This window comes from Pseudomonas sp. IT-232MI5, from assembly GCF_949767845.1.
In the GTDB taxonomy this organism is placed as follows: Bacteria; Pseudomonadota; Gammaproteobacteria; order Pseudomonadales; family Pseudomonadaceae; genus Aquipseudomonas.
Window position 1 is genome coordinate 453,270 of record NZ_CATKQE010000044.1, and the last position, 45,592, is coordinate 498,861.

Consider the following 45,592-nt stretch of genomic DNA (forward strand, 5'->3'; position numbering starts at 1 on the left):
TGAGCAACATATTCGTCGTGAGAAGGCCAATTCGAACATCTGCACCGCACAAGTCCTGCTGGCCAACATCGCCAGTTTCTACGCGGTCTATCACGGCCCGGAAGGCTTGAAGCGCGTGGCCCAGCGTGTGCACAGGCTGACCTGCATTCTGGCGGCAGGGCTTCAGCGCAAAGGGATCAACCGGATCAATGCGCAATTCTTCGACACGCTGACGCTGGACGTCGGCGGTGCGCAAACGGCGATCATCGAGAGTGCTCAGGCTGCGCAGATCAACCTGAGAATTCTCGGCCGTGGGCGGGTAGGGCTGAGCCTCGACGAAACCTGCGATGAAGCCACCGTCGCCAGACTTTTCGATGTATTGCTCGGGGCTGATCATGGGTTGACCGTCGTCGATCTCGACGCCGAGGCGCTGACCTCAGGCATTCCCGACAACCTGCAACGCCAAACACCGTATCTGCGTCATCCGGTGTTCAACGCGCATCACAGCGAAACCGAGATGCTGCGCTACCTCAAGCAACTGGAAAACAAGGATCTGGCGCTCAACCAGTCAATGATCCCGCTGGGCTCCTGCACCATGAAACTCAACGCCACCAGCGAAATGATCCCGATCACCTGGCCGCAGTTCGCTAACCTGCATCCGTTCGTGCCGCGTGAGCAGGCGGTCGGTTATACGTTGATGATCGAAGAACTGGAGCGCTGGCTCTGCGCAATCACCGGGTTCGATGCTATTTGCATGCAACCCAACTCCGGCGCCCAAGGCGAGTACGCCGGGTTGCTGGCGATCCGCAAATACCACGAAAGCCGTCAGCAGGGCGCGCGGGAGATCTGCCTGATTCCGTCCTCGGCCCATGGCACCAACCCGGCTTCGGCGCAAATGGCCGGGATGCGTGTGGTGATCGTCGAGTGCGACGAGGCGGGCAACGTCGATCTGCAGGATTTGAAAGCGAAAGCCGCCGAGGCTGGGGATAAGTTGTCGTGCCTGATGGCGACCTATCCGTCGACCCACGGGGTGTACGAGGAGGGCATCAGCGAGATCTGCGAGGTTATCCACAAGTACGGCGGTCAGGTTTACATGGACGGCGCCAACCTCAATGCGCAGGTCGGGCTGGCGCGGCCTGCGGACATCGGCGCCGACGTGTCGCACATGAATTTGCACAAGACTTTTTGCATTCCCCATGGCGGCGGTGGGCCGGGCATGGGGCCGATCGGTATTCGTGCGCACCTGGCGCCGTTCGTCGCCAATCATCCGGTGGTGCCAATCGATGGGCCGTTGGCGCAGAACGGCGCCGTCAGCGCAGCACCGTGGGGCAGCGCGAGCATTTTGCCGATCAGCTGGATGTACATCGCCATGATGGGGCCGCAGCTGGCCGATGCCAGTGAAGTGGCGATCCTGGCGGCGAATTACCTGGCGCAGCATTTATCCGGCGCGTTCCCGGTGTTGTACACAGGACGCAACGGGCGTGTGGCTCATGAATGCATTCTCGACCTGCGACCGTTGAAAACGCAGACCGGCATCAGTGAGGAAGACGTAGCCAAGCGTCTGATGGATTACGGCTTCCATGCACCGACCATGTCATTCCCGGTACCGGGGACTTTGATGGTCGAGCCGACCGAGAGTGAATCCAAAGCAGAGCTGGACCGATTTATTGGTGCAATGTTGAGTATTCGCGCGGAAATCACTGAGGTGCAGAACGGCAACTGGCCGACCGAGGACAACCCGCTGAAACGCGCGCCGCATACCCTGGCGGATGTCACCGGGGTGTGGGAGCGGCCGTACAGCATCGAGCAAGGAATTACCCCGGATGCGCACACGAAAGCGCACAAGTATTGGCCGGCGGTGAATCGGGTCGACAATGTCTACGGCGATCGCAATCTGTTCTGCGCCTGCGTCCCGGTGGACGACTACCGCTGATACTTAGGTCCACTCAGTTCCCCTGTAGGAGTGAGCCTGCTCGCGATAGCGGTGGATCAGTCACCGGAAAATTTGCCTGATACACCGCTATCGCGAGCAGGCTCACTCCTACAAGGGATTGTGGTGAATCTGAAATCCGGGCAAAAAAATGCCGCTCGATTGAGCGGCATTTTTTGTTACTCGGACGCCACGGCGTTTTTCGCCAGAATCGCGTTCGCCAGTTCCATGTCCGACGCCTGCAGGCCCGGATTGTCGGCGCGGACTTTCTGCATCGCTGCTTCCAGATACGGCCCACGAATACCGCCGTCGCTGGCAACGAAGCTGCCGGCATCGTCCTGCGCGGCGATGATCAGCTTGTGATCCTTGAAGGTCAGGTAGGTCGAACCGGTGGTGGCGCCGGACGAGATGACGTTACGCCAAAAGCTGTCCGCCATGGCCGAACCAACGGGAAGGGACAGCAAGGCCAGTGTGGCAACAGCAAGTTTGAGACGCATGATGAGGTGACTCCTGGGGGTTAACTAGGGCGTTGGATTGCCATTCCCCCGATCCAGTTCCGTGATGGGCTATTTCTGCTCGCTCTGCGGCGTCACCCGGAGCACTTCCTCAACCGTCGTCAGCCCTGCCGCGACTTTTTGCGCACCGGACAAACGCAAACTGCGCATGCCTTCCTTGAACGCCTGCCGGCGAATCGCCGTGAGGTCGCTGTCCGGGGTGATAAAAGCCTTGAGGCTATCGCTCAGTTGCATGATTTCGTAGACACCGGCGCGGCCGCGATAGCCGGTGTCGCGGCATTCCACACAACCGATCGCACGTTGCGCGTTGCCCGGCAGCGGCGCTTGCCACGGGCGTGTCAGGGTTTGCCAATCCTCGTCTTCCAGCGTTAGTGGCGCCTTGCAATGCGGACACAAGGTGCGCACCAAACGCTGGGCCATGACGCCGAGCACGGTGGCTTTGATCAGGTAGTGCGGCACGCCGAGTTCGAGCAAACGACTGATCGCGCTGGGTGCGTCGTTGGTGTGCAGCGTCGACAGCACCAGGTGCCCGGTGAGCGCCGCCTGAATCGCCATTTCAGCGGTTTCCAGATCACGGATCTCGCCAATCATGATGATGTCCGGGTCTTGTCGCATCAGCGCACGCACGCCGGCGGCGAAGCTCAGGTCGATGTTGTGCTGCACCTGCATCTGGTTGAACGCCGGCTCGACCATTTCGATCGGGTCTTCGATGGTGCAAAGGTTCACTTCCGGCGTCGCCAGTTTTTTCAGCGTGGTGTACAGCGTGGTGGTCTTGCCCGAACCAGTCGGCCCGGTAACCAGAATGATGCCGTTGGGCTGGCGCGTCATGTCCTGCCAGCGCCTCAGGTCATCGGCGCTGAAACCCAACTGATCGAAATCCTTGAGCAGCACTTCCGGATCGAAGATTCGCATGACCATTTTTTCACCGAACGCTGTAGGCAGGGTCGAAAGCCGCAGTTCGACTTCGCCGCCATCCGGAGTCTTGGTCTTGACCCGGCCGTCCTGCGGTTTGCGCTTTTCGGCGACGTTCATCCGCCCGAGGCTTTTCAGGCGACTGACGATCGCCATGGTCACCTGCGGCGGAAATTGATAGACGTTGTGCAACACGCCGTCGATGCGAAACCGCACCGTTCCTTGCTCGCGCCGCGGTTCGATGTGGATATCGCTGGCGCGCTGCTGGAAGGCGTACTGGAACAGCCAGTCGACAATGTTGACGATGTGCGCGTCGTTGGCGTCCGGCTCCTGATCGCTGGCGCCGAGGTTGAGCAGTTGTTCGAAGTTGCCGAGGTTACCGCTCTGCTGATCGGCATTGCTGGCGCCGCTGACCGATTTCGCCAGGCGGAAGAACTCGACGCTGAAGCGCTGGATATCCGCCGGGTTGGCCACCACTCGTTTGATCGGCAGCTTCAACACGTGAGTCAGATCCGCTTCCCAACCGGTGACGTAAGGCTGAGCGCTGGCCACGGTTACCGCATCACGGTCGACCGCCACGGCGAGGATCTTGTGTCGTTGCGCGAAGGCGTAAGACATCAACGGTGTAATGGCGGCGACGTTGATCTTCAGCGGATCGATACGCAGATAAGGCTGGCCGGCCTGTTGCGCCAGCCAGAGGGTCAGGCTTTCCAGGTCGAGGTGTTTGCCCGGACGGCTGAGGTCGTCCAGTTGCTGGCTGGCGATGAATTCCAGCGGGTGCATCTGGCCATTCGCGGCGTGACGGCGGCGCGCATTCAGCGCCTGCTCCGCCGAGTCCTGGCAGATAAAACCCTGGGCGACCAGTTCACGCAGCACATCATTGAGCTCCAGCCAGCGGTCCTGAGTGGCGAATTGAACGGACATGCGGGCTTCCTTTTGAACGACAGTGCGCAAAAGGATAGTCGCGGCCCGGTAGACCGTTGGGCCACTACCCGACGAAGGCGTTGCCGGGTTTGTCAGCCGGCCGCTTGCGTCCGCGCATCCCAAGCGCTGTCGGCGTTTTGCAGATTCACCGAGCAAACGCTGATCAGGTTACGAAGTTTTTCCGCGATCACTTGCGCGCGATGCCAACTGAGACCGCCCATGACCAGGTCGATCGACAGCAGATCGTCCATGCGCTGCACGTTGACCTGCTCGGGCGTGAGGAACTGCAACGCGAACAGATTCAACACCCGCACCAGCAGATCCGGTTCAGCCTCGGCAAGGATTTGATACTGCGCCAGGCAATGGGCGCTGCTGACGTTCCAGACATCGGCGCGGGTTGGCGGGGAGGTGACGGCTTCGAGGTGCGGCATGACAAGTCTCCAAAATCTCTGGAGGAATTTTTACATTCGGCGCGGGGTATTTCTTGGCTATGATCGGCGTTAATGACGGTTGATCGAAAAGATCAATTCGCATAATCCGGTTATTGAGGTTTTTCTATGCACAGCGAGCTGGACAGTTACGACCGCAAGATTCTCGCCCTGCTGCAAGAGGACGCATCGCTCTCGAGCGCGCAGATCGCCGAGCAGGTCGGCCTGTCGCAATCGCCGTGCTGGCGGCGGATTCAGCGGATGAAAGAAGAGGGGATCATTCGCGGGCAGGTGACTTTGCTCGATCGCAAGAAGATTGGCCTGAATACGCAGATCTTTGCCGAGATCAAACTCAACGCACACGGGCGTTCGAACTTCACTGAGTTCACCGAAGCGATTCGCGGGTTTCCGGAGGTGCTGGAGTGTTATGTATTGATGGGGGCGGTGGATTTTTTACTGCGCATTGTTGCGGCGGACATCGAGGCGTATGAGCGGTTCTTCTTCGAGAAGCTGTCGCTGGTGCCGGGGATACAGGAAGTGAATTCGATTGTGGCGTTATCGGAGATCAAGTCCACCACCAGCTTGCCTGTGTTGCGATAAAGCAAAAGATCGCAGCCTGCGGCAGCTCCTACATGGGGCGGGTGTACACCCTGTAGGAGCTGCCGAAGGCTGCGATCTTTTAGCGGTGTTACATGCGCAGGAGCATTTTCCACGCGCGATTCTGGTAAACCGCAATCGCCTGTTGCTTGCGTGCGTCGAGCAGTTCGTCAGTGATCGTCGGTTCGTTGGCCAGTTGCGCCAGCTTGTTCAGCTCGCCGTACAGGCGATCCATTTCCGGGATCTCCAGCACATTGCGTGCGTGGTGCAGCCAGACCTGAATGCGCTCGATACGCGGCAGTTGTTCAGCCAGATCTTCCGGCTGCTGCTGATAACGCTGCAATTGCAGGGCCGTGGCCTCTTCGCCCAACAGGCGTGGCAACCAGCTGTGCAACTGCGCGCCGCCCTGACGGTTACCACGAACGTTGCGGTCGGCGGTCCAGGTGCGGGCCAGCAACCAGCGTGACGTGCTCAGCGAGAACAGGCCCCAGCGCGGATCTTCCAGTTCTTCGAGGAACTGCTCCGGCGCGGCTTTGCGCACGTCTTCGTCTTCGATACCGGCCTGCACCAGCGGGCGCCAGTCTTCCAGCAACGCATCCAGGGCAACGCGCAAGTCGTGGGTCGACTGACGCGGCGCGGCCTGGCCGAGGCTGCTGAGCAGGGCACGCATTTCCGCGAGGTTCTCGACCCAGTCGAGCAACAGGCGCCAGTGGCCGTTGAAACGGTACTGTTCAGCCAGACGCTGGCTGCTGCCGAGCAAGTGCCAGCTCAGCGCAGCGAAGGCGTCGTCGAGTTGGGTTTCCGGGGTCAGCTCCGGCGCCGGCAGGCTCAGCGAGTAACTGTTGGCGTCGTACAGGCGATAGCCACGCTCAGCCTTGCTGATGTCACACGGCATCAACGCCAGGGTTTCCGCCAGCTCGGCAGCCAGTTCCAGCAGCGCGGCAGGCTCGCCTTCGCGTAGTTCCAGTTCCAGCTCGCAGATTTCTTCTTTCTGTTTGCCGACCACTACGTGGCCGAGATCCAGCGCGGCTTCGATGACCACTTTGCTCTTGCCACGGCCCCAGGCTATTTCGGCGCGTTCGCGAACGAAGTCGGTGGTGAAGATCGGCTTGAGGGTTTTCTTGTCCAGCTCGGCCAGCGACTCGGGCCAGCATTCGCCGTCGAGTTTCTTCACGTCGAGCTTGGCTTTCGGCAACTTCCAGTCGTATTCATTGCGTTCGGACAGACCGGCAACGCTTTGGCCACGGGTCTTGAGGGTCTGAATCACTTCGTCACCGTCCTTGCGCAGGCGCAGGGCGACTTTGGCCTGAGCCAGATCGCGCTCGGGGGTGTCGAAATACTGGTTCATCAACTCACGGCGTTCCCAGCCACTTTTGTTGCGTTTTTTCAGTAACGGGTGCTCGCGCAGGGCGGCGAGGGTTTCGCGGCTGACGCGGAGTTTGATTTCGGTTTCTTTCTGCATGGCCGGAAAATCCAGGATCGGGAGCGCAGCCGGGGAATATGTGGCTGCCAAGGCCGTGCAGTGTACAGGACTGATTCGTCCTACGCCCTGCGGCGGTTTATTCCTGACGCCGGATGGTTCTATGATGGACTTCAATTCGGGAGTTGGAGTCAGCGATGCCTTTGCCGTCCATGCAAGACCAGTTCGCGGCGCTGATCGCCGCGCCATCGGTCAGCTGTACCCAACCGAACCTCGACCAATCCAACCGCGCGGTGATCGATTTGCTCGCCGGCTGGCTGGGCGATCTGGGTTTCAGCTGCGATATCCAGCAGGTCAGCCCCGGCAAATTCAACCTGCTCGCCAGTTTCGGCAGCGGCCCCGGCGGGCTGGTGCTGGCCGGGCACAGCGACACGGTGCCGTACGACGATGCGTTGTGGCAGACCGATCCGCTGAAACTCACCGAAGTCGATGGCCGCTGGGTCGGGCTGGGCAGTTGTGACATGAAAGGTTTCTTCGCGCTGATCATCGAAGCGGTGCTGCCGCTGCTCGATCAGCCGTTCAAGCAGCCGTTGCTGATCCTCGCCACCTGCGATGAAGAAAGCTCGATGTCCGGCGCCCGTGCGCTGGCCGAGGCCGGGCGTCCGTTGGGCCGCGCAGCGGTAATCGGTGAGCCGACCGGGCTGAAACCGATCCGCATGCACAAAGGCATCATGATGGAACGCATCGATATCCTTGGGCAGAGCGGCCATTCGTCGGATCCACGCTTGGGCCACAGCGCACTCGAAGCGATGCACGATGCCATCGGCGAACTGCGCGGTTTGCGCCTGTTGTGGCAGCGCGAATTCAACAATCCGCAGTTCAGCGTGCCGCAGCCGACGATGAACTTCGGTTGTATCCATGGCGGCGACAACCCAAACCGTATCTGCGGTCAGTGCTCGCTGGAGTTCGACCTGCGGCCATTGCCGGGCATGGACCCGAAAGTCCTGCGCGCGGAGATTCTGCGCAAGCTCAACCCGGTGGCCGAGCGGCATCAGGTGAAGATTGATTACAAACCGCTGTTCCCGGAAGTGCCGTCGTTCGAGCAGGCAGAAGACGCGGAACTGGTGCGCATCGCTGAAAAGCTCACCGGCCACCGCGCCGAAGCAGTAGCGTTCGGCACCGAAGCGCCTTATCTTCAGCGCCTTGGCTGCGAAACCATTGTGCTCGGCCCTGGCGACATCGCCTGTGCGCATCAACCCGGCGAGTACCTTGAAATGTCACGTTTGCAGCCTACCGTGCATCTATTACGGCAACTGATTGAACATTACTGTCTGACAGGTGCACCAACGTCAAAGGATCCCAAGTGACCCTTTGTAGGAGTGAGCCTGCTCGCGATAGCGGTGAGACAGTCCCGGAGGTATTGACTGAAACTCCGCTATCGCGAGCAGGCTCACTCCTACAAGGGATCTATGTTTTGTCTGACCAATCGCTGTAAATTGCCAGCATTCCAACCCGTATTCATGAGGAGAGCGCGCGTGTCGCCAAGCCTGTTCCGACGATAACCATCAGCCCGCTGTGCGTTTTCCGTTTCGCCCCTTTTTAGGCTGCTATTTATTACAGGCCCAGGTTCATGCCCGAATACGTTAACTGGCTTCGTCACGCGTCCCCTTACATCAATGCCCACCGCGACTGCACCTTCGTCGTCATGCTGCCCGGCGATGGCGTGGAGCATCCGAACTTCGGCAACATCGTCCACGACATTGTTCTGCTGCATAGCCTTGGCGTGCGTCTGGTGCTGGTGCACGGTTCGCGTCCACAGATCGAAACCCGCCTCGCCGCGCGTGGCCTGACCCCGCATTACCACCACGGCATGCGCATCACCGATGCCGCGACCCTGGAATGTGTGATCGACGCGGTCGGCCAGTTGCGCATCGCCATCGAAGCGCGGCTGTCGATGGACATGGCTTCGTCGCCGATGCAGGGCTCGCGTTTGCGCGTGGCTAGCGGCAACCTTGTTACCGCGCGGCCGATCGGCGTGCTGGAAGGCGTCGACTATCACCACACCGGCGAAGTGCGCCGGGTCGACCGCAAAGGCATCAACCGTCTACTCGATGAGCGCTCGATCGTGTTGCTGTCGCCGTTGGGCTACTCGCCGACCGGTGAAATCTTCAACCTCGCCTGCGAAGACGTCGCGACCCGCGCCGCCATCGACCTGGGCGCGGACAAGTTGCTGCTGTTCGGTGCTGACCTCGGTCTGATCGACGAGAACGGCAAACTCGTGCGCGAGCTGCGTCCACAGCAAGTGCCGGCACACTTGCAGCGTTTGGGCAGCAACTATCAGGCAGAACTGCTCGATGCTGCCGCCGAGGCTTGCCGTGGCGGCGTGGCGCGCAGCCATATCGTCAGCTACGCCGAAGACGGCGCGCTGCTGACAGAGCTGTTCACCCGTGACGGTGGCGGCACGCTGGTCGCGCAGGAGCAATTCGAACTGGTCCGCGAGGCGGCGATTGAAGACGTCGGCGGCTTGCTCGACTTGATCAGTCCGCTGGAAGAGCAGGGGATTCTGGTGCGTCGTTCGCGCGAAGTGCTGGAGCGCGAGATCGAGCAGTTCAGCGTGGTCGAGCGTGAAGGCATGATCATCGCCTGTGCGGCGCTGTATCAGATTGCCGATTCGGATGCCGGTGAACTGGCGTGCCTGGCAGTGAACCCGGAGTACCGCCATGGCGGTCGCGGTGATGAATTGCTGGAGCGCATCGAAACCCGAGCACGGGCGCAGGGTTTGAAGACCTTGTTCGTCCTCACCACGCGCACCGCGCACTGGTTCCGTGAGCGTGGTTTCGAGCCGAGCAGCGTTGAGCGCCTGCCGGCGGCGCGGGCTTCGCTGTACAACTTTCAGCGTAATTCGAAGATCTTCGAAAAAACCCTTTAACCGAGTTGGTCCATTCGATCGTTCCCACGCTCTGCGTGGGAATGCCTCAACGGACGCTCCGCGTTCGGCTTTTGATGGGACGCGGAGCGTCCCGGGCTGCATTCCCACGCAGAGCGCGGGAACGATCAATTACTCGGTGATGAATTTGGCGCTGACGTAGGGTGAATAATCCGGCAGCACCGTTTCAACCTTGCCCTGTTCCTTCAAAAACTTCGCCGTCTCGCCAATCGCTTTCGCCGTGCCGCCATCCAGCAGCGCCGTGGTTTGCTGCGCCTTTGCGTCCGGGAACGCTGAACCTGCCAGCAATTCCGGCACATCAGCGGCATTGGCACCGGTCAGTTTGGCGATTTTCTGTACCGGCACCGAGTCAGCCGTCCAGCGGTCTTTGTGTGCGGCGTAATCGGCGAATGAGTCGAGCGTGACCTTGGCGAACTTTGCGACAACCTCAGGATGCTTCTCGGCAAAATCCTTGCGCGCGACCCAGACCTCGAAGGTCGGCGCGCCCCACTGGCCGACCTGCGCGGCATCGGTCAGGGTCTTGCCGGTCTTGCGGATTTCCCCCAGCGCCGGCGACCAGACAAATGCGCCATCGATATCGCCACGCTTCCACGCCGCTGCGATCTCTGCTGGTTGCAGGTTCACCACTTTGACTTTCGAGGCGTCCAGGCCCCAATGCTTGAGGGCGCCGAGCAGGCTGTAGTGTGAGGTCGAAACGAAAGGTGTGGCGATGGTTTTGCCGACCAGGTCCTGGGGGGTGTTGATACCGCTGCCATTGCGCACCACTAGCGCTTCGGCGGCATTGATCTGCGCCGAAACGATGAACGCCACAATCGGCAGATTGCGCGAAGCCGCCGCGGCCAACGGGCTGGAACCGAGGTTGCCGATCTGCACGTCACCCGAAGCAATGGCTGTCACAACTTCCGGGCCGCTGTTGAAGCGACGCCAGTCGATTTTCTCGCCAATGGTTTTCTCGTAGACGCCGTCGGCCTGGGGGACTTTGCTCGGGTCGATACCGGTTTGATACCCCACTGTGAGGTTGGCGGCATGCGCGGAAAAAGAAATCAGCGCTGACACACAAACTGTAACAAATTGACTAGATAGTGCGCGTTTGGCCATCATGGCGTCGCCTTTTCGATAGGGTTTGACGATTCGGGGTTACGCCAAAGCTAATCGATATAAAAAAAGGCTAACAAATACCATTTAGGAATGAGCTTAGTCGCCGATACGCTGTTTCCCGGCGGAGGTGGCAAGATACTGGCCATATTCCGAAATGATATGAAAAAGAATGAATAAATTCTTTTTGGGTTTATCAGGAAATCTTTACTCTGCACGGACCAAATCACTGCGATTAGACCTTGGTCGTAGACACACAAGGTTACGATTGACTTGTCGGTCACGGTCTGGCGCTAATCGCGCATCTTAGGACCCAGGGCATCAGACCCCGGGCCAGGAACACAAGAATTAGAAACGAGAGGAGCTTTACATGAACAAGTCCACCTTGGCCCTGGCTGTGGCCGTAGGGGTTATGGCGCAGCAGGCAGGCGCCGCCGGTTTCATCGAAGACAGCAAAGCTACTTTGGGGCTGCGTAACTTCTACATCAACACCGATAACCGTGATGGCGCTGGCGCCAACAAGAACGAAGAGTGGGGCCAAGGCTTCGATCTGCGTTTCATCTCCGGTTATACCCAAGGCACCGTAGGTTTCGGTATCGATGCCATCGGCCTGCTGGGCGTACGTCTGGATTCGGGCGGCGGCACTAACGGCAACAGCGGTACCGCTTACGGCGGCACTGTGTTCCCGAGCGAGTCCAACGGCAAAGCGGTGGACAACTTCTCCAGCCTGGGTCTGACTGCCAAAGCCAAGATCTCCCAGACTGAACTGAAGCTGGGTACTCTGCAGCCGAAGAACCCGGTCATCGTGACCAACGACGGTCGTCTGCTGCCACAAACCTGGCAGGGTGGCCAGATCACTTCCGGCGAAATCAAGGACCTGACTCTGGTCGGCGGTCAGATCGAAGCCGTGAAAGGCCGTAACTCCAGCAACAATGAAAACCTGTCCATCAGCGGCGCTAACTCCCGTGGCACTGCGTTCCGTGACAGCAACAAGTTCATCTACGCCGGTGGTGACTACAAAATCACCAAAGACCTGACTGCCCAGTACTACTACGGCAACCTGGAAGACTTCTACAAGCAGCACTTCCTGGGTCTGGTTCACAACTGGGCAATCGGCCCGGGCGTATTGAAATCCGATTTCCGTTACTTCAACAGCTCCGATGACGGCAAAAACGGTACCGATCCAGCCTACTACAGCACCGGTAACTACACCGGCGTGCGTAACGGTCGCGGTGAAGTCGACAACAACCTGTACAGCGGCCTGTTCCTGTACACCGTTGAAGGCCACACCTTCGGTGGCGGTTACCAGGTTTCCAATGGCAGCAGCGACTTCCCTTGGCTGAACCAGGGCGACGGCTCGTCGAACTACACCATCACCGACATGCAGATCCAGAAGTTCGGCCGTGCTGGCGAGAAAACCTGGCAAGCTCGCTACTCGTATGACTTCGCTAAAGTCGGCGTACCTGGCCTGACCGCCGGTGTCGTTTACCTCAAAGGCGATTCGATCGATACCGTTGGCACCAACGGTCGTGAGAACGGTTCGAACAGTTCCGAGTGGGAACGCGACTTCACCATCGGTTACGTTGTACCGGAAGGTCCGTTCAAGAACGTCGGCCTGATGTGGAAAAACGCTGTATGGCGCACCGATCTGCCGAACACCCGTTCGCAGGACGAAAACCGCCTGATCGTCAGCTACTCGATCCCGCTGCTGTAATAGCGCGTCTCGATTCGCGGATGTAAAAAAAGCCCCGTCCGGCATCGCGCCGGACGGGGCTTTTGCGTTTTCGAGTCAGGCTCACCCCCGTAAGCCTGCCCCGAAATTCCCCTCTTTACAGCAACTCAAGGCCTTCTCGAACCTTGTGAGCGATGTTCGTCGGGATGCCGTCGAGCGTCCAGTGAACAGATGTTTAATATTCAATAATGATCTAGATATCTAGTTATTTATTCTTTTTCACGATGGCAAATCCCGGGCTACAGTTGAGGTCTCGAACAACTCATCAGGAGCAGCACCATGAGCCTCAGACTCGGCGATATCGCCCCCGATTTCGAACAGGATTCCAGCGCCGGCAAGATTCGTTTCCACGAATGGCTGGGCGATAGCTGGGGCGTGCTGTTCTCCCACCCGGCGGACTTCACCCCGGTGTGCACCACTGAGCTGGGCTTCACCGCCAAGCTCAAGGATGAGTTCAGCAAACGCGGTGTCAAAGCCATCGCGCTGTCGGTCGACCCGGTGGATTCGCACCACAAGTGGATCGAAGACATCAACGAAACCCAGAACACCGTCGTCAACTTCCCGATCCTGGCCGATGCCGATCGCAAAGTCTCTGATCTGTATGACCTCATTCACCCGAACGCCAACGATACGCTGACCGTGCGTTCGCTGTTCGTGATCGACCCGAACAAAAAGATCCGCCTGACCATCACCTACCCGGCGAGCACCGGCCGTAACTTCCACGAGATTTTGCGGGTGATCGATTCGCTGCAGCTCACCGACAACTACAAGGTGGCCACCCCGGCCAACTGGCAGGACGGTGAAGAGGTGGTGATCGTGCCTTCGTTGAAAGATGAAGAAGAGATCAAGCAGCGCTTTCCGAAGGGTTATCGCGCGGTGAAACCGTATCTGCGTCTGACGCCACAGCCGAACAAATGATCTTCTTGGGCAGACTCGTTCCCACGTCGAGGCGTCGAACCGTCCGCGTGGGAATGCCGTCCGTGACGCTCCGCGTCACAGTGGACGCGGAGCGTCCATGGATTCATTCCCACGCAGAGCGTGGGAACGATCAGTGGTAGCGACTAAGCAGGGGATTTGAGGCCGTTTCGACGGCCTTTTTTTTCGCCTTGAATAACCTGAATCGCATATCTCCAAAACGAATAACCAAATGAATAAATATGATTTATGGATATATAAATCAGCTGGTAAGGTCACTCCATCGAAGCGAGATCGCAACCCGCGAATCGCCTGTAACGCTTAAGGAATGGTCTCAATGCTGGTCGTCTCACTCGGTGGCAGTCCCAGCCTGCGCTCCCGTTCCGGAGTGCTGCTGGAGCGCTCGCAACGTTGGTTGCAGCAGCAAGGCGTGGAAGTGGTGAGTTATCAGGTGCGCGACTTTCCGGCTGAAGACCTGCTCCATGCCCGCTTCGACAGCCCGAAGGTGCTCGACCTGCTGCAACAGATTGAAAATGCCGACGGCCTGCTGATCGCCACGCCGGTTTACAAAGCGTCGTTCTCCGGTGCCCTGAAAACCCTGCTGGATCTGTTGCCCGAGCGCGCCCTGAACCACAAGATTGTTTTGCCGATGGCTACCGGCGGCAGCATCGCCCACATGCTGGTGGTCGATTACGCCCTCAAACCCGTGTTGTCGGCATTGAAAGCCCAGGAAATGCTTCAGGGGATTTTCGCCGAGGACAGCCAGATCGCTTACGGCGAAGGCAGTGCTGCGGCGCAACTGGCACCGGCGCTGGAGCAGCGTCTGCATGAAGCGCTGGATCAGTTTGTCGGTGCCATGGCCCGCCGGCCGAAACCGCTGGAGCCGGGCCTGTTGAACGAACGTTTGTTGAGTGCTCGCTGGAGCATTTAAGCCTCACCAGAATTTGATGTAACTCACCTTACTTCGCCGACAACGGCCAAGCAGGTGCAGCCAAAACCCAACAGCAAAAAGGAGAGCGCTATGCGCACTGTATTTTTGCGTCGTGGTCTGGTCGCTCTGTTTGCTGCGGCTGTCACCTTCGGCGCCATCACTCAAGCTCAAGCCGAGACATTGCGGATCGGTTATCAGAAGTACGGCACGCTGGTGCTGCTCAAAGCCAAAGGCACTCTGGAAAAGCGTCTGGCCGCCCAAGGCGTCGACGTGCAATGGACTGAATTCCCCGGTGGCCCGCAACTGCTCGAAGGCCTGAACGTCGGCTCGATCGACTTCGGCGTCACTGGCGAAACCCCGCCAGTCTTCGCCCAGGCTGCCGGCGCCGATTTGCTCTACGTCGCCTACGAACCACCAGCGCCGAACAGCGAAGCGATCCTCGTGCCGAAAGACTCGCCGATCAAATCGGTGGCCGATCTCAAAGGCAAGAAAGTCGCTCTGAACAAAGGTTCCAACGTGCACTACCTGCTGGTGCGCGCACTGGAAGACGCCGGCCTCAAATACAGCGACATTCAAACCGTATTCCTGCCGCCCGCCGATGCTCGCGCCGCGTTCGAACGTGGCAGCGTCGACGCCTGGGTTATCTGGGATCCGTACCAGGCCGCCGCCGAGAAACAACTGCAAGCACACACCCTGCGCGACGGCAAAGGCATCGTCGACAACCACCAGTTCTATCTCGCGACCAAACCTTACGCGCAGAAAAATCCTGAGGTGATCAAGACCCTCGTGGAAGAAGTACGCGCCGTTGGCGAGTGGTCCAAAGCCAATCCTGAAGACGTGACCCAACAAGTCGCGCCACTGCTCGGCCTGCCGGCGGACATCACTCTGACCTCGGTAAAACGCCAGGGCTACGGCGCGCTGTTTCTGACCCCGGAAGTGGTCGCCGCGCAACAGAAAATCGCTGACACGTTCTTCCAGCTCAAGCTGATTCCCAAGCCATTGAGCATCAAGGATGTGATCTGGACCCCACCGGCCGCTGTGGCTAAAGCGCAGTAATTCGAATCCCCAAGGAGACCACTCCATGAGCCTCAATATCTTCTGGTTCCTGCCCACCCACGGCGACGGCCATTACCTTGGCACCGCCGAAGGCGCTCGCGCCGTCGACCACGGTTATCTGCAACAGGTCGCGCAAGCGGCGGATCGTCTGGGCTTCGGCGGTGTGCTGATCCCCACCGGCCGTTCCTGCGAAGACTCGTGGCTGGTGGCAGCGTCGCTGATCCCGGTGACCCAGCGTTTGAAATTCCTCGTTGCCCTGCGCCCCGGGATCATTTCCCCGACGGTGGCAGCGCGGCAGGCCGCCACGCTGGATCGTCTGTCCGGCGGCCGTGCGCTGTTCAATCTGGTGACTGGCGGTGACCCGGAAGAATTGGCCGGCGATGGTCTGTTCCTCAGCCACGAAGAACGCTATCAAGCCTCGGTGGAATTCACCCGCATCTGGCGTCGTGTGCTGGAAGGCGAAACCGTGGATTACGACGGACAACACATCAGCGTCAAAGGCGCGAAATTGCTCTATCCACCAATCCAGCAACCACGTCCGCCGCTGTACTTCGGTGGCTCGTCGGAAGCCGCGCAGGATCTGGCTGCTGAACAAGTGGAAATGGTCCTGACCTGGGGCGAACCGCCCGCAGCGGTCGCGGAGAAGATCGAACAGGTCCGCGCCAAGGCCGCCAAGCTTGGCCGCACCGTGCGCTTCGGCATTCGTCTGCACGTAATCGTTCGCGAAACCAACGCAGAAGCATGGCAAGCGGCAGATCGGCTGATCTCGCACCTGGACGACGACACCATCGCTCGCGCTCAGGCTTCGCTGGCGCGTTTCGATTCGGTCGGCCAGCAACGCATGGCCGCGCTGCACGGCGGCAGTCGCGACAATCTCGAAGTCAGCCCGAACCTGTGGGCCGGTGTTGGCCTAGTACGCGGCGGTGCCGGTACGGCACTGGTTGGCGATGGCCCGACCGTCGCAGCGCGCGTGAAGGAGTACGCCGATCTGGGCATCGACACCTTTATCTTCTCCGGTTATCCACACCTCGAAGAATCGTATCGCGTCGCTGAACTGCTGTTTCCGCACCTCGACATCGAGCGTCCGGAACTGCCGAAAAGCGCCGGTTATGTCAGCCCGTTCGGCGAGATGGTCGCCAACGATATTCTTCCCAAAGCCGCGTCGCAGAGCTGAGGCGCGCCATGAAGAAAATCATCCACAGCCTCGCGCCCTGGGCGTTGCCGGTGTTGTTGCTGGCGGTGTGGCAGTTGTCGGTGTCGGCCGGTTGGTTGTCGACGCGGATTCTGCCGGCACCGGTGGCGGTGATCGAGGCCGGCGTGAGCCTGGTGCGCAGCGGCGAAATCTGGACGCACCTGGCGATCAGCGGCTGGCGCGCGGCACTCGGTTTCACCATCGGCGGCAGCATCGGGCTGGTCTTGGGTTTCATCACCGGCCTGTCGAAGTGGGGCGAACGCCTGCTCGACAGCTCGGTGCAGATGATCCGCAACGTGCCGCATCTGGCGCTGATTCCGCTGGTGATCCTGTGGTTCGGCATCGACGAGTCGGCGAAGATCTTTCTGGTGGCGCTGGGTACGTTGTTCCCGATTTACCTGAATACCTATCACGGCATCCGCAACGTCGACCCGGCGCTGGTGGAGATGGCGCGCAGTTATGGCCTCTCCGGTTTCAGCTTGTTCTGGCAGGTGATTCTGCCGGGTGCACTGCCTTCGATTCTGGTCGGTGTGCGCTTCGCCCTGGGCTTTATGTGGCTGACGCTGATCGTCGCCGAAACCATTTCCGCCAGCTCCGGCATTGGCTATCTGGCGATGAACGCCCGGGAGTTTTTGCAGACCGACGTGGTGGTGCTGGCGATCCTGCTTTACGCGGTGCTGGGCAAACTCGCCGACCTCGCCGCCCGTGGACTTGAGCGTGTGTGGCTGCGCTGGCATCCGGCTTATCAGGTTGCCAAAGGAGGTGCGGCATGACCGCTCAACAACCTCCACGCTTGCTGCGCGGGATTCCGCTGGCGGTGCGCAACCTGCAGAAAACCTTTGGCGTGCGGCAGGTGCTGCGTGACATCGATCTGCACATTCCGGCAGGGCAATTCGTCGCTGTGGTCGGTCGCAGTGGTTGCGGCAAAAGTACCTTGCTGCGCTTGCTCGCCGGCCTCGATCAACCAACGGGCGGTGACTTGCTGGCCGGCTCTGCGCCGCTGAGCGATGCGCGGGAAGACACCCGATTGATGTTCCAGGAAGCGCGTCTGCTGCCGTGGAAAAAGATCATCGACAACGTCGGCTTGGGCCTTAAAGGCAACTGGCGCCCGAAAGCTCTCGAAGCACTGGACGCGGTGGGGCTGGCGGATCGCGCCAATGAATGGCCGGCAGCGTTGTCGGGCGGGCAAAAGCAGCGCGTTGCGCTGGCCCGTGCGCTGATCCATCAACCGCGTCTGCTATTGCTCGACGAACCGCTCGGCGCACTGGACGCGCTGACCCGGATTGAAATGCAGCAATTGATCGAACGTCTCTGGCAGCAACATGGCTTCACCGTGCTGCTGGTGACCCACGACGTCAGCGAAGCGGTGGCGATTGCCGACCGGGTGATTCTGATCGAGGACGGCGAAGTCGGCCTCGATCTGCATGTGGAGCTGCCGCGGCCGCGAGTGCGTGGTTCGCATCGGCTGGCAGCGCTGGAAACCGAAGTGCTTAACCGTGTTCTCTCCCTGCCCGGCGAACCGCCGGCGCCGGAACCTGTTTCACCACTGCCTACGCAACTGCGTTGGGCTCAATAACTCAAGCAAACGACAGGAATCATTGCCATGACTATCAAAGCCATCAACGTCCGTAACCAGTTCAAAGGCTCGATCAAGGAAATCGTCCTCGGCGACGTGCTGTCGGAAATCGACGTGCAGACCGCTTCCGGCATCGTTACTTCGGTGATCACCACCCGCTCGGTCAAAGAGCTGGAACTGGTGGTCGGCAGCGAAGTGATCGCCTTTGTGAAATCCACCGAGGTGTCGATCGCCAAGTTGTAAGCCGGTGAGTAAAAAACAACCCCAAAGGGCGTGAGCCCTTCGGGGTTTTTTGTGCCTGGCGATCGTTCCCATGCTCCGCGTGGGAATGCCTCTTGGGACGCTCCGCGTCCAGTGGCGCGGAGCGTCACGGGCTGCATTCCCACGCAGAGCGTGGGAACGATCATGGCTCAACGCTTGGGCAGATACGGTGGCAGATACAGGCCGATATAGGCATCAAACACCCGCATCCCTTCCTCGGCCATGCGCGGCGTGATTTGCCCATGTTGCTGCACCGAGCGCGCATAAACCCGGTCACCCAACTCCATCGCCAGGGCGAATACATCGACATCCTCCGGCAGCCTCGGCAACTCGAAGTGATGATCGAACAGCTTGTGCATCAGGTCGCCCAGTTCTATGTCGTGCTGACGGTCAGCCTGGGTCACTTCGGTCAAGCCGTGTTGGGCGAGGATCAACTGGCGCGCCGCCGCATCTTCGTCGTAGATCTCCAGCATCCGTTGCTCGACCAGTCGCGACAGATCTCGCCAGTCACGCAGCGCGTCATGATCGATCGGCGCTTGCAGGCAGGCGCGGAACGCCGCGTGTACATCTGCCGTCAGTGCCTCAAGCAGCGCCGGCACACTGGCGAAGAAGTGGTACACGGAGGAGGGCGGAATCTGCGCGCGCTCGGCGACGCTATAGATCGACAGACTCGCCACACCCTCGGCGGCCAGCAATGTGCGCGCGGCGTCGAGTATCGAATCGATGCGCGCCTGGCTGCGGGCACGGGGTTTGCGGACGGGGGCGGGTCGCGTCATGGAAGTCTCCTGCGGGGCAGCGGGCATTGTACGAGCCGGTTCCTGTGTTGTCTTGTCGGCCGCCATCGCTGGCAAGCCAGCTCCCACAGTGATCTTCAGTGAACCGGGATTTATGTGCGCAGAAAATCCCTGTGGGAGCTGGCTTGCCAGCGATCCGCCGCAGGCGGCCATAAAAAAACGCCGTTGGCTAAATCAGCCAACGGCGTTCTTTCCTGAAGCTACAACCGCTTAAACGGTATGCAGATACCAGTTGTACTCAAGGTCGGAGATGGAGTGTTCGAACTCTTCCAGCTCGCTTTCCTTGCAGGCGACGAAGATATCGATGTACTTCGGATCGATGTACTTGGCCATCACCTCGCTGTCGTCCAGCTCACGCAGGGCATCGCGCAAGTTGTTCGGCAGGCTTTGCTCGTTCTGCTCGTAGCTGTTGCCTTCGACTGGCGCGCCCGGCTCGATCTTGTTGGTCAGACCGTGGTGCACGCCGGCCAGTACCGAAGCCATCAGCAGGTAAGGGTTGGCGTCGGCACCGGCGACGCGGTGTTCGATACGCACGGCATCGGACGAGCCGGTCGGTACGCGAATCGCCACGGTGCGGTTGTCCAGACCCCAGCAAGGCGAGTTCGGTACATAGAACTGCGCGCCGAAACGGCGGTACGAGTTGACGTTCGGGCAGAGGAAAGCCATCTGCGCGGGCAGGGTCTCGAGCACACCGCCGATCGCGTGACGCAGCGCGGCGTTCTGCTCGGGATCCTCGCTGGCAAAAATGTTTTTGCCTTCTTTATCCAGAATCGAAATGTGTACGTGCAGACCATTACCGGCCTGACCCGGATAAGGCTTGGCCATGAAGGTGGTGTCCATTTCATGGTCGTAGGCGATGTTCTTGATCAGACGCTTGAGCAGTACCGCGTAGTCGCAGGCCTTGATCGGGTCGGCGACGTGGTGCAGGTTCACTTCGAACTGCGCCGGGGCACTTTCCTTGACGATGGCGTCGGCAGGGATGCCTTGCTCTTTGGCACCTTCCAGAATGTCCTGGAGGCAGTCGACGTATTCGTCGAGGTCGTCGATCAGGTAGACCTGCGTCGAGTGCGGGCGTTTGCCGGAGATCGGCGAGCGTGGCGGCTGAGGGCGGCCGTTCACGTTTTCCTGGTCGATCAGGTAGAACTCGAGTTCGAATGCGGCGCAGATGGTCAGGCCCAGCTCGTCAAACTTTGCAACAACTTGACGGAGCACTTCGCGCGGATCGGCGAAGAATGGGTCGCCTTCGAGTTCGTGCATGGTCATCAACAGTTGCGCGGTCGGGCGTTTCTGCCATGGCTCGTTGCACAGGGTATCGGGGATTGGATAGCAGATACGATCGGCGTCGCCGATGTCCAGGCCCAGGCCGGTGCTTTCCACCGTAGAGCCATTGATATCCAGAGCAAATAGAGAGGCCGGCAGGTTGATGCCTTTCTCGTAAACCTTGTGGAGGCTGGTGCGTTCGATGCGCTTGCCGCGCACCACACCATTCATATCCGCAATCAGAAGGTCAACGTACAGAACCTCAGGATGTTCCTTAAGGAACGCGTTCGCTTCGTTAAGCTGAACGGCACGCGGGGGTACCGACATGATGCAACACCTTTGTTGTTAAAAATATCAATCATTGATCTTTTCTGGTTTCAGTCAACCCGAACGGCCTGCCGAAGTCAAGCGAGGCCTTTTTTGCCCTAAAAAAGCGCTGCAAGGGCATTTATGGGGCACTTTCGGGCGTTTTTTTGTCCCTGGAAGACTGTGCACCCGCGGGCTTGAGCAGGCCGTGTTGTATTTTTTACGGGGGTGTTGTGTAAAAAAATGAACAAGGCTAAGCTCGGATCAAACCCATAACAGCAATAATACCGGGGTGCTTCATGTCTCGCCTGCCGTTAATCGGCATCACCGACTGCTCGCAACAGTCCGGTCTGCATGCTCATCACATCAGTGGCGACCAATCCGTCCGTAGCGCAGCCAGCATGGCTCGCCAGTTGCCGACGATATTCCCGTCCATGGCCGTTCAAACGCCAGCGTCCGATATTCTGGACGTACGGGAAAGCATCCTGTTTATGGCGTCCCCTTCCAATATAGATCGCTTTCACCCTCAAAGCCTGTGCCGCTTGCCCAGCCGTGCTCATGATTCTGCACGCCTGGACTGTGCACAGGAAATGCAACGCCAGCGTAAAGGGCAGGTAAGCTCCTCTTTCATTGTCTATGCGCGGTGCCGGGCGTAAGCCGGCACTGCGCGAGCAAGCCCCCTTTAACGCGACGCTCCAAGCGTCAAACTTTGCCTGACATTCTGTCAGGAGACTCAGCCCAGAGGCATTTATGAGTAACAACCTCGACCAGCTCACCGATTGGTTGAAAGACCACAAGATCACAGAAGTCGAATGCATGATCGCCGACTTGACCGGTATCACCCGGGGCAAGATCTCGCCGACCAACAAGTTCATCGCCGAAAAAGGCATGCGTCTGCCAGAAAGCGTGCTGTTGCAGACCGTGACCGGCGACTACGTCGAAGACGACATCTATTACGAACTGCTCGACCCGGCCGACATCGACATGATCTGCCGCCCTGACCAGAACGCGGTGTACATGGTGCCGTGGGCCATCGAGCCGACCGCGCAGGTGATCCACGACACCTACGACAAGCAAGGCAACCCGATCGAGCTGTCGCCGCGCAACGTCCTCAAGAAAGTTCTCAAGCTCTATGCCGACAAGGGCTGGCAGCCAATCGTGGCGCCGGAAATGGAGTTCTACCTGACCAAGCGCAGCGACGACCCGGACTATCCGTTGCAGCCGCCGATTGGTCGCTCGGGCCGTCCGGAAATCGGTCGTCAGTCGTTCTCGATCGAAGCGGCGAACGAATTCGACCCGCTGTTCGAGGACGTCTACGACTGGTGCGAACTGCAGGAGCTGGATCTCGACACGCTGATCCACGAAGACGGCACGGCGCAGATGGAAATCAACTTCCGTCACGGCGACGCACTGTCGCTGGCCGACCAGATCCTGGTGTTCAAACGCACCATGCGCGAAGCCGCGCTCAAGCACGATGTAGCCGCGACATTTATGGCCAAACCGATGACCGGCGAGCCGGGCAGTGCGATGCACTTGCACCAGAGCATCATCGACATCGAGACCGGCAAGAACGTCTTCTCTAATGAAGACGGGACCATGAGCCAGTTGTTCCTGCACCACATCGGTGGTTTGCAGAAACTGATTCCTGAGCTGTTGCCGTTGTTCGCACCGAACGTCAACTCGTTCCGCCGCTTCCTGCCGGACACCTCGGCACCGGTGAACGTCGAGTGGGGCGAAGAAAACCGCACCGTCGGCCTGCGCGTACCGGATGCCGGCCCGCAGAACCGCCGTGTGGAAAACCGCCTGCCGGGCGCTGACGCCAACCCGTACCTGGCGATCGCCGCGAGCCTGCTCTGCGGCTATATCGGCATGGTCGAAGGCCTCAACCCGAGCGCGCCAGTGGTGGGCCGTGGTTACGAGCGCCGCAACCTGCGCCTGCCGCTGACCATCGAAGATGCGCTGGAGCGTATGGAAAACAGCGCGACCATCGAGAAGTACCTGGGCAAAACCTTCATCACAGGCTACGTCGCGGTAAAACGGGCCGAGCATGAAAACTTCAAGCGCGTGATCAGTTCCTGGGAGCGTGAGTACCTGCTCTTCGCCGTCTGATACGCCGGGCGCGGTCCTCACCGGCCGCGCCTTCACCGATAACAAGGAGAATTGGCATGACCAGCAACAACCCGCAAACCCGCGAGTGGCAAGCACTCAGCAATGATCATCACCTGGCCCCGTTCAGCGACTTCAAGCAGCTGAAAGAGAAAGGCCCGCGGATCATCACCAACGCCAAGGGCGTTTACCTGTGGGACAGCGAAGGCAACAAGATTCTCGACGGCATGGCCGGTCTGTGGTGTGTGGCCATCGGTTATGGTCGCGATGAGCTGGCCGACGCGGCTGCCAAACAGATGCGCGAACTGCCGTACTACAACCTGTTCTTCCAGACCGCGCACCCGCCGGCGCTGGAACTGGCCAAGGCCATTGCCGACGTGGCACCGCAAGGCATGAACCACGTGTTCTTCACCGGTTCCGGCTCCGAAGGCAACGACACCATGCTGCGCATGGTCCGGCACTACTGGGCGATCAAAGGCCAGCCGAACAAGAAAGTCATCATCAGCCGCAAGAACGGTTATCACGGTTCGACCGTGGCCGGCGCGAGCCTCGGTGGCATGACGTATATGCACGAACAAGGCGACTTGCCGATCCCGGGCATCGTCCATATCGCGCAGCCGTACTGGTTCGCCGAAGGCGGCGAAATGTCGCCGGAAGAGTTCGGTATCTGGGCGGCCAATCAGCTGGAAGAGAAAATTCTCGAAGTCGGCGTCGACAACGTCGGTGCCTTTATTGCCGAGCCGATCCAGGGCGCCGGCGGTGTGATCATTCCGCCCGACAGCTACTGGCCGCGCATCAAGGAAATCCTCGCCAAGTACGACATCCTCTTTGTCGCCGACGAAGTGATTTGCGGTTTCGGTCGTACCGGTGAGTGGTTCGGCAGTGATTTTTACGATCTCAAGCCGGACATGATGACCATCGCCAAAGGCCTGACCTCCGGCTACATCCCGATGGGTGGCCTGATCGTTCGCGACTCCGTGGTGGCGGTGCTCAATGAAGGCGGCGATTTCAATCACGGCTTCACTTACTCCGGTCACCCGGTGGCAGCAGCGGTGGGCCTGGAAAACATCCGCATCTTGCGTGATGAAAAAATTATCGAGAACGCGCACAACGAAACGGCACCGTATTTGCAGAAACGTCTGCGGGAACTGAACGATCACCCGTTGGTGGGTGAAGTTCGCGGAGTCGGTCTGTTGGGCGCGATCGAGCTGGTGCAGGACAAGGCCACGCGCAAGCGTTACGAAGGCAAGGGCGTCGGCATGATCTGCCGCCAGTTCTGCTTCGACAACGGCCTGATCATGCGCGCTGTGGGCGACACCATGATCATTGCGCCGCCGCTGGTGATCAGCAAAGCGGAAATCGATGAGCTGGTTACAAAGGCACGCAAGTGTCTGGACCTGACCCTCAGTGCGTTGCAGGGCTAAGTGCTAGGCTTTGAGCGGGGGAGCCGTGGCGCTCGCGCTTAAAGCTGTCAGAAAGGCTGGTCTTTTCTTGAAAGACCGCCTCGGATCTTGCCAGACTAGCCGCGGTTCCAGTTGTCCGGGTTCGGCCGCTGAACAAAGTGGTTCAAAAAAGAAAAATTTGGAGCATTAACGCATGAAGGCATTAGGCAAAAAGCTCGCTGGCAAGACTCTGCTCGCCATGTCCCTGATGGGAGTCATGGCGGCTGCGGCGCAGGCGGACGACAAGGTGTTGCACGTCTACAACTGGTCCGACTATATCGCCCCGGACACCGTGGCCAACTTCGAAAAAGCCACCGGGATCAAAGTCGTCTATGACGTCTTCGACAGCAACGAAACCCTGGAAGCCAAGCTGCTGGCCGGCAAGTCCGGTTACGACATCGTGGTGCCTTCCAATAACTTCCTCGCCAAGCAGATCAAAGCCGGTGTTTACCAGGAGCTGGACAAGTCCAAGCTGCCGAACTGGAAGAACCTCGACGAAGACCTGCTCAAGGCTGTTGGCGATGCCAGCGACCAAGGCAACAAGCACGCGTTCCCGTACATGTGGGGCTCGATCGGCATCGGCTACAACCCGGCCAAGGTCAAGGCCGCGCTGGGCATCGACAAGATCGATTCCTGGGACGTGGTGTTCAAGCCGGAAAACATCGAGAAGCTCAAAAGCTGCGGCGTAAGCTTCCTCGACGCACCGACCGAAATGATTCCGGCGGCGTTGCACTACCTGGGCAAGCCGACCAACAGCAAAGACAAGGCTGACCTGAAAGCCGCCGAAGACCTGTTCCTGAAAATTCGTCCTTCGGTTGCCTACTTCCATTCCTCCAAGTACATCTCCGACCTGGCCAACGGCAACATCTGCGTCGCCGTCGGTTACTCGGGTGACCTGGAACAATCCAAGACCCGCGCCCAGGAAGCCGGTGACAAGGTCAAGCTGGCATACACCATTCCAAAAGAAGGTGCTGGCACGTTCTACGACATGGTCGCCATTCCCAAGGATGCCGAAAACGTCGAAGCCGCCTACAAGTTCATGAACTACCTGCTTGAGCCGCAAGTGATGGCCGGCATCACCAACGCCGTGCGTTTCCCGAACGGCAACAAAGCTGCTACGCCACTGGTCGACAAAGACATCACCAGCGATCCGAGCATCTACCCATCGGCTGAAGTGAAGAAACAGCTCTATGCGATCAGCGACCTGGACGCAGCGACCCTGCGCCTGATCACTCGCAGCTGGACCAAGATCAAATCCGGTAAATAACCCGGTTTGAAGCAACAACCGCTGGCCGTCGTCTCCCGCGAAGGCGGCCAGCGGATCAATTAAATGACAGGAAGTTTTGCAGGAACGGTTTTTCGAGGGTAAGTTGCGCGCCGGTTTTGTTGCCGGGCAGCCACGGCTGTCATGCAGCGCGGGGCAACTTGGGCCCAACTAATTTAGAGGACCTCCACTTGCCTATTTTTTCTTCTTTGCGCAAAGCCCTGCTGGCCACTGCCGGCCTGACGATTGCTGTCGGAGCCCAGGCCGCCGGTACGGTGCATATTTATAACTGGTCCGATTACATCGGCGAGACCACCCTGGCCGACTTCCAGAAAGCCACCGGGATCAAACCGGTCTATGACGTGTTCGATTCCAACGAAACCCTGGAAGGCAAACTGCTGGCCGGGCGTACCGGTTACGACGTGGTCGTGCCGTCGAACCACTTCCTCGGCAAGCAGATCAAGGCCGGCGCGTTCCAGAAACTCGACAAGTCGCAGTTGCCAAATTATTCCAATCTCGACCCGGCGCTGCTCAAGCGTCTGGAGCAGAACGATCCGGGCAACCTGTACGCCGTGCCGTACCTGTGGGGCACCAACGGCATCGGTTACAACGTCGATAAAGTGAAGGCCGTTCTGGGTGTCGACAAGATCGATTCGTGGGGCGTTTTGTTCGAGCCTGAGAACATCAAGAAGCTGCAAAGCTGCGGTGTGGCATTCCTCGATTCGGCGGATGAAATGATGCCGACCGTGCTCAACTATCTGGGCCTGAATGCCAACAGCACCAATCCGAAGGATTACGAAAAAGCCACCGACAAATTGCTCGCGGTGCGTCCTTACGTGACCTACTTCCACTCCTCGAAATACATCGGTGATCTGGCCAACGGCGACATCTGCGTGGCCATCGGTTTCTCTGGCGATATCTTCCAGGCGAAGAACCGCGCAGCCGAAGCCAAGAAGGGCGTGAACATCGCCTACGTGGTGCCGAAAGAAGGTGGTGCGCTGTGGTTCGACATGCTGGCAATCCCCAAGGATTCGTCGAACGTGAAGCAGGCCCATGCCTTCATCAACTATCTGCTGAAACCTGAGGTGATCGCTCAGGTCAGTGATTACGTCGGTTATGCCAACCCTAATCCGGGTGCGGACAAGTTGATGGAGCAATCCATCCGCACCGATGCGTCGGTGTATCCGCCGCAGGCCGTTATCGACAAGGCTTATGTGTCGATCGAGTTGCCACCGAACATTCAGCGCCTGATGACCCGCAGCTGGACCAAGGTCAAGTCGGGGATGTAAGGCACACACTATCCTGGGTTCGCCTTGCGGGGCGAACTGCACTGTTTTTTTCTGGGAGTTTCGTAAATGGCAGTTGCCTCCGGCGCCTATAAGAAAGCCCTCGAGGGCGACCAGACACCGAAACAGGTGTTGGTCAAAATCGACCGGGTCACGAAGAAGTTCGACGAGACGATTGCCGTGGACGATGTGTCCCTGGAAATCAAAAAGGGCGAAATCTTCGCCCTGCTCGGCGGTTCGGGATCGGGCAAATCCACTCTGCTGCGGATGCTGGCAGGGTTCGAACGGCCCACGGAGGGGCGCATTTTCCTCGACGGCGTCGACATCACCGACATGCCGCCGTACGAACGTCCGATCAACATGATGTTCCAGTCGTACGCCTTGTTCCCGCACATGACCGTGGCGCAGAACATCGCCTTCGGCCTCAAGCAGGACAAGATTCCGGCCGCTGAAGTCGATGCTCGCGTGGCCGAGATGCTCAAGCTGGTGCAGATGAGCCAGTACGCCAAACGCAAGCCGCATCAACTGTCCGGCGGTCAGCGTCAGCGCGTGGCGCTGGCACGTTCGCTGGCGAAGCGGCCGAAACTGTTGCTACTCGATGAGCCGATGGGCGCACTGGACAAGAAACTGCGTTCGCAGATGCAGCTGGAACTGGTCGAGATCATCGAGCGCGTCGGTGTGACCTGCGTGATGGTGACCCACGATCAGGAAGAGGCCATGACCATGGCCGAGCGCATCGCGATCATGCACCTGGGCTGGATCGCCCAGATCGGCAGCCCGATCGACATCTACGAAACCCCGACCAGCCGCTTGGTCTGCGAATTCATCGGCAACGTCAACATCTTCGAAGGCGAAGTGATCGACGACGCTGAAGGCCACGCAACCATTACCTGCAAAGATCTCGATCGGCAGATCTACGTCGGCCACGGCATCAGCACCTCGGTGCAGGACAAGTCCGTGACTTACGCGATCCGTCCGGAGAAGCTGCTGGTTACCGCCGATCAACCGACCTGCGAATACAACTGGTCGAGCGGCAAAGTCCACGACATCGCCTACCTCGGCGGGCACTCGGTGTTCTACGTAGAATTGCCGAGCGGCAAACTGGTGCAGTCGTTCGTCGCCAACGCCGAGCGCCGTGGCGCGCGTCCGACCTGGGGCGATCAGGTTTACGTGTGGTGGGAAGACGACAGCGGCGTGGTACTTCGCTCATGAACATGCGCAAATTCAAACGCCGCATCAACCGAATAATCCCCAATGGCCGCCAACTGGTCATCGGGGTCCCGTTCATCTGGCTGTTCCTGTTCTTCATGCTGCCGTTCTTCATCGTTCTGAAGATCAGCTTCGCCGAAGCCGACGTGGCCATCCCGCCGTACACCGAGATCTACACGTACGCCGAGCAGAAGCTGCAACTGCTGCTGAACCTGGGCAACTACGCAATGCTGGCGGGCGACGAGTTGTACATCGCCGCTTACCTCGGCTCGCTGAAGATGGCGCTGATCAGCACCATCCTCTGTCTGGTGATCGGCTACCCGATGGCCTACGCCATCGCCACCGCCCGTAAAGAGCTGCAAACGGTGCTGGTGCTGCTGATCATGATGCCGACGTGGACGGCGATCCTGATCCGCGTTTACGCGTGGATGGGCATCCTCAGCAACAACGGTTTGCTCAACGGTTTCCTGATGAGCATGGGTTTCATCGACGAGCCACTGCAGATCCTCAACACCAACCTTGCGGTGTACATCGGTGTCGTTTACTCGTACCTGCCGTTCATGATCCTGCCGCTGTACGCCAACCTGGTGAAGCACGACAACAGTCTGCTCGAAGCCGCATCGGACTTGGGTTCGAGCACCTTCAACAGTTTCTGGAAAATCACCATCCCGCTGTCCAAGAACGGCATTATTGCCGGCTGCATGCTGGTGTTCATCCCGGTGGTCGGTGAGTTCGTGATCCCGGAACTGCTCGGCGGTCCGGAAACCCTGATGATCGGTAAAGTGCTCTGGCAAGAGTTCTTCAATAACCGTGACTGGCCGGTGGCATCCGCGCTGGCAGTGGTGATGCTGGCGATCCTGATTGTGCCGATCATTCTGTTCAACCGCAGTCAGGCCAAAGAAATGGAGGGCAAAGAATGAAGCGCATCCGTTTCTCCAGCCTGATGCTGGTCATCGGTTTGTTGTTCATCTACCTGCCGATGCTGATCCTGGTGATCTACTCGTTCAACGCCTCGAAACTGGTAACGGTGTGGGGCGGCTGGTCGATCAAGTGGTACGTCGGGTTGCTCGACAACACCCAACTGATGGGCTCGGTGCTGCGCTCGCTGGAAATCGCCTGCTACACCGCAGTTGCTGCGGTGGCGCTGGGCACACTGGCGGCGTTCGTGCTGACGCGCATCACTCGCTTCAAGGGCCGTACGCTGTTCGGCGGTCTGGTGACGGCGCCATTGGTAATGCCGGAAGTGATCACCGGTCTGTCGCTGTTGCTGCTGTTCGTGGCCATGGCGCAGATGATCGGCTGGCCGCAGGAACGTGGCATCGTCACCATCTGGATCGCCCACACCACATTCTGTGCGGCGTATGTGGCGGTGGTGGTGTCGGCGCGTCTGCGTGAGCTGGACCTGTCGATCGAAGAAGCGGCGATGGACCTCGGTGCGCGGCCGTGGAAGGTGTTCTTCCTGATCACCATCCCGATGATCGCGCCATCGCTGGCGGCGGGCGGCATGATGTCGTTCGCGCTGTCGCTGGATGACCTGGTGCTGGCGAGCTTCGTTTCCGGTCCGGGTTCGACGACCCTGCCGATGGAAGTGTTCTCGGCGGTGCGTCTGGGCGTGAAGCCCGAGATCAACGCCGTGGCCAGTCTGATTCTGCTGGCGGTGTCGATCGTGACCTTCATGGTCTGGTTCTTCAGCCGCCGTGCCGAAGAAGCGCGCAAGAAAGCCATCCAGCAAGCCATCGAAGAAAGCGCTGCCGATTCGTGGAAGCAGCCGGACGTGCGTCGCGCACCAAGCCCGGAAGCCGCGTAAGCACTAATGGGTTGGCCTCATTCTCGAGACCAACCCAATTCAAACTGTAGGAGTGAGCCTGCTCGCGATAGCGGAGTGTCAGTCAGGAAATTTCCAACTGACAGGACGCCATCGCGAGCAGGCTCACTCCTACATGGGTTTTAGGCAGTCCAGGGTGAGTGGCGGATGACCTCGACAAAGTTCATCGGCTTGAACCCCGGCTCCTGATCCTTCAGCACATCGGTCTTCACATTGCCGAACGTGGTCTGCGGACGATGGCGCAAACCCTCGGCAAACGCGCAGATGATGCACTCCTTGAAGCCTTCCCCGCGCGGGTGCGCATGCACCACCGCTTCGCGCTGCACAGTGCTGAACGCGGCGTAGTCCATTCCGAGTACATCCATCTCGACACCTGCAGTGACCAGCGCCACGGTCGGACGCAGATGCTTCGGTACGCCCGGCGTGGTGTGCAGGGCAATCGACAGCCACACCTGTTCGATATCGTCATCGCTGAGCCCGTACGGTTTGAGAAACGCCGCCGCCGCGTTGGCACCGTCCACTTCGAAACGCTCGTCATCACTGCGATGACCTTCGACCAGGCCGAGGTCGTGGAACATCGCGCCGACGTAGAGCAGCTCCGGATCGTAGGCCAGTTGTTGGCGTTCACCGCTCAGTGCGCCGAACAAAAATACCCGCCGCGAGTGGTGGTAGAGCAGGTCGGATTCGATGTCGCGGATGTACTCGGTGGTGGCCCGGACGAGGGCGCTGTCGGGGATTTTGATGCCGGCGATGGTTGTGCTCATGGCAGGTTTCCTCACTGAAACGCCGTTGTGGCGCTGCTGGGGAAAGTCTGTTCCCGACGCTGAAAGGGGACAATCGATGCATGGCTGCGATCCTTGCCAATCGACCTGCAAATCGTGCCAAGCTAAAAGATCGCAGCCTTCGGCAGCTCCTACATGGGAACGCGGACACCTGTAGGAGCTGCCGCAGGCTGCGATCTTTTGCTCTTAAAGGGGGAATCCACAGCCATGAGCAAAACCGTCGCCATCGTCGTGTTCGCCGGAGTGCAGTCACTGGATGTCAGCGGCCCGATGGATGTGTTCGCCGAGGCCAATCGCTTCCTGGCGGCCGAGGATCACTATCGGCTCGAAGTGATCGGCGTCGAACACGGCCCGATGGCCTGCTCCAACGGTTTGAACCTGAATGCCCATCGGCATTTCAGCGAAGCACTCGACGCCTACGATCTGCTGCTGGTCGCCGGTGGGCCACAATTGCCGTTCATGGATTTCGGCGCGACGTTCGACGGTTGGCTGCGTGAGGCCTGTGCACGGGCGCAGCGTTTTGGTTCGATCTGCAACGGCGCGTTCACGCTCGCGCGCGCGGGGTTGCTGGAGGGGCGCACCGTGACTACGCACTGGAATGACGCCGAGGCGTTGGCGCAGTTGTGTCCGACGACGCAGGTCGAGGCTGATCGCTTGTATGTCGAGGACGGCACGCTCTATACCTCGGCCGGGGTCACGGCGGGGATTGATCTGTCGCTCTACCTGCTGGCGCGTGATCACGGTGCTGAAGTGGCGCTGAGCGTGGCTAAACGGCTGGTGGTGTTCACCCAGCGGTCTGGTGGCCAGTCGCAGTTCAGCCCGTTCCTCACGCCGCATGCAGAGCCGACGTCGGCGGTGGCGATGGTGCAGTTGTATGTGTTGGCCAATCTCACGGGTGATCTGACGATCGCCGATCTGGCCAATGCGGCGAACATGAGTGCGCGTAACTTTTCTCGGGTGTTTGCTCGTGAGGCGAAGGTGACGCCGGCGGAGTTTGTCGAGCGGGCGCGGGTGGATGCGGCGCGGGTGATGCTGGAGAGCACGGCGGCGCCGTTGAAGACTGTGGCGTATCAGTGCGGGTTTCGCGATGCGCAGCATATGCGTGGGGTGTTTAACCGGCGGTTGGGGGTTACGCCGCAGCAGTTTCGGCTGAATTTTGCGGTGATGCTTTGACCCTTACCCTCACCCCAGCCCTCCCGAAACGTCGGACCGCCCAGAGGGAGAGGGGGCCGACCGCAGTGTCTGGCGTGATACATCGACCTGAAAGACCTTAGCGATTATGGATTCGGTAAAGCAGTGTCAGGTCGCTGTAAACCTTGAGCATCCCCCAATCAGTCCCCTCTCCTTCTGGGCGGTCCGACGTTTCGGGAGGGCTAGGGTGAGGGGCTTTTACGGTGCCCGCATCGGCAACAGCTTCAAGGTACTGCGCGTATTCGCCGTCACCTCTTCGTCATTGAAATGCGCCTGCACATACATCCCGTCGACATACGCCTCAGCCTGATCGTCATAGTGACTGTCGAACGGCACACCGCTCTGCCCAACCGGGTTAATCGTTAACCCATGCGCCGGATCGGCAAAATCCACCAAGCGCCGCGTCGACGGCCCATACGTCACCGGCCATGGCGCCGGGCCGATCTTCGCTGAAAGGTTGTTCGGCACTTCATGACTGCCCGGCGCCGCAAACGGCCCAACGTTGAAAATCCGATCCAGCGGCTTCTGCTGTCCCAACGGATGGCCGTGAGTCAGCGTGTGCGCAGCGCCCCATTTCCACTCGGCAGAGTTATCGCCCAGGGTCAGCTTCAAGTGCTGCATGCTCGCCTGCCACGCCGCGCGGACGATATCGGCGCGGGTCTCCTTGTTCGGCGTGCTGCGGTTGTCCCACCACGGTGAATCGGCATTCGCCGCCAGTTTCGGCAGCGCCGCATCGATCACCCGCGTCGACAGTAATGTCTCGAAGAAGTCATTGCCCAACTCATCACGCATCGCCGCATCGGCCAGGTCGTAGAGGAACTGGTTGAATACCGTCGCGCTGACCGAATCCAGCGGATAGTCGCCTGGCCACTGCGCCAGTTGCTCGACCAGTTTCAGTTGCGCCGGATCGCTGACCACCTCACGCAGCACCGGCAGCAACGGCGCGAGCAAGCGCGGGCCGTAACCGGTGGTGGTGCCCAGTTGCAGCTTCTGATTGGCCTCGTTGGTCCACTTCACGCTCTTGTCGCTGAGCTGCCGGTTCAGTTGCTGACCGCGATCGGCGAGGTTGTAGTAACCGGGAATCTCCATTCCCGTCGGCGACATGGGCTGGAAGTTGGCCGAGACGATGTAGCCGCGCGCCGGGTTTTCTTCCTGCGGGTTGGCGCTGAACGGGTAGAAACCGTCCTTGTCGGCCTGATTGCTGCTGCCGTCGAGCATGAATTCCGGCCGCACCCCGGCCGGGCGCTTGGGCAGCAATGCCGAAGCCCACCAGGCGATGTCGCCCTTGGCGTTGGCGTAAACCAGGTTCAGCCCCGGCGCCTGGACTTTTGCGGCAGCGGCGCGGGCCTTGGCCAGGGTGTCGGCGCGATTGAGCTGGTAGAAGCCTTCGAGGATCGGGTTCGGTGTTTCGAGAAAGGCCCACCACATGGCAATCGGCGTTTTGCCGGCAGCGTTGCCGAGCGCATCGTTGACGATAGGGCCGTGGGGCGATTGGCGCAGGGTCAGGGTCACCGGCGACTGCCCCTTCACGTTGATCTGCTGTTGCGTGACTACCATGTCGGTCCACTGGCCGCGATACCAGACCTGATTCGGATTATCCGGGTTGACCTTCTCGGCGATCAGATCGAGATCGTCGTTCTGGAACATGGTCAGGCTCCAGCCGAAATCGAGGTTGTGACCGAGAAACGCAAACGGCACCAGCGCCTGATGATGGCCGTACAACTCGAAGCCGGGCGCCGACAATTGCGCTTCGTACCACACCGACGGCACCGAGAAACGAATGTGCGGATCACCCGCCAGCAATGGCTTGCCGCTCTGGCTGCGGCTGCCCGCGATGACCCAAGCATTACTTCCTTCGAACTGCGGCAGACCGTTGTCGATCAACGCCTGTTCGCTGAGGCGGGCGAGGGCGTTGAGGTCCTTCCAGTCGCCAGCGGCGAGGGCCGGCGCAGGCTTGGCGTGACCGTTGACCAGCACGCCTTTGGGCTGCCAGTCGAGGTCGAAAACGTTGAGGTAATCGGCGCCGAGCTGATCGCGCACGTAGGTCAGCAGCGGTTCGGTGCGAAACGCCGCGGCAAAGCTATAGGCCATGTAGCCGGCGACGCTGATGCTGTCTTCGGCGGTGAACGGCCGTTTGGGGATGCCCAGCACGTCAAACTCGATCGGTGCAGCGTGGCTGTCCTGATATTGGTTGATGCCATCCAGATAGGCTTGCAGGCCCTTCCACGCCGGCGACTGTTTATCGAGACTGGCGACGTAACTGGCGGCGCGCTCACGAATGCGCAGGCTGCGGAACAGTTTGTCGGTGTCGAGCAGTTTCGGCCCGAGCACTTCGGCCAGTTCGCCCCGGGCGAGGCGGCGCATGGCTTCCATCTGGAACAGGCGATCCTGGGCATGCACATAACCGAGGGCGCGATAGAGGTCGGTTTCGTTCTCGGCGCGAATGTGCGGCACGCCGCGTTCGTCGTAGCGCACGGTCACCGAACCCTGCAGGTTGCGCAGCTCGACCTGACCCTGGCGCGTCGGTTGTTTGCTGTAGACATACCCGCCGACGCCGACAAGCAGAACAACGATGAGCAGGGCAAGTACGGTGAACACGCGCTTCATGGTGACTCCTTGTGCAGGCGGGATGCCGCCCGTCGGGCTGCAAACAATTAGCACAGACCTTCAGTGCCGTGCAGCGCTGTCCTTGAAAAGTCCGGAATGCCTTACTGCGTCTCCACCGGCCACGGGCAGTAACACCCGACCGCCAGGGTGTGCGTGGCACTGACTGGGCGATCTTCCGTCAGGGCATTCAAAATCGGTTCGATAAAGCTGTTGCTGGAATTGCAGGTGAGGCCTTCGCTGTACGGACCGAAGTAGGCCAGTTTGCCGCTGCGATCCCAGATCGCCACGGCCGGGCTGGCGGGTACCTGTTCGGAGCCGGGCAATATCGTGATGGTTTTCAGGCTGCTGAGGGTTGCCGGCAACTGACCGTGGCTGCCAGCCTTCTGCACAGCGAAGAACTCCACGCCTTTGGCGCCAAACTGCTCGACCATCTCGGTCAGGTGCTGTTGATTGCCGACGTTGCACGGGCAGGCCGGGTCCCAGAAGTGCACCAGGCGAATCTTGCCAGGGCCGGCGAGGTTGTCCGGCAGGCGCAGCGGATCACCGGAAAATACCGCCGTGTGTTCGCTGAACGCTCGCAGATAACGCCCCTGAAACCAGTCATACGCCGCCCACAGCACCCCGGCGCAAATCAGCGCGAGCAGGCTGGCAAACAGTGCGGTGCGGTAGGGCGAACGCATGGTTTTCGATCCTCGAAAGGTCGGCTAGCTTGCCATGTCTGTCACTACAGATGAATATCGCAGGCCGATAAAGTCTGTTTACCGCTTTGGAATTGCCTTATGTCTGCCACTTTCGACCCCGATCAAATCCGCGCCAGCCTCAAGCCTTTGGCCGAGTGGCAGCCGTTGTCGGACGAGGCGAAGGCGTACCAGCAGTTTTATCAAACCGATTTTCCCCATCGCGATGTCTGGCGTGGCATGGGCCGTTTCGAAGTCGATGGTTATGAAGTGGTCAGCCATTGCTGGTGGCCGGAGAAGGTCAAGGCGACGCTGTTTCTGCTGCACGGCTACTACGATCACACCGGGCTGTATCGGCATGTGATCGAGTGGGCGCTGGATCAGGACTTCGCGGTGATCGCCTGCGATTTGCCGGGGCATGGTCTGTCGAGCGGGCCGCGCGCGAGCATTCGCGATTTCTCCGAGTATCAGGACGTCCTGCAAGCGTTGTTCGCCGAGGCGCAGTCGATCGCCCTGCCGCAGCCGTGGCATTTGTGCGGGCAGAGCACTGGCGGGGCGATTGTGGTCGATCACCTGCTCAACCATGCTGAAAACAGCCCGGCGCAGGGCCAGGTGATTTTGATGGCGCCGCTGGTGCGGCCACGGGCGTGGGGCTGGTCGCAGCTGAGTTATTACCTGCTCAGGCCTTTCGTCAGGGGTGTCGCGCGACGCTTCAGCGAGAATTCCAACGACCCGGATTTCCTGCCGTTTCTGCAGGCCGATCCGTTGCAGCCACGACGCTTGCCGACGAAATGGGTGGGGGCGTTATCGCGTTGGATCATCCGCGTCGAGCACGCGAAGAAGAGTCCGCGGCGGCCACTGATCATTCAGGGGCAGGCGGACATGACCGTCGACTGGCAGCACAATCTACAGGTGTTGAAATGGAAGTTTGATCGGCCGCAGATCTTGTTGTTAGCCGAGGCGCGGCATCATCTGGCGAATGAGACGGCGGAGATGCGGGAGGAGTATTTCGAGTTTCTCAGCAAGCGCATCAGAGGCCGGAATCTCTAGTGAAGCTGAAGGCCCCATCGCTGGCAAGTCAGGCGCTGAAGCTCATTGCCCGACCGCCAACCCTGCGCGAATCGCCGCCAGTGCCGCCTGATAGTAGGCCTTGCCTTCAGTCGACTCGGCAAACGTCGCAAACTCTTCCAGCTCTTCATCCGACAAATCGCGATAGACGTAGAGCAACGTGTTGTTCATGTCCGCGCCAATCTGATCCATCAAACGCTGGCGCTGACCGTTGAGCATACCTTGCGCCTGACCACCACCGAGCAGCCCCGGAATCATCGAACTCAAGCTGTCCGCCGCCACACCAGCAATCGCCAAGCTCACTTCGGCGCCAGCTTCACGGGCCGGCAAGGCTTGCGCGAGGTGGCCGATGATCAGCAGACGGCTGTCGCTGGCCTGCATCTTTGGCAGACCCTTGGCATTTTTCGCCAATTGATCGCGCCGGGTCGCCAGCAATTCGGCTGCGACGATTTTCTTGCCCAGCGGTGATTGAAAGAAGGTCAGCGCCGGTTTCGGGTCGGCAAGCTTCTGCCGCAGTTGCGCTTCGGCACGTTGATCGACAGCCTGCGGCGCGAAGCGCTGATTACTGTTGTTCACCAATGCTTGAAACACCGCCGGCGGCAGGCTGTTCTGATAGCGCTGCTGTGCGGCCGTCAGGGCGTCATTGAAATGCGCACGTTGATCTGGCCAGCCGGCGACCTTGTACAACTGATCGTGGCCGTCCGCCCAGGCGGGCAAAACGCAGAACATCAACAGTGAAAAAAGCAAACGGCGCATAGGGACTCCTGTCAGCAGCGGACTATTCTCCGTGCGGTGCCGGTACTTGTCGAGAATTCGTAGCAAGCCGCCGCGTGGCTCTGTCGGATTTGTTGCCGCCGACATACTATGCGCGCCATGCAAATATCCTCTGAACACCCACTGCTGTTACGCATTGTCGATGACCTGGCCGAACACGGCTGGTCGCAGCAGAACATATTCCTGCCCGCCGGTTTGACCCGCGAGCTGGCGGCCGAGTGCCGCAAACGTGAAGCCGAGGGTGAACTGGCGCCGGCGGCGGTGGGGCGTGGGCCGTTTTCGGAGATCCGCGAGGGGATTCGTGGCGACCACATTCAGTGGATCGACCCGGGCCAAGCCGAGTCCAGCGACCGCTATCTGAACTTGATGGAAAGCCTGCGTGAGGCGCTCAACCGTGGCCTGTTTCTCGGTCTTGAGGATTTTGAGTGCCATTTCGCCTTGTATCCGCCCGGCGCTTTTTATCGCCGGCATGTCGACCGTTTTCGCGACGATGACAAGCGCATGGTGTCGGTGGTGGTCTACCTCAATGACGCTTGGCTGCCGGAGGATGGCGGTCAGTTGCGCATGTACCTGAATGATGAGCGCGTGCATGACGTGCAGCCTACTGGCGGGTGTCTGGTGGTGTTTCTCTCTGGTGAGGTGCCTCATGAAGTGCTGCCGGCGAACCGCGAGCGCCTGTCGCTGACTGGCTGGTTTCGTCGCCGTGGCAACGAGCCGTTCTGATATGGACAAGATTCTGGTCAGCCGCTGCCTGTTGGGTCATCGCGTGCGTTATGACGGTGGTGCGAGCGGGCCGTTTGATTTGCTTGAACAGTGGATTGCCGAAGGGCGGGTGGTGCCGTTGTGTCCGGAGGTTGCGGGTGGTTTGCCAACGCCACGGGCGGCGGCGGAGATCCCGGGCGGGCAGGGCGGTGAAGTGCTCGATGGTGTCGCGGCGGTGATCACCACTGAGGGCGAAAATGTCAGTGCGCAGTTTCTCGATGGTGCGCGGCAGGCACTGGAACTGGTGCAGAAATATGGCATCCGCGTGGCGGTGCTTAAGGCCAACAGTCCTTCTTGCGGGAATCTGCTGACGTATGACGGGACGTTCAGCGGGGTCAAAATCTCTGGTGAGGGCGTGACGGCCGCGTTGCTCAAGCGTCATGGTGTGCAGGTTTTCAGTGAGCTTGAATTGCCTGAGGCGGCGGTGGCTCTGGCGGCTTTGGGCTGATCCGGAATCGTTGCCCTCACCCCAGCCCTCTCCCGGAGGGAGAGGGGGCCGACCGAGGTGTCTGACGTCTTGCATCGACCTGGAAGACCTTATCGACTATGGATTCGACACAGCCATGACCGATCGATTATGGAATCGACAAAGCCATGACCAGTCGATTTCGGATTCGGTATAGCCATCCCAGGTCGGCGTATCTCTAAAGCAACCCCAAATCAGTCCCCTCTACCTACGGGCGGTCCGACGTTTCGGGAGGGTTAGGGTGAGGGGCTTTTAAGGTTTCAACCACTTCTCGGTCAGCGCTGCCAAACGTCCATCCGCCCTGATCCGCTGCATCGCACTCGCAAGGCTGGCCTGAAATGCCGGATTACCCTTCTGAAACGGAATCGCCAATTCCACCGGCTCTGCCACTTTCGGCTTCTCTTCCGTCAACGCCTGCACCAGCACCATCGGCCGTGGCTGCTCGTCTTTTTTCGCCAGTAACTGCGAATCGACCTTGCCGTAAGACTCGCTGAAGTCGAAACGATCCTTGAGTTCGGATGTCAGTGCTATGTGGTTGAGCGCAACGTCGTACTTGCCGCTTTCAACGCCCTGGAGCAGGTCTGCCTCATCCGTGACGATGAAGTCAGCGCGTACATCCAGCTCCCGGGCCAGCAGTTGCCCAAGCTCGACCTCGAACCCCGTGAGTGTGTCGCCTTCCTTGTAATTGAACGGCGGTGTATTAGCCTCAAGGGCTATGCGCAGCTCGCCACGGTCGTTGACGTCATCAATCAGTTCGGCGTGAGCCAAAGGGCTCAAAAGGGGTAGCAGGCAGATCAGGCCAGGCAGAAAACGCATGGTCACTCCTTTGAAATCATTATCGCGACGCTCTGATTCAGGCTCGCTTTGCTATGGTTGTCGAGTGCCTTCGACAACGAATGGTCATGAAGTTGTCATGACCGTGCGGATTTTACGGAAAAACTGGAGAAGAAAATGAAAAGCTTTATGTCACGTGCAGCGTTGGCGGGTGTGCTGATGGGTGTTTCGGTGCTGGCCAGTGCGGCGACACCGGCACCAAAAGGCGCCGAAGTGTTCATCGTTTCTCCCGAGGACGGGGCCACGGTTTCGCAGACATTTACCGTCAAATTCGGTACCAAGGGCGTCGCGCTGGCGCCGGCCGGTGACGTCACCAAAAACACCGGTCACCATCACCTGCTGATCGACGCCAAGGAAATCGTTCCTGCCGGTTCGGTCGTCCCTACCGATGCCAATCATATGCACTTCGGCAAGGCGCAGACCCAGGCTGACATCAAGCTCGCCCCGGGCCAACACACCTTGCAGCTGGAACTTGGCGACAGCGGTCACATGGCGTTCGACCCGCCAATCGTCTCGAAAAAAATCACCGTCAACGTCGAATAACCTTTTCGCCGTGCATGAAAAAGGGAGCCCGAAGGCTCCCTTTTTTGTCGCTCAACGCTAAATCAGAACAACACACGGCTACGGATAGTGCCGTTGATGTGCTGCAGCTTCTCTTGCGCCAGATCCGAGTACTCGGCGTCGACGTCGATCACCACGTAGCCAACCTTCTCGTTGGTCTGCAGGAACTGACCGGAGATGTTGATGCCGTTTTCGGCGAAGACCTTGTTGATCTCGCTCATCACACCCGGGATGTTCTCGTGGATGTGTAGCAGGCGGTGCTTGCCAGGGTGAGCCGGCAGGGCCACTTCCGGGAAGTTCACCGACGAAACGGAGGTACCGTTGTCGCTGTACTTGACCAGTTTTTCTGCCACTTCCAGACCGATGTTGGCTTGCGCTTCGGCGGTCGAACCACCGATGTGCGGGGTCAGGATCACGTTGTCGAGGCCACGCAGCGGGCTTTCGAACTCTTCGTCGTTGGAGCGTGGCTCCACCGGGAACACGTCGATGGCCGCGCCGATCAGGTGCTTGTCCTTGATCGCGTCCGCCAGGGCGTCCAGCTCGACCACGGTACCGCGCGCCGCGTTGATCAGGATGCCGCCCTTTTTGATGGCGCGGATTTCCTTCTCGCCGATCATCCACTGGGTCGCAGCGGTTTCCGGAACGTGCAGGGTGACGATGTCGGACATGCCCAGCAGCTCGGTCAGGCTACCGATCTGAGTGGCGTTGCCCAGTGGCAGCTTGGTCACGGTGTCGTAGAAGTACACCTGCATGCCCAGACCTTCAGCCAGAACCGACAGCTGCGTACCGATCGAGCCGTAGCCGACGATACCCAGTTTCTTGCCACGGATCTCGAAGGAGTTGGCTGCGGATTTGATCCAGCCGCCACGGTGGCAGGAAGCGTTTTTCTCCGGGATGCCGCGCAGCAGCAGGATCGCTTCGGCCAGCACCAGTTCCGCTACGGAGCGGGTGTTGGAGTACGGCGCGTTGAACACGGCAATACCGCGCTCACGGGCAGCACTCAGGTCAACCTGGTTGGTGCCGATGCAGAAACAGCCGACCGCTACCAGCTTCTTCGCGTGATCGAAGATCTCTTCGGTCAATTGGGTGCGCGAACGAATGCCGATGAAGTGAGCGTCAGCGATCTTTTCCTTGAGCTGGGCTTCTGGCAAGGAACCTGTCAGGTATTCGATGCTGGTGTAGCCCGCCGCCTTGAGGACGTCGACAGCCGATTGGTGGACGCCTTCGAGAAGAAGGAACTTGATCTTGCTCTTATCGAGAGAAGTCTTGCTCATCTGCGTAAACCTGTATCCCGGAGAAAAATGGCAGGAAATGGTCAACAGACGCTGACCCGGACGACAAGAAAGTCGTCTCCGCGGATCTGGCCTTGGGCGCTGTCCTGCGGGGTCGATATGCTAGCATAGCCTCCCCGCTAAACACTCATTCCTGCGACGTGAAGCGTTCTCAGGATGACCATGAATTGTTCGAGAGTTCTGTCGATGACCAATCCTGCCCTGATTGATGAACTGAAGACCCTGGTCGAGCCTGGCAAGGTCCTGACCGACGCCGACTCCCTGAATGCGTACGGCAAGGATTGGACCAAACACTTCGCCCCGGCGCCAAGTGCCATCGTGTTTCCCAAGACCATTGAGCAGGTGCAGGCGGTGGTCCGTTGGGCCAACTCGCACAAGGTCGCACTGGTGCCATCGGGCGGGCGCACCGGGCTTTCCGCCGCTGCCGTGGCGGCGAATGGCGAAGTGGTCGTGTCGTTCGATTACATGAATCAGATTCTCGACGTGAACCTCACCGACCGCACCGCCGTTTGTCAGCCGGGCGTGGTCACCGAGCATTTGCAGAACGTCGCCGAAGAGAAAGGCTTGTACTACCCGGTCGATTTCGCTTCGGCAGGTTCCAGCCAGATTGGCGGCAATATTGGCACCAATGCCGGCGGGATCAAGGTGATTCGCTACGGCATGACCCGCAACTGGGTCGCCGGCATGAAGGTGGTCACCGGCAAGGGTGATGTGCTGGAACTGAACAAAGACCTGATCAAGAACGCCACCGGCTACGACTTGCGTCAGCTGTTTATCGGTGCTGAAGGCACCCTCGGTTTTGTCGTCGAAGCGACCATGCGCCTCGATCGTGCGCCGAAAAACCTCACCGCGATGGTCCTCGGCACCGCTGATTTCGACTCGATCATGCCGGTGTTGCACGCCTTCCAGGGCAAGCTTGACCTGACCGCGTTCGAATTCTTCTCCGACAAAGCTCTGGCCAAAGTCATGGGCCGTGGTGACGTGCCGGCACCTTTCGAAACCGATTGCCCGTTCTACGCACTGCTGGAATTCGAAGCGACCACCGAAGAAGTGGCCAACAGTGCACTGGAAACCTTCGAGCATTGCGTCGAGCAGGGCTGGGTGCTGGACGGCGTGATGAGCCAGAGCGAAACGCAGTTGCAGAACTTGTGGAAACTGCGCGAATACATCTCCGAAACCATCTCGCACTGGACGCCGTACAAGAACGACATCTCGGTCACCGTGTCGAAAGTGTCGGCATTTCTCAAGGAAATCGACGCGATCGTCGGCGAACACTATCCGGACTTCGAAATCGTCTGGTTCGGCCACATCGGCGACGGCAACCTGCACTTGAACATTCTCAAGCCGGATAACCTGAGCAAGGACGAGTTCTTCGCCAAGTGCGCGACCGTCAACAAGTGGGTGTTCGAAACCGTCGAGAAGTACAACGGTTCGATTTCCGCTGAACATGGCGTGGGCATGACCAAGCGCGATTACTTGACCTACAGCCGTTCCCCGGTCGAGATCGAGTACATGAAAGCGGTAAAAGCGGTGTTCGACCCGAACGGCATCATGAACCCGGGCAAGATTTTTGCGGTTTGATCGGCAATCTTTGATGAATCAATGAAGGCAGGAGTCGGTAAATGAGCTATCAGCACCAGTACGTCGACGGCACGCGCATCCACTTCCCGATCGGGAAAGTCGTGTGCATTGGCCGTAATTACGCCGAACACGCCAAGGAACTGGACAACCCGGTGCCTACCGAGCCGTTACTGTTCATCAAACCAGGCAGTTGCGTGGTCGAGCTGGAAGGCGGTTTCGCCATTCCGACCGAGCGCGGTTCGGTGCACTACGAAGCGGAAATCGCCGTGTTGATCGGCAAGCCGTTGTCGACCAAACCGAGCCGTGAAGAAGTGCTCGACGCCATTTCCGGTTTCGCCCCGGCGCTGGACCTGACCCTGCGCGACAAGCAGGCCGAGCTGAAAGCCAAGGGCCTGCCGTGGGAAATCGCCAAGTCGTTCGACGGCGCGGCGGTGCTTGCGCCGTTCGTGGTCGGCAGCACCTTTGCTGACCTGACCGACATCGGTATTCGTCTGACCATCAACGGCGAAGTCCGCCAGGACGGCAACAGCAGTGCGATGCTCAATCCGATCGTGCCGATGATCCAGCACATGGCCGGCTGCTTCTCGCTGCAGGCCGGTGATGTGATCCTCACCGGTACGCCGGTGGGTGTTGGCCCGCTGAACGTGGGCGACGACATCGTCCTCGAGCTGGTCGGCGCGAGCAGCTTCACCAGCAGCGTGCGCTGATTTAACGCGGTCCCCTTGCAGGAGTGAGCCTGCTCGCGATAGCGGTCTGTCAGTCAACGATTGTTTCGACTGACCTGACGCCATCGCGAGCAGGCTCACTCCTACAGGGTTTTGTGATCTCTCCCACAATGGCGCAGGGCAATCCCGCCATTTGCCGTTTTTTTCACATCCTGTACGGATAATTCCTCTCATTCTGGCGTCTGAGCCGGCCTCTTTGTGCTATTACCCATAGCCTGAATTTTCGGAACGCGTCCATCGATGTCATCTCAAACTCAGCTCAAACCCACCCGCCGCTCACGTTTCTCCCTGCGCTGGTATGTCTGGCTCTTGCTGGTGGTTGCCGCCGCTTATGCCTTGGCGTTTGCCATGCATTGGGATGATCGCGGGGTGCTCTGGCTGCAGGAAAGCTTCGAAAGCCAGGCCGAGCAGAAGGAAAGCATCTGGCTGCCGGACTATCGAGTGGTGATAGATGCCAAGCCGCTCAAGGGGATGGAGAAGGACGAGGCTTCGGATCTGGCATACAACCCGCAGACCAAAACGCTTTTCTCGGTGATGGGCAAGAACCCGTTTCTCGCCGAGCTGACCTTGCAAGGTGATGTGCTGCGCAAGATGCCGCTGGTGGGCTGGAGCAATCCGGAAGGCCTGACGATGATGGAAAACGGCCTGATGGCCATCGTCGATGAGCGCCAGCACCTGCTGTCGATCGTCAAAGTCGACGGCGACACCCGCGAATTGAACATCGCCGACTTCCCGAAATACGATCTCGGCCCGTCGAAAGACCAGAACAAAGCCTTCGAAGCTATTACCTGGGATGCGCACAACCAGCAATTGCTGTTGGGCGAGGAGCGGCCACCGGCGCTGTTTACCTGGAAAAGCGATGGCAGCCAGATCCTCAAGGGTGAAAAGCAGAAACTTGCCAGTGATGAACTGGATATTCGCAACCTCTCGGCCTTGGCGATTGACCCGCGCACCCAGCACACCCTGGTGCTGTCCGCCGACTCACATCTGCTGCTGGAACTGGACGAGAAGGGCGAACAGGTCAGCTTCATGACCCTGCTTGGCGGCTTCAACGGTCTGAAAAACACCATCCCCCGCGCCGAAGGCGTGACCATGGACGAGGCGGGCACGCTGTACATGGTCAGCGAGCCGAACCTGTTCTATCGCTTCGAAAAACAGAAATAGCAGCCTTTACCGATTCCAATGTAGGAGCTGCCGAAGGTTCGGGCCGCGTTCGGACGATCTTTTGACTGTGGGACGCAGAGCGTCCCCGGCTGCGTTCCCACGCAGAGCGTGGGAACGATCAGATCGCAGCCTGCGGCAGCTCCTACAGGGGTTGGCTTGTGGTTTGAGGCAAGTGGCCATTAAGCTTCAGTTCAGACGGGCGTGATATTTCATCCGCCTGTTTTGATCCCGAGCTCATCCGAATGCGTCGACTTGCCCGCCCCAAGCCTCTGATTATTTTCCTGTCGGTGATTGCCCTGATCGCGTTGATTGCGATCGGCCAATACATGCGCCTGTTCGAGCGCGCCTGGTTCAATCTGCACACGTTGTGGCAACCGCTGAGCAGTGAATCCATTGCGTTGGACCAGTATCGAGTCGAGATTGAAGCGCGGGTGATTGACGGGCTGGACGACGATGTCTCGGCGCTGACCTTCGATCCGGTGCGCAAAAGCCTGTTCACCGTGACCAACAAGAATTCCGAACTGGTCGAACTGTCGCTCGAAGGCCAGATCCTGCGGCGTATCGCACTGATTGGTTTTGGTGATCCCGAAGCCGTCGAGTACATCAGCGCCGACACCTACGTGATCACTGATGAGCGTCAGCAGCGGCTGATCAAGATACACCTGGAGGCAGACACCACATTCCTCGACGCGGCGGACGCCGAGCAGATGACCCTCGGCGTGCATATGGCCAGCAACAAAGGTTTTGAAGGCCTGGCGTATGACTCGGTAGGCAAGCGCTTATTTGTCGCGAAAGAGCGTAACCCGATGCTGATCTACGAAGTGCACGGCTTTCCGCATTTCAATCCGGAGAAGTCCTACGCGGTGCATGTGATCAACGATCCCAAGCGTGACGCCGGGATGTTTGTGCGCGATCTGTCGAGTTTGCAGTACGACGAGCGCAGCGGGCATTTGCTGGCACTGTCGGATGAGTCGCGGCTGATTCTGGAGCTGGATGTCGGCGGGCGGCCGCTGAGCACGATGTCCATCAGTGGCGGGCGGCAGGGTTTGAAGAAAACCGTACCGCAGGCGGAAGGCATTGCGATGGATGATGACGGGACGTTGTATCTGGTGAGTGAGCCGAACCTGTTTTACGTCTTCAAAAAACCAACACCGAACTAATCAACACCACAAAACCAATGTAGGAGTGAGCCTGCGCGCGATATCC

At 59.5% G+C, this 45,592-nt stretch carries 41 protein-coding genes (1 of these 41 running past the window's edge); 28 read left to right on the forward strand and 13 right to left on the reverse strand.

Annotated features, from left to right (window positions below):
* A protein-coding gene (gcvP, locus tag ACM6JQ_RS20615; protein WP_414894587.1) for an aminomethyl-transferring glycine dehydrogenase crosses the window boundary here: on the forward strand, nucleotides 1-1,912 show its 3' portion. 962 nt of this gene lie to the left of the window's left edge; 1,912 of the gene's 2,874 nt are visible here — the last part of the coding sequence; its start codon lies off the left edge, out of view; it ends in the stop codon at nucleotides 1,910-1,912.
* 176 nt (nucleotides 1,913-2,088) lie between these two features.
* On the opposite strand, the gene ACM6JQ_RS20620 is transcribed toward gcvP, so the two are convergent.
* The 3 genes from ACM6JQ_RS20620 to ACM6JQ_RS20630 form a co-directional block, all read right to left on the reverse strand.
* Nucleotides 2,089-2,409: a DUF2388 domain-containing protein gene (locus ACM6JQ_RS20620; protein WP_174245147.1), complete on the reverse strand. Its 321-nt coding sequence runs from the start codon at nucleotides 2,407-2,409 to the stop codon at nucleotides 2,089-2,091.
* Between the two features lie 66 nt (nucleotides 2,410-2,475).
* Nucleotides 2,476-4,260, reverse strand: coding sequence for a GspE/PulE family protein (locus tag ACM6JQ_RS20625; protein WP_414894588.1), 1,785 nt, complete (start codon nucleotides 4,258-4,260; stop codon nucleotides 2,476-2,478).
* Between the two features lie 92 nt (nucleotides 4,261-4,352).
* On the reverse strand, nucleotides 4,353-4,691 hold the full coding sequence (locus ACM6JQ_RS20630; protein ID WP_414894589.1) for a hypothetical protein: 339 nt from the start codon (nucleotides 4,689-4,691) through the stop codon (nucleotides 4,353-4,355).
* 126 nt (nucleotides 4,692-4,817) lie between these two features.
* Here ACM6JQ_RS20630 and ACM6JQ_RS20635 point away from each other — a divergent pair, with 126 nt between their 5' ends.
* The gene (locus ACM6JQ_RS20635) at nucleotides 4,818-5,288 is read left to right on the forward strand and encodes an Lrp/AsnC family transcriptional regulator (RefSeq protein WP_007913818.1); all 471 of its coding nucleotides are present in this window, start codon (nucleotides 4,818-4,820) and stop codon (nucleotides 5,286-5,288) included.
* 88 nt (nucleotides 5,289-5,376) lie between these two features.
* On the opposite strand, the gene ACM6JQ_RS20640 is transcribed toward ACM6JQ_RS20635, so the two are convergent.
* Nucleotides 5,377-6,747, reverse strand: a complete 1,371-nt coding sequence (locus ACM6JQ_RS20640) for an inorganic triphosphatase (RefSeq protein WP_007913820.1) — start codon at nucleotides 6,745-6,747, stop codon at nucleotides 5,377-5,379.
* A 155-nt stretch (nucleotides 6,748-6,902) separates the two neighbouring features.
* Here ACM6JQ_RS20640 and argE point away from each other — a divergent pair, with 155 nt between their 5' ends.
* Nucleotides 6,903-8,072, forward strand: a complete 1,170-nt coding sequence (argE, locus tag ACM6JQ_RS20645; protein ID WP_414894590.1) for an acetylornithine deacetylase — start codon at nucleotides 6,903-6,905, stop codon at nucleotides 8,070-8,072.
* A 263-nt stretch (nucleotides 8,073-8,335) separates the two neighbouring features.
* Nucleotides 8,336-9,634: an amino-acid N-acetyltransferase gene (gene argA / locus ACM6JQ_RS20650; protein WP_007913824.1), complete on the forward strand. Its 1,299-nt coding sequence runs from the start codon at nucleotides 8,336-8,338 to the stop codon at nucleotides 9,632-9,634.
* A gap of 129 nt (nucleotides 9,635-9,763) precedes the next feature.
* On the opposite strand, the gene tauA is transcribed toward argA, so the two are convergent.
* Nucleotides 9,764-10,753, reverse strand: coding sequence for a taurine ABC transporter substrate-binding protein (gene tauA / locus ACM6JQ_RS20655; RefSeq protein ID WP_007913826.1), 990 nt, complete (start codon nucleotides 10,751-10,753; stop codon nucleotides 9,764-9,766).
* A gap of 364 nt (nucleotides 10,754-11,117) precedes the next feature.
* On the opposite strand from tauA, the gene ACM6JQ_RS20660 reads away from it, so the two are divergent.
* From ACM6JQ_RS20660 to ACM6JQ_RS20695, 8 genes are all read left to right on the forward strand, one after another.
* On the forward strand, nucleotides 11,118-12,461 hold the full coding sequence (locus ACM6JQ_RS20660) for an OprD family porin (protein ID WP_414894591.1): 1,344 nt from the start codon (nucleotides 11,118-11,120) through the stop codon (nucleotides 12,459-12,461).
* Nucleotides 12,462-12,758: 297 nt separating this feature from the next.
* Complete coding sequence (locus ACM6JQ_RS20665; protein ID WP_007913831.1) at nucleotides 12,759-13,397, forward strand: peroxiredoxin; 639 nt, start codon at nucleotides 12,759-12,761, stop codon at nucleotides 13,395-13,397.
* 334 nt (nucleotides 13,398-13,731) lie between these two features.
* The gene (gene ssuE, locus ACM6JQ_RS20670; protein WP_034151973.1) at nucleotides 13,732-14,325 is read left to right on the forward strand and encodes an NADPH-dependent FMN reductase; all 594 of its coding nucleotides are present in this window, start codon (nucleotides 13,732-13,734) and stop codon (nucleotides 14,323-14,325) included.
* Nucleotides 14,326-14,415: 90 nt separating this feature from the next.
* Nucleotides 14,416-15,381: a sulfonate ABC transporter substrate-binding protein gene (locus tag ACM6JQ_RS20675; protein WP_007913834.1), complete on the forward strand. Its 966-nt coding sequence runs from the start codon at nucleotides 14,416-14,418 to the stop codon at nucleotides 15,379-15,381.
* Between the two features lie 25 nt (nucleotides 15,382-15,406).
* The gene (ssuD, locus tag ACM6JQ_RS20680) at nucleotides 15,407-16,555 is read left to right on the forward strand and encodes an FMNH2-dependent alkanesulfonate monooxygenase (RefSeq protein WP_007939251.1); all 1,149 of its coding nucleotides are present in this window, start codon (nucleotides 15,407-15,409) and stop codon (nucleotides 16,553-16,555) included.
* A gap of 8 nt (nucleotides 16,556-16,563) precedes the next feature.
* Nucleotides 16,564-17,346: an aliphatic sulfonate ABC transporter permease SsuC gene (gene ssuC, locus ACM6JQ_RS20685; protein WP_003229260.1), complete on the forward strand. Its 783-nt coding sequence runs from the start codon at nucleotides 16,564-16,566 to the stop codon at nucleotides 17,344-17,346.
* Nucleotides 17,343-18,149 carry an aliphatic sulfonates ABC transporter ATP-binding protein gene (gene ssuB, locus ACM6JQ_RS20690; RefSeq protein WP_414894592.1) on the forward strand — a complete coding sequence of 269 codons (807 nt, stop codon included), beginning with the start codon at nucleotides 17,343-17,345 and terminating at the stop codon, nucleotides 18,147-18,149. The genes ssuC and ssuB overlap by 4 nt, the downstream gene beginning before the upstream one ends.
* A 27-nt stretch (nucleotides 18,150-18,176) precedes the next feature.
* Nucleotides 18,177-18,392, forward strand: coding sequence for a TOBE domain-containing protein (locus tag ACM6JQ_RS20695; protein ID WP_003229256.1), 216 nt, complete (start codon nucleotides 18,177-18,179; stop codon nucleotides 18,390-18,392).
* 167 nt (nucleotides 18,393-18,559) lie between these two features.
* Here the strand turns inward: ACM6JQ_RS20695 and ACM6JQ_RS20700 are convergent, their stop codons facing one another.
* Entirely contained in the window at nucleotides 18,560-19,186 is a 627-nt protein-coding gene (locus tag ACM6JQ_RS20700) for a TetR/AcrR family transcriptional regulator (protein WP_007913840.1), read from the reverse strand.
* A gap of 228 nt (nucleotides 19,187-19,414) precedes the next feature.
* The gene (locus tag ACM6JQ_RS20705) at nucleotides 19,415-20,791 is read right to left on the reverse strand and encodes a glutamine synthetase family protein (protein WP_007913842.1); all 1,377 of its coding nucleotides are present in this window, start codon (nucleotides 20,789-20,791) and stop codon (nucleotides 19,415-19,417) included.
* 729 nt (nucleotides 20,792-21,520) lie between these two features.
* On the opposite strand from ACM6JQ_RS20705, the gene ACM6JQ_RS20710 reads away from it, so the two are divergent.
* The 7 genes from ACM6JQ_RS20710 to ACM6JQ_RS20740 all read left to right on the forward strand — a co-directional run bounded on the left by ACM6JQ_RS20710 (nucleotide 21,521) and on the right by ACM6JQ_RS20740 (nucleotide 29,884).
* Complete coding sequence (locus ACM6JQ_RS20710; protein WP_007913846.1) at nucleotides 21,521-22,879, forward strand: glutamine synthetase family protein; 1,359 nt, start codon at nucleotides 21,521-21,523, stop codon at nucleotides 22,877-22,879.
* A gap of 56 nt (nucleotides 22,880-22,935) precedes the next feature.
* Nucleotides 22,936-24,300, forward strand: coding sequence for an aspartate aminotransferase family protein (locus ACM6JQ_RS20715; RefSeq protein WP_414894593.1), 1,365 nt, complete (start codon nucleotides 22,936-22,938; stop codon nucleotides 24,298-24,300).
* 172 nt (nucleotides 24,301-24,472) lie between these two features.
* Entirely contained in the window at nucleotides 24,473-25,585 is a 1,113-nt protein-coding gene (locus ACM6JQ_RS20720) for a polyamine ABC transporter substrate-binding protein (protein WP_007913851.1), read from the forward strand.
* 188 nt (nucleotides 25,586-25,773) lie between these two features.
* On the forward strand, nucleotides 25,774-26,871 hold the full coding sequence (locus ACM6JQ_RS20725; RefSeq protein WP_414894594.1) for a polyamine ABC transporter substrate-binding protein: 1,098 nt from the start codon (nucleotides 25,774-25,776) through the stop codon (nucleotides 26,869-26,871).
* A 66-nt stretch (nucleotides 26,872-26,937) separates the two neighbouring features.
* Nucleotides 26,938-28,080 (forward strand): ABC transporter ATP-binding protein, encoded by a 1,143-nt coding sequence (locus tag ACM6JQ_RS20730; protein WP_007913856.1) that lies wholly within the window; start codon nucleotides 26,938-26,940, stop codon nucleotides 28,078-28,080.
* Between the two features lie 35 nt (nucleotides 28,081-28,115).
* Nucleotides 28,116-28,997: an ABC transporter permease subunit gene (locus ACM6JQ_RS20735; RefSeq protein WP_176091783.1), complete on the forward strand. Its 882-nt coding sequence runs from the start codon at nucleotides 28,116-28,118 to the stop codon at nucleotides 28,995-28,997.
* Nucleotides 28,994-29,884 carry an ABC transporter permease subunit gene (locus ACM6JQ_RS20740; protein ID WP_007913861.1) on the forward strand — a complete coding sequence of 297 codons (891 nt, stop codon included), beginning with the start codon at nucleotides 28,994-28,996 and terminating at the stop codon, nucleotides 29,882-29,884. The genes ACM6JQ_RS20735 and ACM6JQ_RS20740 overlap by 4 nt, the downstream gene beginning before the upstream one ends.
* A gap of 140 nt (nucleotides 29,885-30,024) precedes the next feature.
* Here ACM6JQ_RS20740 and ACM6JQ_RS20745 read toward each other — a convergent pair whose 3' ends face one another.
* Complete coding sequence (locus ACM6JQ_RS20745; RefSeq protein WP_414894595.1) at nucleotides 30,025-30,666, reverse strand: HD domain-containing protein; 642 nt, start codon at nucleotides 30,664-30,666, stop codon at nucleotides 30,025-30,027.
* Nucleotides 30,667-30,891: 225 nt separating this feature from the next.
* On the opposite strand from ACM6JQ_RS20745, the gene ACM6JQ_RS20750 reads away from it, so the two are divergent.
* A complete protein-coding gene (locus ACM6JQ_RS20750; RefSeq protein WP_414894596.1) occupies nucleotides 30,892-31,857 on the forward strand; it encodes a GlxA family transcriptional regulator in 966 nt (321 codons plus the stop codon).
* 216 nt (nucleotides 31,858-32,073) lie between these two features.
* Here ACM6JQ_RS20750 and ACM6JQ_RS20755 read toward each other — a convergent pair whose 3' ends face one another.
* Complete coding sequence (locus ACM6JQ_RS20755) at nucleotides 32,074-34,482, reverse strand: penicillin acylase family protein (protein WP_414894597.1); 2,409 nt, start codon at nucleotides 34,480-34,482, stop codon at nucleotides 32,074-32,076.
* A 101-nt stretch (nucleotides 34,483-34,583) separates the two neighbouring features.
* Nucleotides 34,584-35,162, reverse strand: a complete 579-nt coding sequence (locus ACM6JQ_RS20760) for a DUF6436 domain-containing protein (RefSeq protein WP_414894598.1) — start codon at nucleotides 35,160-35,162, stop codon at nucleotides 34,584-34,586.
* A gap of 99 nt (nucleotides 35,163-35,261) precedes the next feature.
* On the opposite strand from ACM6JQ_RS20760, the gene ACM6JQ_RS20765 reads away from it, so the two are divergent.
* Complete coding sequence (locus ACM6JQ_RS20765) at nucleotides 35,262-36,209, forward strand: alpha/beta hydrolase (RefSeq protein ID WP_007913866.1); 948 nt, start codon at nucleotides 35,262-35,264, stop codon at nucleotides 36,207-36,209.
* 42 nt (nucleotides 36,210-36,251) lie between these two features.
* Here the strand turns inward: ACM6JQ_RS20765 and ACM6JQ_RS20770 are convergent, their stop codons facing one another.
* Nucleotides 36,252-36,983 carry a DUF2059 domain-containing protein gene (locus ACM6JQ_RS20770; RefSeq protein WP_007913867.1) on the reverse strand — a complete coding sequence of 244 codons (732 nt, stop codon included), beginning with the start codon at nucleotides 36,981-36,983 and terminating at the stop codon, nucleotides 36,252-36,254.
* A 108-nt stretch (nucleotides 36,984-37,091) separates the two neighbouring features.
* Here ACM6JQ_RS20770 and ACM6JQ_RS20775 point away from each other — a divergent pair, with 108 nt between their 5' ends.
* Both ACM6JQ_RS20775 and ACM6JQ_RS20780 read left to right on the forward strand, forming a co-directional pair.
* Nucleotides 37,092-37,724 (forward strand): 2OG-Fe(II) oxygenase, encoded by a 633-nt coding sequence (locus ACM6JQ_RS20775; RefSeq protein ID WP_414894599.1) that lies wholly within the window; start codon nucleotides 37,092-37,094, stop codon nucleotides 37,722-37,724.
* 1 nt (nucleotide 37,725) lies between these two features.
* Complete coding sequence (locus ACM6JQ_RS20780; RefSeq protein ID WP_007913870.1) at nucleotides 37,726-38,211, forward strand: DUF523 domain-containing protein; 486 nt, start codon at nucleotides 37,726-37,728, stop codon at nucleotides 38,209-38,211.
* Nucleotides 38,212-38,481: 270 nt separating this feature from the next.
* Here the strand turns inward: ACM6JQ_RS20780 and ACM6JQ_RS20785 are convergent, their stop codons facing one another.
* Nucleotides 38,482-39,045, reverse strand: coding sequence for a transporter substrate-binding domain-containing protein (locus tag ACM6JQ_RS20785; RefSeq protein WP_414894600.1), 564 nt, complete (start codon nucleotides 39,043-39,045; stop codon nucleotides 38,482-38,484).
* A 135-nt stretch (nucleotides 39,046-39,180) separates the two neighbouring features.
* Here ACM6JQ_RS20785 and ACM6JQ_RS20790 point away from each other — a divergent pair, with 135 nt between their 5' ends.
* The gene (locus tag ACM6JQ_RS20790) at nucleotides 39,181-39,606 is read left to right on the forward strand and encodes a DUF4399 domain-containing protein (RefSeq protein WP_095112825.1); all 426 of its coding nucleotides are present in this window, start codon (nucleotides 39,181-39,183) and stop codon (nucleotides 39,604-39,606) included.
* 62 nt (nucleotides 39,607-39,668) lie between these two features.
* Here ACM6JQ_RS20790 and serA read toward each other — a convergent pair whose 3' ends face one another.
* Nucleotides 39,669-40,898, reverse strand: a complete 1,230-nt coding sequence (gene serA, locus ACM6JQ_RS20795; protein WP_008085296.1) for a phosphoglycerate dehydrogenase — start codon at nucleotides 40,896-40,898, stop codon at nucleotides 39,669-39,671.
* Nucleotides 40,899-41,102: 204 nt separating this feature from the next.
* Between serA and ACM6JQ_RS20800 the strand changes: the two genes are divergently transcribed.
* The 4 genes from ACM6JQ_RS20800 to ACM6JQ_RS20815 all read left to right on the forward strand — a co-directional run bounded on the left by ACM6JQ_RS20800 (nucleotide 41,103) and on the right by ACM6JQ_RS20815 (nucleotide 45,546).
* The gene (locus ACM6JQ_RS20800) at nucleotides 41,103-42,497 is read left to right on the forward strand and encodes an FAD-binding oxidoreductase (protein WP_414894601.1); all 1,395 of its coding nucleotides are present in this window, start codon (nucleotides 41,103-41,105) and stop codon (nucleotides 42,495-42,497) included.
* 41 nt (nucleotides 42,498-42,538) lie between these two features.
* Nucleotides 42,539-43,204 (forward strand): fumarylacetoacetate hydrolase family protein, encoded by a 666-nt coding sequence (locus tag ACM6JQ_RS20805; protein WP_007913879.1) that lies wholly within the window; start codon nucleotides 42,539-42,541, stop codon nucleotides 43,202-43,204.
* A gap of 258 nt (nucleotides 43,205-43,462) precedes the next feature.
* On the forward strand, nucleotides 43,463-44,386 hold the full coding sequence (locus ACM6JQ_RS20810) for an SdiA-regulated domain-containing protein (protein WP_095112824.1): 924 nt from the start codon (nucleotides 43,463-43,465) through the stop codon (nucleotides 44,384-44,386).
* A 242-nt stretch (nucleotides 44,387-44,628) separates the two neighbouring features.
* Entirely contained in the window at nucleotides 44,629-45,546 is a 918-nt protein-coding gene (locus ACM6JQ_RS20815) for an SdiA-regulated domain-containing protein (protein ID WP_414894602.1), read from the forward strand.
* Nucleotides 45,547-45,592 lie beyond the last annotated feature (46 nt).

Bases quoted from the DNA above. Each gene is read 5' to 3' on its own strand.
- ssuB (WP_414894592.1), top strand. From the start codon at position 17,343: ATGACCGCTCAACAACCTCCACGCTTGCTGCGCGGGATTCCGCTGGCG.
- ACM6JQ_RS20775 (WP_414894599.1), top strand. From the start codon at position 37,092: ATGCGCGCCATGCAAATATCCTCTGAACACCCACTGCTGTTACGCATT.
- argA (WP_007913824.1), top strand. From the start codon at position 8,336: ATGCCCGAATACGTTAACTGGCTTCGTCACGCGTCCCCTTACATCAAT.
- ACM6JQ_RS20765 (WP_007913866.1), top strand. From the start codon at position 35,262: ATGTCTGCCACTTTCGACCCCGATCAAATCCGCGCCAGCCTCAAGCCT.
- ACM6JQ_RS20695 (WP_003229256.1), top strand. From the start codon at position 18,177: ATGACTATCAAAGCCATCAACGTCCGTAACCAGTTCAAAGGCTCGATC.
- ACM6JQ_RS20665 (WP_007913831.1), top strand. From the start codon at position 12,759: ATGAGCCTCAGACTCGGCGATATCGCCCCCGATTTCGAACAGGATTCC.
- ACM6JQ_RS20730 (WP_007913856.1), top strand. From the start codon at position 26,938: ATGGCAGTTGCCTCCGGCGCCTATAAGAAAGCCCTCGAGGGCGACCAG.
- ACM6JQ_RS20805 (WP_007913879.1), top strand. From the start codon at position 42,539: ATGAGCTATCAGCACCAGTACGTCGACGGCACGCGCATCCACTTCCCG.
- ACM6JQ_RS20635 (WP_007913818.1), top strand. From the start codon at position 4,818: ATGCACAGCGAGCTGGACAGTTACGACCGCAAGATTCTCGCCCTGCTG.
- ACM6JQ_RS20710 (WP_007913846.1), top strand. From the start codon at position 21,521: ATGAGTAACAACCTCGACCAGCTCACCGATTGGTTGAAAGACCACAAG.
- ssuC (WP_003229260.1), top strand. From the start codon at position 16,564: ATGAAGAAAATCATCCACAGCCTCGCGCCCTGGGCGTTGCCGGTGTTG.
- ACM6JQ_RS20780 (WP_007913870.1), top strand. From the start codon at position 37,726: ATGGACAAGATTCTGGTCAGCCGCTGCCTGTTGGGTCATCGCGTGCGT.
- ACM6JQ_RS20715 (WP_414894593.1), top strand. From the start codon at position 22,936: ATGACCAGCAACAACCCGCAAACCCGCGAGTGGCAAGCACTCAGCAAT.
- ACM6JQ_RS20720 (WP_007913851.1), top strand. From the start codon at position 24,473: ATGAAGGCATTAGGCAAAAAGCTCGCTGGCAAGACTCTGCTCGCCATG.
- ACM6JQ_RS20740 (WP_007913861.1), top strand. From the start codon at position 28,994: ATGAAGCGCATCCGTTTCTCCAGCCTGATGCTGGTCATCGGTTTGTTG.
- ACM6JQ_RS20625 (WP_414894588.1), bottom strand. From the start codon at position 4,260: ATGTCCGTTCAATTCGCCACTCAGGACCGCTGGCTGGAGCTCAATGAT.
- ACM6JQ_RS20785 (WP_414894600.1), bottom strand. From the start codon at position 39,045: ATGCGTTTTCTGCCTGGCCTGATCTGCCTGCTACCCCTTTTGAGCCCT.
- ACM6JQ_RS20760 (WP_414894598.1), bottom strand. From the start codon at position 35,162: ATGCGTTCGCCCTACCGCACCGCACTGTTTGCCAGCCTGCTCGCGCTG.
- serA (WP_008085296.1), bottom strand. From the start codon at position 40,898: ATGAGCAAGACTTCTCTCGATAAGAGCAAGATCAAGTTCCTTCTTCTC.
- argE (WP_414894590.1), top strand. From the start codon at position 6,903: ATGCCTTTGCCGTCCATGCAAGACCAGTTCGCGGCGCTGATCGCCGCG.
- ACM6JQ_RS20770 (WP_007913867.1), bottom strand. From the start codon at position 36,983: ATGCGCCGTTTGCTTTTTTCACTGTTGATGTTCTGCGTTTTGCCCGCC.
- ACM6JQ_RS20640 (WP_007913820.1), bottom strand. From the start codon at position 6,747: ATGCAGAAAGAAACCGAAATCAAACTCCGCGTCAGCCGCGAAACCCTC.
- ACM6JQ_RS20815 (WP_414894602.1), top strand. From the start codon at position 44,629: ATGCGTCGACTTGCCCGCCCCAAGCCTCTGATTATTTTCCTGTCGGTG.
- ACM6JQ_RS20800 (WP_414894601.1), top strand. From the start codon at position 41,103: ATGACCAATCCTGCCCTGATTGATGAACTGAAGACCCTGGTCGAGCCT.
- ACM6JQ_RS20750 (WP_414894596.1), top strand. From the start codon at position 30,892: ATGAGCAAAACCGTCGCCATCGTCGTGTTCGCCGGAGTGCAGTCACTG.
- ssuD (WP_007939251.1), top strand. From the start codon at position 15,407: ATGAGCCTCAATATCTTCTGGTTCCTGCCCACCCACGGCGACGGCCAT.
- ACM6JQ_RS20660 (WP_414894591.1), top strand. From the start codon at position 11,118: ATGAACAAGTCCACCTTGGCCCTGGCTGTGGCCGTAGGGGTTATGGCG.
- tauA (WP_007913826.1), bottom strand. From the start codon at position 10,753: ATGATGGCCAAACGCGCACTATCTAGTCAATTTGTTACAGTTTGTGTG.
- ACM6JQ_RS20705 (WP_007913842.1), bottom strand. From the start codon at position 20,791: ATGTCGGTACCCCCGCGTGCCGTTCAGCTTAACGAAGCGAACGCGTTC.
- ACM6JQ_RS20745 (WP_414894595.1), bottom strand. From the start codon at position 30,666: ATGAGCACAACCATCGCCGGCATCAAAATCCCCGACAGCGCCCTCGTC.
- ACM6JQ_RS20675 (WP_007913834.1), top strand. From the start codon at position 14,416: ATGCGCACTGTATTTTTGCGTCGTGGTCTGGTCGCTCTGTTTGCTGCG.
- ACM6JQ_RS20810 (WP_095112824.1), top strand. From the start codon at position 43,463: ATGTCATCTCAAACTCAGCTCAAACCCACCCGCCGCTCACGTTTCTCC.
- ACM6JQ_RS20700 (WP_007913840.1), bottom strand. From the start codon at position 19,186: ATGACGCGACCCGCCCCCGTCCGCAAACCCCGTGCCCGCAGCCAGGCG.
- ssuE (WP_034151973.1), top strand. From the start codon at position 13,732: ATGCTGGTCGTCTCACTCGGTGGCAGTCCCAGCCTGCGCTCCCGTTCC.
- ACM6JQ_RS20755 (WP_414894597.1), bottom strand. From the start codon at position 34,482: ATGAAGCGCGTGTTCACCGTACTTGCCCTGCTCATCGTTGTTCTGCTT.
- ACM6JQ_RS20790 (WP_095112825.1), top strand. From the start codon at position 39,181: ATGAAAAGCTTTATGTCACGTGCAGCGTTGGCGGGTGTGCTGATGGGT.
- ACM6JQ_RS20630 (WP_414894589.1), bottom strand. From the start codon at position 4,691: ATGCCGCACCTCGAAGCCGTCACCTCCCCGCCAACCCGCGCCGATGTC.